Genomic DNA, 57,671 nt, shown 5'->3' on the forward strand with positions numbered 1-57,671 from the left:
ACCCAATTTTTGTTACCTTTAAATAAATCGCTCATGTCACTATAATTTAAATTAATCTCAACAGCAGACCCCTCTTTTAAAAGTTTAATAAGTGAGCGGATTGTTTGTCCCCCTTGGCTATGCCCTACAAAATGAAGTTTATGAGTATCATCCCATTGTGAATAAAGTGATTTTGGGTAACAACGCCCAAAACGGGCATGCCCGTATTTTTTTGCATGAGCTTCGCCATAATCTGCGCATGTTCCTTTAATCTGCGCATAAAGTTCGACGGCTCTGTCATAATTTGAACTTAATCCTCCTACGGAAGCTGTGAAAACTACATTTCCTTGTGATTTTAAATCTTCCTGCAGATCGTTAAATCCTCCCCAGTAATAGAACCCGTTTAAATCATTTCTTCCCCAACCCGTGAAGCCATGAACAAGCACAACCGGATCGCTATTTTTAGCTTGAATAATATGTGGTAAAAAGCATAATAAAAAAGCAAAATAAGTAATAAATCTCTTTATAAAGAACATGAATTCTCCTTGCTGCGGATGAGAGGTACTTAAAAATACCTGAATATGAAATTTGGAAAAAAATCAGTGATGTAGTTAATACATTGTTTTTCTTATGATTTCAAATTATTTACCGCTTTCGCCATGGTGTGAATTGCATTTGGCAATGATTTGAGCATACATTGATTTTTGAAGGATACTTATGCTTTTAGCATAATGGATCTCTTTTATTAAAATTTATAAATAATGTAAAATGCGAAAATTTATGGAAATAAAAAATTTTTTATTCTCGTTAAACAATGAAGAATGTATTTCTAAAATTAAGGTGCTGGGTAAAAACTTTTTCAAAAATACGCAGCTTACTGTCCCGGGTTCAAAAAGTTTTTCAAATAGAGCAATTGCTCTAGCAGGAATGAGTGGCATTCCTGTTACTTTAGAAGGTGTGCTATTTTCAGAGGACTCCTATTGGGGGATGAATTCTCTTATAAAACTAGGGTTTTCATTGGAAATAAATTATCAATTAAAAATTGTTCATATTGTTCCTCCACAAAATAATTTTTTAAATGAACAAAATTTATATTTTGGTAAGGCGGGAACTCTGGCTCGATTTTTTCCTTCCGTTATTTTAAACTGGCAAAAAACATTTCCGCGTAGTAAAGAATTAAAATCTCATGTTTATGCTGATAAGCAATTGATGAATAGACCTCTTACGCCGTTAATTCATGCGCTGAAGTCTTTAAATGCAAATATTGAGGGTGAGTCTTTGCCTTTATCATTAATTTCTTCAGATTTAAAGGGGAAATGCTCAATAAGTGGCGCTGTATCGGGGCAGTTTTTAAGTGGTTTATTACTTGCTGCTCATGGAGCTAAAAATAAAATTGTGATTGAACGCATTGAACGTTTAGTTCAGCCTGATTATGTACGCATGACCATGCAAATTATAAAAGATTTTGGTGGTTACATTCATTGCAATAATAATCTGACTTTATTTGAAATTCAAAAAACAGAAAATAAAATTGATGCCTTTTCTTATTGCATTGAAGCTGATGCATCAACCTGCTGTTACTTTCTTGCATTGGCTTTTTTGCATAATTTTAATTTACGCATTCTTAATTTAGGAAAAAATACGTTGCAACCTGATCTTAAATTTATATCAGTTCTTATTGAAATGGGAGCTCATATCGAAATTTTAGATTCAGAAATTATGGTTTACAAAAGGGAATTCAACTTAAAACCAAAAGGCAATCGCATTTTTGATTTTTCATATTTTAGTGATCAAGCGCTGACATTAGGCGCTCTCGGATTATTTGCTGATGCACCTATTGAGATTATAGGTATTTCACATATTAGAAAACATGAATGCGATCGTATTGCCTGTTTTGTTAAAAATATATTATCCCTTGATTTAAATATTGAAGAAAAAAAAGATGGATTTATTATATATCCTTGTCAAAGAAATCTAAATAGCATTAATGGTGAATTTGAAACGTGGGAAGATCATCGTTTTGTCATGTCAGGCTTTATTATTGCTTCTATGGCAAAAAATGTGGTTATAAAAAATCCCAAATGTGTTGAAAAAACGGCACCTCAATTTTTTAATCAGGTGCAGGAACTTGGTTTTCAACTTGAAATAGTTTAGGAGAAAATTCGAAATGGGAAGTCAATTAGGTACTTTATTTCGTGTGTCCACATTCGGAGAATCTCATGGAGTGGCCTTAGGCTGTGTTGTCGATGGCTGTCCACCGGGCGTAACAATGTGTCAAAATTTAATTCAGACTTTTTTAGATCGCAGAAGACCTGGTCAAAATGAATTTACAACGCAGCGAGCGGAATTAGACATCTGCGAAATACTTTCTGGTGTAGAAAACGAAGTTACCTTGGGAACACCTATTGCGATTCTTGTTCGAAATCAAGATAAAAAATCTTCAGATTATAACGATATCAACCAAATTTTTCGCCCAGGACATGCTGATTATACGACATTTAAAAAATATGGCACAGCAGCAAGCAGTGGCGGCGGGCGTGCCAGTGCCCGTGAAACCATTGGCCGCGTTGCGGCAGCTGCTGTTGCGAAAGCTTATGTGCAAACTCTTTTGCCCCAAGTTGATGTTATTGCGTGGGTCGATCGTATTGGCCATGTACAGGCACAGGTCGATCTGAACTCTGTTACTTTAAGTAACGTGGAAGCAAGTTCAATTCGCTGTCCCGATGAAATAGCCGCTGCAAATATGATGAGTGAAATTAAGAGCGCAAAGAATAAGGGAGATTCCCTTGGTGGGGTTATTTGTTGTGTGGCAAAAAACATCCCCAGTGGTTTGGGCGAGCCTGTTTTTGACAAGCTTGAAGCCGATTTAGCAAAAGCAATGATGAGTTTGCCTGCAGCGCGCAGTTTTGAAATTGGTGAAGGATGGGCTTCCACCTTTTTAAAAGGAAGTGAAAATAACGACGCCTATTTTTTGGATAAGGAATCAAATATAATAACGCGAAGCAATCGATCAGGTGGCATTCAAGGTGGAATATCAAATGGAATGCCTATTTTTATTCGTGTGGGATTTAAGCCTGTATCAACTATATTTAAGCAACAAAATACAGTGACTAAAGATTTTAAAGAAATTCAATTTACACCTACTTCGGGGCGCCATGATCCCTGTGTTTTGCCACGTGCTGTTCCTTTAATCGAATCCATGTTTTGGTTGGTCATAGCAGATCATTTATTACGGCAAATTTCTTTAAATCATAAATTTTTAGCTGAAATTCAAAACAATTTATGAAGAATATATTTTTAAATCATCAAATAGAATTAAATGAAATTCTCGAGGATTTTTTTACAAGCGGCTATACTCGAAAATCAACTCCTCAGTATTCTTCAAATTATAGTAAAGAAATATATAATTTAGCTTGCAAAATATTTAAAAGAGGTTTTTTATCTGAATGTGCTAAAAAGAATTATCATTATTCAATTCCGCTGCCAGAATTTGTAGATCAACAGCAATGCGAAGGTATTTTAAATTCTTTTTCTGAAAATAATTCCTTCTTTATTTTTGATGAAAATTTTTTGAAAAATTATGATTCTATAAATAATTTTTATAAGAAAAATGTAAATTCTTCTTATGTCTATTTACCTAATGAAAGATCTAAAAATATAGATACTGTATACAATATTCTAAGTTATATTCCCAATTCTACAAACCTCATATTTGCGTTAGGAGGCGGCATTACTTTAGATATTGCAGGCTTCATTGCCGCATTGCTTGAAATAAAAGTTTATTATTTACCAACAACCTTACTAGCATCAATTGATGCAGGTATGGGTGGAAAAACCGGTGTAAATTATTTTCCTTATGGGAAAAACCAGATTGGGTTATTTTATGAAGCCGAAAAACTTTTATTCAATCCCTCCTTTTTTTCTAGCTTGTCACTTGAAAATAAAGTTTGTGGGCTTATCGAAGCCATAAAACACTCTTGGATTTTTGGTGAATTTGAAAATGATATATCCACTATTTTAAAAATTTATAAAAGTACGGCCTCTATTGAAGATTATACTTATCTCATTAAAAAAAATATTTTATATAAATCTCATATTGTGAATCTTGATCCCTTTGAATTAAAAGACATTCGCACTTCCTTAAACTTAGGTCATACATTAGCCCATGTCCTTGAGTCCTTGAGTGATGAAGAATTTATTACACATATTTCTCATGGTATTGCCGTTGCTCATGGGTTATTATTTTTATTAAAAAAAGGGTTTCTTCAGACAGCATCAAATTTAAATGATTTTGAAAAACTAATTAGAGAAATTACCGAAAATTATCCTGTCATAATTAAAAATCCAATCCCTCCTCATATTATAGAGAGGTATTTATCACAAGATAAAAAAAATTATTTTACCGCCAGTTGTTCTTTAAGTTTACCTAGTTATGGGCATTTTTCATTATCAAACAATCCAGCAACTTATTTGTCTGTCACTCAATCGTTCCCGTTAAATCAAATTTCAAATCTTATCATTCAATACATTGAGTCTTGATTCTCAAGTTAATTTTGTCAAATTGACGCCATGATGAAAATATTTTTCCCATTTAATCTTGAATTGGGAGTGCAATTTTGCCAGAATTTTAATTGGGCAATTTACTTTTAAACTTTATGATAAAGGAACAACGTATGGATCCTCGTCCGACTCGTATGCCATGGCTGTCACCTTATTTAGCAGTTAGAAATTTGGAAAGATCTACTGATTTTTATGCAAAAGCATTTGGTTTTAAATCAAAAGGGATGAAGGACAATCATGGAAGTATAAATCATATTAATATTTTTCATAAAAATACGGTATTGTTTATGCTACATGCAGAAGGATCCATGGGAAATCCTTCACGTTCTCCAGCAACAACGAATGCGGTTCCGCCGCAAACATTTTATGTATTTGTAGATAATGTAGATAAAATTTATGAAAAAGCTATTGCTAATGGAGCGCGCAGTGTTCATGCTCCTGAGGATGTATATTGGGGCGATAGATACTGCACAGTTGTAGATATTGATGGATACTCTTGGTCTTTTGCAAAAGTCTTGAAAAAATCCTCTCCTAAAAAGAAAAAGTCTTCCACAAAAAAGAAAAAAGCAACCAAGACAAAGAAAACCACCGCAAAAAAAGGCGCAAAAAAAGGCGCAAAAACAAAAAAAACAGCTAAGAAAACAACTAAAAAACCAACTAAAAGAAAAGTAACAAAAAAGAAAAAACCTTAATTGTTACTTTATGCGTTCTCTTAGAAAATCATATCGTGCTTGGAAGGCTAGTTGTAATTGAATTGCATTTTGCTTACTAAATTGCTTAAACCATTCTTGAGAATTAAAACTACTAGGAAAATTTGGAATCGCTTTAAATGTTTTTTTATCTAAATTATATTTAAAGCCTCCATGAGTTATTTCTCTTCCGGTTTCCGGATCAAAAGTTAAAACGACACAAGTGACTTCACTGCAATCACATTCGGGATTGACACAATAGAGATCATCCATGGCAAACATTTTATTTTCAAATGATCTTTCAATACTTCCTGCGTAAGGAAAAACGGCTTGAAAAGGAACTAAGGCCGATTTTTTTTGTCTTTTAGGAATACGTTCTTGCCATTGATCATCAACAAAATCAGGGAAAAAACTGATAAAAGGTTGTCGTAAATGGGGCATTAAATTACCTTCTGCTAGTTTTTCAAGAGCCTCAATTAAGGAAGAATTTTCTTTATCGCTCAACTTTATTTGGTGACTTTCATCACGTTGAATGCTTCCTGATCCTTCACCATCCAAAGTTGTTGCGATTTCCCGGGTATCCAGAATTTCTAATATTTTTAATGTACGAATATTAATTGTAACTGTTAATCCAATAATATTTGATTGTTGCACATTTTCTTGCGATGTTAAACTGGCTAACATTTTCGCTCTAAAATGATTTTTAAAGGGAGTCAGCTTTAATACAAGTGTGCTGAGCTCAAGATTTTTTTGCATTTCATCTTTAGATTCGACTTGTTTTGGAAATACCAGAACAACTTCTAAGGAATAATATTGACCATGCCAATAAAGTCGATTGGCTTCATTTGCCCCAACATTTAATTGCATATAAACAGGATTTTGCATAAAGAGAACTCCGTTCTTAAAAAACTGACTCTAACGGGGTAACAAATTTCAATACTTATCGCAAGTATTTGATAACTATTCCAAGAAGAACAATCGAATTTATTTATTTGCGATACTTTATTATAAACACTTAATTTTAATATGCTTTTTAATAAATTTTAAATTTAAAAGTTTGATTTTCATTAGACACCCTTAATTTCAGTTGCTATCCTTCGTCCTAGAATTCAAAAAAATATGATGTTAGGAGAAAGAATGAAATATAAATGTCGATTTTATTTGTTCAATATTTTTTTATTTTTATTTGTTAGTAATGCAAATGCCTTTATTAAAATGTCCTATGTCGAAGTCAATTCAAATAATTTATCCAATATAGGATGTTATGTTCGTTCTGATAATGGGAAACCATATATTGATTTCACATCCATTTTTGCTGCAAATATTAATGGATCTGATATTAATAGTCCCGAAATTTATTTTAATCCACAAGTATCCCATTTATTGAATAATGATTATGATCAGATTTCTAATTTACAAAAAAAAGGAGTTAAGGTTTTAATCACATTATTAGGAAATCACCAAGATGCGGGTTGGGCTTGCCTGACTCAGGATGCCGCTAAACAAAAATTTGCTAAAGAAATTGTAAATATGGTAAATAAATATAAATTAGATGGTGTTGATATTGATGATGAATATTCAACGTGTTTTTCAAACAGAACATCAATTTCTGACCTTGCCCATTATATAAAAAATGACCCTAATTTTAATGGAAAAATATTGACTAAAGCCTTATTTAATGATGACTTTGATTTTAGCCGTAGCAAATTAGCAAAATATTTGGATTATGGTTGGGAAATGACTTATAGTTCAAGTAATTTTGCGAGTAGATTAAATAGGTATTTAAAGTATGGAATGAATAAGGAGCATTTATTTTTAGGTGGAAATGCTAACCAGAGTAGTTCTTTTTCTTCAAGTATTTCTAATTACGTTAAAACAAATGATTTTGGTGGCGCCATGATTTATAATATCACAACTTATTCCTGGAACTTTTTAAATGACATGGCAAGAGCGGAATATGACAATAAATTGGATATTCAAGTTCTCCCAAATTGTTTAAAATAGTTTCATAAATATGAATACAAATTTTTGCGAAAAGAGCATAAAATGGAACAATCTCAAAGCGCGACTGCGATGTTCATCGGCCATGGTTCTCCTTTAAATGCAATTATAAGAAATGATTATACTGAAACTCTAGCGCACTTAGGACGTAATATTTCTAAAAATATTAATTCTATTGTTTGTATTTCAGCGCACTGGAATACTGAAGGTATTTTTATAACAGGTGCTGAAAATTTAAAAACAATTTATGATTTTTCAGGATTTCCAGATGAATTGTATCAAATAAAATACGCTCCTAAAGGAAATCCTAAACTTGCGCAAGAAATGCAATTATTGCTTAAAGATTATTCCCCGCAAATTGATTTTAATCGAGGACTTGATCATGGTGCTTGGAGTGTTTTAGTACATATGTTTCCAAAGGTAGATATTCCTGTATTGCAATTAAGTCTTAATTTAAATTTTAGAACAGCAGATCACTATAAATTAGCCTTACTATTAAAACCCCTTCGAAAAGAGGGTATTTTATTTCTAGGAACGGGAAATATTGTCCATTCTTTTTTTTCATTTGATCAAGATATAAATGCTCCTTCTCCACAGTGGGCTATTGATTTTGATTTAAATATAAAAAAAGCATTAATTGAAAGAGATCATAATTCCATTATTCGATATAGAAGAATTTTTGGGAGAAGTGCAAAGTTGTCTGTGCCCACAGAAGAACATTATTTGCCGTTACTTTATATTATAGCCTTGCAAGAAGAAGCTGAATCTGTCAATTTCATTTATGAGAAATTCCAAAACAGTGGTATGTCTATGCGCAGTTTTACATTAAATAATATAGAATTATAATTATATATTAACTTAAATTTGAACAAGGATATATTTATGATTCATATTCGAAAAAGTTCTGATCGTGGTAAGGGTGAATTTGGCTGGCTCCATGCAAAATATACCTTCTCTTTTGGCGAGTACTATGATTCTTTGTTCATGGGATTTAGAAATTTAAGAGTGATTAATGAAGATAAAGTAGAACCAGGACAAGGATTTCCTACCCATGGTCATCGTAATATGGAAATCGTGACCTTCATTATTTCTGGTAATTTAGAGCACAGAGATAGCTTAGGAACGGGCTCTGTCATTCGGGAAGGTGAAATTCAAGTTATGAGTGCAGGTAAGGGCATTCAGCATAGCGAATTTAATCATTCGAACTCTGAATTCCTGCATTTACTGCAAATTTGGATAGAACCTATTGTTAAAAATCAAGAACCAAGTTATCAGCAAAAAGATTTTTCGCAAATAAATGAAAAATTAACGCTCATTGTTTCACCAGAGGGAACCCGTGATTCCCTTAAAATAAAGCAGGATGTTAAAATATATAAAGCAATGCTTGCTGTTCAAGAAAGTTTTCAATATAAGCTGGAAAGAGATCGGCACGCATGGATTCAGATTGCAATAGGATCTATGACTTTTGGTGATAATATTATTCTCGAACAGGGTGATGGTCTTGCCATTTCAGAAGGGGATATTTTAGTTTTTTCAGCACCTAAAAGTCCCTGCCAGTTTTTAATTTTTGATTTACCTTAATTTGAAAAATTTATTATAAATATGGAAAAATGAATAATGGAAAAACATAAAGAATTTAATTTAGATTATTTAAAAAAAATTATGCTTAGAAATAAAAAAATTAAAATTAAATACACAATTCAGAAATGTAATTTTGGTTTTGTTTTTATAGCTATTTGTGATCTTGGCATTATATCTATTCAGTTTTCTGATTTTAAAGAGTTTTTTGAAGAAAAAATTAAAAATTTAAATCATAATAAAGTCATCGAAAATTTAGAGAACGCGGATCAACATGAATGGTCAAAAGAGATTTTAAATTATTTAGAAAATCCAACTCGGAATTTTACTTTACCTATTTTTGTCGAAGGGACTTTTTTTCAGAAAAAAGTTTGGCAAGCATTAAAACAAATTCCTACTGGAAAAACTCAATCTTATAAAAAAATTGCAGAGCAAATAGGATTGCCAAAATCAGTGCGCGCTGTGGCAAATGCCTGTGCTACCAATCCTATTGCTTTTGTCATTCCCTGCCATCGCATTATCCGTTCCAATGGCGCTTTAAGTGACTATCGTTGGGGCAAGGAGCGAAAAAGACAAATGCTTGAATTTGAAAAAGCGTTACTTTAGAGGAACGTTTAAGGATAGCGCTTTTTGAATTGCGATTTTATATCCATTCTGCACAGTTTTTGTAGGATCATTCTGACATTCTTCATTATCGATTGCTTCAATAAATGATTTTGCTGAAAAGATAATATGTTTAGATAAGCTTGAGCTTCTTTCAATATTAGAGTCATTTATATTTTTACTATAAATTTCATATAATGATTTTGACATGGCATTGCGAACATGGGACTTATAATAACTTTTGCAAAAAGCGATTTTGGAATTCTGTTGGCTAAGATTATCCACTTTTTCTGAAGGATCTTCATCAAATTCAGGAAGAATAATATTTTCGGATAATATGGGAAGCGTTATTTCCTCTGATGTAAGTGTTGCTATAGTGTCAGCATTGTTTTCTAACAAACTATCCGTTTCAGCAATGATATCAGTTGGTACATTATTTTCAGTTACTTTTTCATTTTTTAATTTTATTTCACTTTCTAATTCTTTGTGCGAGATTGTGCAAGGCATTTGTGATGGTAAGAATGTTGTTCCTGTGCATTGTACATAATTATTTTCTCCATCACCAATATTAAATGTAAAGTTATTTTGTGATCCTAGGTAACGGTTTAAAGTAATTGAGGAATTTTTTAAGACATATATATTTGGGGTTTCATTCCAAACGGAAATAAGTTTAAAATAATTAGGATTTTTAATATCTCCACCATAGTTCGAATCATTAAATATGGAACAGCTGCCTAAGTTTGTTGATGAATAGTCTATTTTTTTAATTTCAATAGCATATCCAATACCAGCTGGTGCATAAACTTTAAAAGGAACGCAATCTTTACTAGCAACCCCATAAATAATATTATTTGAAATTGAATTCACTTTATCATTATCTTTATATCTAATATTCATGCTTACTTGTTTTTTAAAGTGAACATTTGAAGTATCAATTTTTAAATAAATATGACAATCATTTTCTCTAGCGATTACCGAACCAATTTGACAACTGTCTTTTTTCATAACAGTCTGAAGTGGTATTTGAATTCCATTTATCTCTTCAATTGTGATATCATTTGAACTTCTATTTACAAGACGTATTTTATGTAGTTCAGGATCATTCTCATGCGTCTCTTTTATAGTGAGAGTTTTAGGCTCTAAATTCACTCCATTATCATTATGACCCAAAAGATTATTAGCAAAAAATATGGAATTGATTGAAGTGCGAATGAGTTTTGAAGCAATATAAACATTTTGTGGATCTATTTTACAATGAGGTTCACCATTTCCATTTGTAATGTTCGAAAAGGGATCTAAATCATGATCTTGTATTTGTTTTATTAAATCAAGAATTGATGTGATGTTCATGCCATCAATACCTGCGGTATAAGTCGCTAGTCCTGCAGTTAACGCAGTTACTAATAAACTATCTACCACTATTCCATATTTAAGATTAGCGGGACTGTAGCTGTTACCTAAATTGTTGATAACACTTTGAAGTGTTCCACTTGGACCCACCATTTTATGCTGTAATTCATTTTGGCATGACTTTGTATTAAAAATCACTTTTCTAATTTCATGCAAAAAATTTGTTTCATCAAAAAAATTGACTTCTTGGGCAGAGGCAGAAGAAACTGATACAATGATAAAAGGATATATGATTTTTTTAAACATAATGCACTCCAAATAATAAAAATTATTTTAGATATTGTTAAATATTGAAATTTTTTTATCTATCAGAGATATAAAATCTGTAAATAGATTCATAGATAATTATAATATTTGTTTTTTAGATACAACAAAAATTATTATTATTTTAAAATAATAATAATGATAATTTGATGTATTTGTTTTTATTATTTATTTCTATGTAAATTAAAATAAATTAAAATAATTATTTTGTTTAAATATTATGATTTATTTTTATTTATAAAATAAATGTTTTTTGAAATATAAAGATTTTTTATGAATTTTAAAAATTAAAATACTTATTCTTAATATTTTTTAATATTTAAATATTTTTGAGATATTATTTTATTATAATTTATCTGTCAGTAAAACCGATTAAATCAGGCGCGTTTTAAAAATTATATTTTTTTTCTGCAAAATCCCATAGCAAAAAAATGTATAGGTAAGCTTACAAATTTTAAAAAAGTTGCTTAAAGATAAATCGATTTTATTTGTAAAAAATTGAATTGCCCCTTTTCATGATTGTGGAAAGCTATGTATTGGATAAAAATATACAGAAAACGAGGAGGTCTTTATCAATTTAAACTCTTAGTCATATTAGAATGTAAATTTTATTCCAGTATTTAATCCGTATGTAATATCATTTGTTGATTTATATTTTGAAATAAACTGATTATATTTCTCTTTGCCTTCAAAATCATAATCAGTTTCTAATTCGCTTACAATATTTGCGAACAAATTCATTTTATTTGGAATGGCATTATAGTTTAAACCTAAATACACATCTGATTTAATTCGACTTTCGTAGCTTGTATCAACGAAGTCTGAACTGCCGTATTTTTTGGGTATGAAATTTAAGTTGATACCAAAATCAACGCCTAATAATTCGTCAAAATAATATTGTCCATTACCGCCTAATTGAAAAGTGATATAGGAATCAATCTGAGTTTGAGAATTTTCGAATGACGTTTTTCCTATGTAAGTGAGATGAGATTTTGCATTCCAAATAAATGCATTGCGATTTTGGCTTAGAACAACTCCCAAGGCAAATTGTGTATTTCCTGAAGCTACGGCATCTTCTTTGGGTTTAATAAGATCGGGTGAAAGTTGGGCAATGAAATCGAGATTAAATTTTGAGCTGTCTTTATTTTGCTCATTATATCTATTTAAATAAAAGAATTTGGGATTTTCAAATCCACTATTTCTTGAATGGGTACCATATGAAGAATTAGTTATTGTTAATTTTTCTGTTTTATTGTAATAGTCGAGATTAATTCCCAGAATATAATTTTTTTTTAAAGAATAAGAGAAAGTTTCTCCTAGCCTGACCCCATTGACTTCATATTGCCGAGAAGAAGAACGACTTTGATATTCTGTTTCATGAGTATTTTTAAATACAGTCAACACGGATTCGCTTAAAAACATATTTTCTTCTGGAATAAATGTTAATTGACCCAGTTTTGGAGAGTTTGAAACTTCATTTTGCGCATGAGCAAGGCAGGGAATTAAGGCAACAAAAAAAGCGCTAAAGCATGACTTTAATTTTTTCATTTATCATTTCCAGTATTTAATTTTATAATGCATTTATCTTGTGCAATTATTTTGACAAGATCTATTCAATTAGAGGAGGAATTAGATAATAAATATGATATTGTCAATTAATTTATGTAATTTAAATAAAAAATTTAGATATAAAATTATAAAAATTAAATTTAATTAGTTTATTTAATAATAATTTAAAAATATTTAATTAATTTAAAAATTATTAATAATTACAATGTTACGCTCGCTCCTGAGCGAATGGCCGTTTTTTGTTTCTTTCGCAAATGACTTGGAACATCACTTAAGTCAACAGAAACTAATTTTGAAACACCTGGTTCGCTCATAGAAATACCGTAAATAGTATCTAAGACTTCCATGGTTCTCCGGTTATGCGTAATGACAACAAATTGGAATTCATTGCTTAAAGCATCGAGAACATCGTTGAAACGTCCGACGTTTGCTTCATCCAAAGGCGCATCGACTTCATCAAGGAAACAAAAGGGAGCGGGGGTGGTTTTGAGGAGACTAAAAATAAGTGAAATTGCAGTTAAAGCTTTTTCTCCACCACTAAACAGACTCATATTTTGCATTTTCTTGCCGGGCAAGCGCACAAGAATTTCAACTCCAGAGTTTAATAAATCTTGATCATTGAGCATATGAAGCTCTCCATAACCGCCAGGGAAGAGAACAGGGAAGATTTTTTGAAATTCTATGTTTACTTTGTCAAATATCTCTTTGAAGCGCACTTTGGTATTTTCTTCAATTTCTTGAATGGATAAATAAAGTTCTTGAACAGAACGTTCAATATCTCCTTTTTGTGTCGTTAAAAAGTTTAATCTTTCGCTCACATCTTTAAACTCTTCCAATGCTCTTTCATTGACGGCACCTAATTCTTGTATAGCAACATGCAATTCTTTTATGCGATTTTCTAATTGGTTGCGCAAAGATTGATCGTTATTTGCTTCAAAAGGCAAATCTTGTGTGGCTAAATTATATTTTTCTAAAGCATCTTTTAATGCTGTTTCGATAATAGTGTCATAGCGCGCCAGCTCAAGTTGTTTTTCGTTAATAAATTTTTGTTTAGAAGCTGCAGAATCTTTTTGTGACTTTAATTTGCTTTCAAAAACTCTAAGTTCTTCTGAGTTTTCATTTTCTTCTTGAACTAAATATTCGAGCTTATCTTCATAAATCTTGACTTGTTTTTGAAAATTTCCAATTTCACTCGCTAAATGAACGACTTCACTTTCTCCATTGCTAATTTGAAAATCTAGATCATCAATTTGTGAAATAAAGGAATCCACTTTTTGCTGCATGCGCTTTAATTGAAAAACCATTTCTTCATAATATTTGCGATTGTTTGTTTGTCTTTCTAATATAACAGCGCGTTCGGATTTTTTGCTTTGTAGTTGTGTTAAAACTTCATCGCGTGTTTCTTTTTTATCTGAAAAGTCACTTTCGAAATCGTCTAAATCTCGTTGTAATAATTTGAATTCAGAATCGAGGCAATCCATTTGTCCTTGATTTTTAGCAAAAGAATCCTTTGACTCCAACAATTCCGCTTGAAGTCTTTCTTTTTCTTCATCGAGGCGTGTTAAGTTCTCATCAACGTGGCGCAGTTGTAAGTCATAATTTTCCAGCTGACTGGATAACTTAACAGATTCTACTTTTTCTTTTTCCAAAACAGATGCTAATTCTGCAACTTTAATTTCAATTTTCTTCTTTTTTTCAGATAAAGAATAAAGAGCACCTTCTGCACTAGCAAGTTTTTCCTGCATTTTTTCTTTTTGTACTTTTGCTTCGGAATATTCTCGGCGTTTTTGTAAAATACCTTGCGACGCGCCTTCTTGAAGAAGTCCGCAACTGAGACCGATTGTCCCATGAGAAATGGTGCCGCGTTCCGTAACAAAAATAAAATGCGGACTTTGGGCACATATTTTTCTTGCTTTTAATAAAATCCATTCGTCTTGGCATATGAAAATGCGATCAAAAATCTTTTTAGCAGAAGGCCATTTACAACTTTCCAAGCGATCACCCACACAGCGAATACCATGAATAGATTCTAAATTGGCTTTATCTGTTTCTTCAATTTGTGATAAATGTGTGACCAAATCTTTTACAAAAAGTGTTACTTTAGAAATAGATAATTCTTCAACTTTATCGACAATTTCAATAAAATCATCTGTATTTTCAAGTAGTGCTGCTTGAAATAAATGAGGCATACAGTTTTCAAGAATGGTTTCATCATCCTTGTGTAAGGAAACAGCATCAAATAAAAAACCAGATATTTGATTAGAAAGTTTTTCTTTTAATGCTAAAGTCCCATCTGATAATCCACTATTTGATTCAACTAATTTTTGTAATACAGAAGCATGACTTGAAATTTCCATGTGCTGTTGCTTAATAATTTCACGTTCGGTATTGGATTGATCAAATTGTTTTTTAATGTTTTCAAGTTCCGATTCAATTTGATTGCGATTTAGCACAACTTCATTTAATCCCAAAGAAACTTTGCTTAAATTGTCGGCAATACCTTTGCGATCAGCGGCAATTTGTCCACGAGATTGATGAGTTGTTCCATGATTTTCTGTAATTTTTAATATTTGTTGATTGTATCTTGAAATTGTGTCTAACAAAGATTCATTACGTGCGCGTAAGGAATTGCGGCTTGTTTCGATAGCGCGCATTTCAGAACGAATTTCGTCTCCACGCATGCGATCAACCTGTAAAGATTCATCCAATTCTTCAAGTTTTTCTTGAAAACTTTCTTTTTCAGCATCGAGTTTTTGTAAACTTAAGGTGAGTTTTTCAAGCTCTTCCATTAATTGAACTTGACGTTCTTCTTCACGTTTTAAATTGAGTTGTTCATCAGCAAGTTCTTTTTTAAATTTTTCTTTTTGCGTTATTCTTTCTTCGTGGCGACGTTTGTAATTTTCACTGCGTTCTTGGTATTTAGTAAGCGCAATTTTTTGATCATCGAGTTGATTTTCAGTTGCTTTCATTTGTTGAGTTAATTCCAGTTGCTTTGATTTTAAATCATTGGCAATGGATTCCCACTCACCCGCTTCAATAGTGGCTTGTTGAATTTCTGAAGATCTGCTATCAATTTCTTTTTTAATTTTACCTGCTAAATTGCGATAAAAACCCACATGATTTTTAATTAAAAGAATTTCTTTTTCTTTTAATTCTTGACTATATGATAATTTTTGTGAAGCTTTTTCAACTTGCTCTTCTAAAGAGTCTTTTTGTCGTGTAAGTTCTTGCTCAATTTCTTCTAAGTTTTTCATCCGTTCATTTGTAGAGGTCAATCTTTTTTCAGCTTCTTTTCTACGTACTTTAAATACGGTTATACCTGCTGTTTCTTCAAGAATTTCTCGTAAATCGTCAGGGGATGCTTGAATAATACGATCACGTTTATCCTGCTGAATAATAGCGTAACTTTTTGAACCTAGACCAATGGATAATAAAAATTCGACAATATCTTTTAAGCGGCAGGGTTCACGATTCATAAAATATTCACGCTCGCCGCCGCGATTTATTCTTCTTCCAATCGATATCTCAGGTAAATGCATATATTCTGCTGGACAATGAAAGCCATCATTTGAAAATGTAAGTGTGACTTCCGCAAGGCTTAAGGGCTTTCTATTTTGAGATCCCGAAAAAATAATGTCCGTGGGATCGTCAGCGCGTAAACTTTTTGCTGTTTGTTCACCCATGACCCAGCGCACGGCATCGATAATATTTGATTTTCCAGAACCATTGGGCCCAATGACACCCGTAATTCCATCATGATAATGAATGTTCACTCTGTCTGCAAAACTTTTAAATCCCGAGATATGGATTGATTTAAGCTTCATAAGATCCTTGCGCTCAAAAATAGAAACGAATAAAAGCAAAGAGAGAATCACTCTCTCCTGATGGTCAGTATAGCAAATTCTTACTTACCAAACTAATGGCAAAAAAATTTCGCCCTGAGATTCTCTCTATCATAAGGTTCTTGATTTGATAAAATTAAAAATGAAATGATACTTTAAGTACTAAATATAAATTAGATTTTTAATTTTTATATATAATTTTGCTCACAATTTAAAAATTTATAGATTCTTTTATTTAAAACAATAAGTTTTTGATCTTAATTTGGGCAGTCCATAATTTGCATGAAGATCCTTTTTAAGTGTAATAATTCAAGGTGATTTTTTTTGTTGGTTACAAACAATGAGAAAGGGGATATTTTTTATGGCAACAGGGGGAGTAAATATTGATCATATTGCAGCACTGCGCCAACAACGCGGGACAAAATATCTCGATCCCATTGATGTGGCTGTTTTAGTGCAACTTACTGGAGCCGATCAAATTTCCGTTCATCTCCGCGAAGATCGTCGCCATATTCAAGATAGAGATGTGCGACTACTTAAAGAAATGTTGCAAATCCCTTTGAATCTCGAAGTGGGTAACACAAAAGAAATGATCGATTTTTCTCTAGCCATTCGGCCAAACATGGTGACACTTGTTCCAGAAAAAAGAGAAGAAAATTAATTTCTAAAAATATTGCATTTAAATTAATTTTAGAAATAAATAAGGAAACAGAATGACTTTTATCAAAAGCCAAATTTCGTTACACTCCGAAGAGTTTAAACAGAATTATAATTATAATCAGGAAATTTGTAATAAATTAACAGAACTACAAAATACAATTCGTATGGGTGGTGGGGAAAAAGCAAGAGAAAGGCATCAAAGTCAATCTAAAATGCTAGTTCGAGATAGAATTAAAAGCCTTTGTGATGCAGGATCTCCTTTTCTCGAAGTGGGGATGCTCGCTGCTCACGAAGTTTATGAAGATTCTGTTCCTAGCGCCGGAGTTGTTGCAGGAGTAGCACAAGTTTCTGGTAAATTGTGCATGATAATTGGCAATGATGCTACTGTGAAAGGGGGAACATATTACCCTTTAACAGTGAAAAAGCATTTGCGTGCCCAAGAAATTGCCTTAGAAAACAAGTTACCTTGTATTTATCTTGTGGATAGCGGCGGCGCTTATTTACCTATGCAGTCGGAAGTCTTTCCCGATAAGGAGCATTTTGGAAGGATTTTTTATAATCAGGCCATGATGAGTGCGCAAGGAATTCCGCAAATATCTGCTGTTATGGGATCGTGCACGGCAGGTGGTGCTTATGTTCCTGCCATGAGCGATCAAACCATCATTGTAAACAAAACGGGAACTATCTTTTTAGGTGGCCCGCCTCTTGTAAAAGCGGCTACAGGAGAAGATGTGACAGCAGAATATTTAGGTGGAGCTAAAGTCCATACCGAATTGAGTGGTGTTGCCGATCATTTTGCTGAAGATGATTCACATGCTATTTATATTTTAAAAAATATTATTGAAAATTTAGGTTATCGTAAGCAAGCTTATATTGAAAAAAGATCATATGAAGAGCCCAGTTATGATCCTTCCGAAATATTAGGATTATGGCCTCGCGATTTAAGAAGACAAATTGATATTAAAGAAATTATTGCACGCCTTGTAGATGGCAGTCGTTTTTTTGAATTTAAAGAACGTTATGCAAAGACCATTGTCACAGGATTTGCCACAATTGAAGGAATTTCTTGCGGTATTATAGCTAACAATGGTGTGTTATTTAGTGAAAGCGCACTTAAGGTAACGCATTTTATTGAAATCTGTGTCAAAGAAAAAATTCCTATTGTTTTCTTGCAAAATATTACAGGATTTATGGTTGGTTCCCAATATGAACGTGCAGGAATTGCAAAAGATGGTGCTAAAATGGTGCATGCTGTGGCAACAGCTAAAGTACCAAAAATCACTTTTTTACTAGGTGGTTCTTATGGTGCTGGGAATTATGGAATGTGTGGTAGAGCTTATTCTCCGCGATTTTTATGGACTTGGCCTTCGAGTCGTATATCTGTAATGGGTGGCGAACAAGCGGCACAAGTTATGGTAACAGTTAAAAAAGATCAGATGGCGCGTGAACAAAAAGAATTAACCAATTTACAAATTGAAGAAATTGCCAATCCGATTCGCTTAAAATATGAAAAAGAAGGCCATCCTTATTTTGCTTCAGCCAGGTTATGGGATGATGGTGTCATCGATATGCGCGTCACGCGTTCTGTAATTGCAGCAAGTTTAGCAATCGCCTTAAATTCGCCTATTGAAGAAACAAAAACAGGTATTTTTAGAATGTAAAAAATATTCACCTTTTTTTTGGAGAAGCAAAAATGTCAAAAAAAGAGTTTATTCGTATTGCTAATGCTGGTGGATATTGGGGTGATGATCCTTATGCTCTACGCAGACAAGTCTATGGTGAATTAAAGTTAGATTATATATCCATTGATTTTTTAGCAGAAGTAACAATGAGTATTTTGCAAAAACAAAGAGCTAAAGATCCGCAAGCGGGTTATGCGCGCGATTTTATTTTTGCCTTGGAACCTGTATTAGAAGAATGTCTAAAAAGAAAAATTAAAATTATTACAAACGCGGGTGGTGTCAATCCCAGAGCCTGTGCGGAAGCATTATTTTCTTTAGCGCGTAAGAAAAATTTAAATTTAAAAGTTGCCGTGATTGATGGTGATGATATTTACACAGCAATTCCTCAATTAAGAAACAGTGGTATAGATTTTAAAAATATGGAGACAGGAGAAAACTTTGAAAAATACGCAGATAAGGTTTTATGTGCAAATACCTATTTTGGAGCTATGCCTGTTGCCGAATCATTAAAAAATGAACCCGATATTGTTTTGTGCGGCAGAGTAACAGATACGGGTATTACTCTTGGCGCGATGATGCACGAATTTAAATGGAAGCAAGATGAATATGATAAATTAGCTCATGGAATTGTTGCTGGACATATTATTGAATGTGGTGCACAAGCCTCAGGTGGTAATTTTACAGATTGGCAAAAAGTACCCAGTTTTATCGATATTGGATTTCCTATTGTAGAATGCTATCCCGATGGTTCCTTTTATGTCACAAAACATCCTAATACAGGCGGACATATCAGTACCCAAACCATAAGGGAACAGTTACTTTATGAAATGGGAACTCCACAAAGTTATATTACTCCTGATGTTATTGCTGATTTTTCTACAACTCAATTATCTGCAAGTTCTCCAGAAAGAGTAAAAGTTTCTGGAATAAAAGGGCGCAAGCCAACTGATTTATTAAAGGTGAGCATTGCTTATGAAGATGGTTACAAATGCTCTGGTACTTTAATTATTTCAGGTCCTGATGTTCGCTCTAAAGCAGAAATGTTTGCAAAAGTTTTTTGGATACGTCTGCAAAGTGAATTATTAAAAGCAGGATTCTCTGCAACTGTTGATTTTAAAAATACTGAATATGTGGGTGATGATAGTACTCATAAGGGGATGCTTAATAAGCACGATGCTATTGAAATTCTTTTAAAACTGACTGTTCGTGATCACAATAAAGAAAAATTAAATGTATTCCGAAAATTACTGCCCAGTATGATTTTAAGTGGTCCTGCAGGTGTTGCTGTGACAGGAGGAGCTCCAACTATATCAGATGTTGTCAGTTATTGGCCTGCATTAATGCCCCAAGAATATTCACTACCCAATATTCATATTTATGAACAAAAATTGAACGAAGATAAATGTCACCTTGTTTTTGAAAAAGAAAAACTAGAATGGCCAATAACTAAAGGAACATCTTTGGTTGAAAATCCACCATTAGATCCGTGGAGTCCCGCTCTCATTAGTGCCATGTCAACCTCAAGACCCATTCGTGTGTGTTTAATGGAAATTGCTCATGCACGCAGTGGCGATAAAGGAGATACGGTAAATATTGGATTAATTGGAAGAAGTCCAGAATGTTATGTGTGGTTACGTGAAAATATTACGGATGAAAAAGTGAATGATTGGTTTCATAGCCTTTGTAAAGGAAAAGTTCATCGTTACCTTGTTCCTAATTTATGGGCGCTTAATTTTCTTTTAGAAGAATCTTTAGGTGGTGGTGGAACAATGAGCTTGCAGATTGATGCGCAAGGAAAAACATTCAGTCAAGCTTTGTTACGTTGTGAGGTTGATGTTCCTGAAAGTCTTTTAGCTACCATACTTCCTGAAAATAAAGCTTGCGCGGGCGAACTTGTAAGAAGGAATGCAGAATGATTCAAACATTTTTTTCTGGAAAACAAATTCGCGTTGAGAATTTTCAACATGGGGTGAAAAAATTAATATTTTCCCGTTCTGAAATAAGAAATGCCTTTAATGAAGAAATGATCAAAGAAATTTCTACTGTACTTACAAAACTAAGTTCATTACATAATGAAAATGAAATGCGTCTGCTTATTTTAGAAGGTGAAGGAAAAATATTTTGTGCTGGTGCCGACTTGGCTTATATGAAAGATCAATCGCAAAAAAATGAAGCAGAAAATATTGAAGATGCACGTCTTATAGCAAAAATGTTTTATAAATTGGCTTCGTTTCCCTGTCCTGTGATCAGTGTTGTTCAAGGTGCTGCTATTGGTGGCGGATTTGGCTTGGTCGCTTGTTCTGACTATACTTTGGCTGAAGAAAATGCTCAATTTGCAACAAGTGAAGTCCTTCTAGGTATTGTTCCAGGAGTTATAAGTCCTTATATTATTCGTAAAATTGGCGTGGCTCATGCGGCGCCCTTAATGTTATCTGGAAAAAGATCGACGGCACAAGAATGTTTGTCTTCAGGATTTGTGAATAAAGTGACAAAATTAGATGATCTTCAGAGTGAATTAAAAAATATCATTCATAAATATTTAATGGCAGGGCCTCTCGCCGCTCGTAGGACTAAAGAATTAATTTTAAATGCATATCCTTTACCCAATCAACAACAAATTGATTTTACCGTGAAACAAATAGCAGAATCGCGATCAAGTTTGGAAGGCAAAATGGGAATTCAAGCCTTTTTTGAAAAAAATCAACCCTCTTGGTGTGAAGGGGTTATTCCAAAATGAAAAAATTAGTGATTGCAAATCGTGGAGAAATTTCGCGAAGAATATTGAAAGCTGCTAGGCAAAGAGCTTATCAAATTGCTGTAATAGCGACACAGGAAGATTCCGATTCTCTGGTATGCCAAGAAGTAGATTATGTCCTTATTGTTTCCAGTTTTTTAAATGCCAAAGAAATTGTGGAAAAATCATTGCAATGGGGGGCACATTTCATTCACCCTGGTTACGGATTTCTTTCTGAAAATGCAGAGTTTGCAAAGCTTGTGGAGAAATCTGGAATCAAATTTGTGGGGCCTACTTCAGAAAATATGAGAGCCATGGGGAGTAAAGAAGCAGCTAAAAAAAGAGCTCAAAGTTGTTCTGTTCCTACTCTTAATGCTTTACTTTCCCATGATTTAAAAGAAATTCCGACATCAAAATGGGAAAATGAATTAAAAAAGCGCCACATATTTCCTCCTTTTTTAGTCAAAGCAAGTGGTGGGGGTGGGGGACGTGGTATGCGCGTTGTGGAAAATATCTCGGATTTACCTACGGCTATTAAACGTGCTTCCGAAGAGGCAAAAGCTTCCTTTAATGATGGCACTGTGTTTGTCGAGCGTTATTTGGAGACTCCAAAACATATTGAAATACAAGTTTTTGGTGATGGAAAAGGGGGAGGTGTGTTCTTTGGTGAGCGTGAATGTTCCCTGCAGAGACGTCATCAAAAGGTAATTGAAGAAGCTCCTTCTGCGAACATTTCAAAATCGCAACGTGAAAAAATGGGTCAAGCAGCATTAGCGCTTGTTAAAGAAACAAATTATCGTGGTGCTGGTACCTTAGAATTTTTAATGGATGAAAATGGTCATTTTTATTTTCTAGAAATGAATACGCGTCTGCAAGTCGAGCATCCCATAACGGAAAATACTTATGGAATTGATCTTGTTCATGCGCAATTTGATCTTGCCGAAGGGAAATGGCCTGACACTTTTCCTGATCCCAATCAATTTCACCTTTTAGATCCTCAAATGGTTTCTCTGGAAACTCGTATTTTAGCTGAAGATCCAAGAAATCATTTTTTACCGACACCAGGTAAAATTATGGTGTATCGTGAACCCGAGGGAGAAGGAATTCGCGTCGATTCTGGAGTTAGGGAAGGGGCTCGCGTCAATTCTAATTTTGATTCTTTGATTGCAAAACTTATCGTAACAGCTCCTACACGAGCGCAGGCCATTCAAAAACTTTCAACGGCATTAGAAGATTTTGTTATATTGGGATGCACTACGAATATTCCTTTTTTACAATCTATTGTTCGTCACTCTGATTTTTTATGGGGTCATGAGTCTACAAATTGGATTGCAAAAAATCTTGATTCATTAAATTCTTTAGTTATTTCTGATTCTTTATTCAATTTATTTAACAGTTATAAATTTAGAGAGAATTTATCATTGATATTAAAGGGAACACGTAGTAAAACTATGATTCATGATGTGTTTTATAAACAATCGTGTTTTATTCCAAGTGTTACGATTAACAATCAAAATTCTTTCGATGACAATTTTACGATATTTAAATCATCGCAAAATCATAAATTTTATGTTGCTGGTGATTCCATAAATAAAATATTACAACAATCTAAAATAAATCATGATTATTTTTCTCAGTCGTTGAAACAATTCATTTATTCCTCACCTTTCAAAAAAAATGTAAGATTACCATTTCATGCCTGTCGCGTATCGCAAAAAGAAATTCAAATATGCCTGTTTGGAGAATATTTAAGATTAGAATGTCCTTTTTATGCAGCAGGTGCCACGCATAAAAATTTTACAGGCAGTGGCGAAATCTGCGCTCCTATGGCAGGTAAGGTATTTGAAGTTCTTGTTAAAGAAGGGCAAGAAGTTTTAAATGGTCAGGTGCTTTTTATAGTAGAATCTATGAAAATGCAGTTGGAAGTAAAATCGGTAGGCAACGGTAAAGTAACAAAAGTTTTTGTAGAGCAAGGGCAAATTTTATCAGGACTCGATGTCATGGCTATGGTAGTCTTATCTGAATAGAATTTGTTTTTTGTTAATAAGAATGTCAATAAAGACAGGATAAAACAAAACAGTCAGTTAAGAAGTGCTTATTAAATTTGGAAGGAAATAATCATGACGAGTTATCATAGTAATGCACAAGAAATTCGAGAAGTCATTCAAACAGTGAGAGCATTTGCTGCAAAAGAACTTGCTCCTTATGCTGATGAGCTTGACAGAGAAGAACGCTTGGCGCCTGGTATTTTTAGACGCTTGGGCGAATTGGGCATTCTGGGACTCACATGTCCAGAAGAATTTGGCGGTGCAAAATTAGGCGCCGTTTCTGTTGCGGCTGTAATGGAAGAGCTCAGTTATGCCTGTCCAGGAACATGTTTAAGTTACCTTGCGCATTCTTTATTATTTGTACATAACCTTGCACAAAATGGTTCTCCTGAACAATTGGTACGTTATTTACCAAATTGCATCTCGGGAGAAATGGTCGGCGGTATGGCTATGACAGAACCAGGTGCTGGTTCCGATGCTATTGGTCTCACCACAAAAGCCGTAAAAAAAGGCGATCATTACGTTTTAAATGGTTCAAAAATGTTCATTACCAATGGACCTATAGCAGATGTTTTTTTAGTCTATGCGCGCACGGGTGAAGACAGAATGGATCTTTCTACATTTATTGTAGAAAGAGGTTTTGCAGGCTTTTCTGTTGGTAAAAAACTTTCAAAAATGGGCATGCGTGCTAGTCCGACAGGGGAGTTGGTATTTAAAGATTGTATTGTCCCCGCAGAAAATCTTGTGGGAGATGAAGGAAGTTCTGTTAAGCACATGATGAAAAATCTAGACATTGAAAGAGTGGGTTTAGGAGCTATGTCTCTAGGCATAGCGCGTGCCTGTCTTGATCACTCCTTGAAGTACGCCCAGGAGCGTCAACAATTCTCCGAGAACATTATTAACTTTCAGGCGGTTAGTGAGAAAATAGCAAATATGTACATTGGCTATCGTGCGGCTCGCGCTTTTATTTATGAAGCGGCTCAAGTCATTGAAGAAGGACGGAGAGCAAATCAAGAAGCGGCAGCAGCAAAGGTTTACGCATCGGAAATGGCAACAAAAGTAGCATTGGATGCCATTCAAGTTTTAGGAGGTTATGGATATATAAGGGAATTCCCTGTGGAAAGACTTATGAGAGATGCAAAACTCATTGAAATTGGCGGGGGAACCAGTGAAATATTGCGCAGCATTATTGTTAAGGAGTTTGTGCGTAAAAGTGGCAAATAGCGTTATTTTAAATACAAACTTTTATTGAAAGTTCTTAAGCATAAGCCTACAATCTTCTTCAGGGAGTTAGGTTATGCGTGACTGTGGCTTCTCGCTTTATTTGGGAGTATGAGATTGCAGGATAGTTCAAATAACCTAATTATAAAAAGTCTACCTCCCTCAACGGATAGGTTACCACTTTTTATTGTCGGTGATGTGCATGGTTGCGCGCGCGAGCTGGTTGAACTTATTGAAACAGCAAAAAAACATATTCCAAAATTTCAACTGATGCTCGTGGGTGATTTATTCACAAAAGGCCCCGATCCCGTGGGTGTTTTTGAAGTTATTCAAGAATATTCTGCGCTTTGCATCAAGGGTAATCACGATTGGGCGCTTTGGTCTACCATCCAACAAGCGCAAAAAAGAAGCTTTCATTCTCTTGCAGAGCATACAAAGCAAACTTTACACTTAATTCGTTATCATAAAAGAGCCATTTTTGACTTACTTTGTTCGTTACCACACGCCTTTGTAACAACAGTTGTTTCTCAATTAAAAAGAAGTGAATGGGAAACAGAATATCCTCTTATCGTAGTTCATGCCGGACTTGATGCCACTAAAGGATTATTAGGAACAACGGAACGCATGTTACTTACAGCGCGTTACGTAAGATGGGATGCAAAAGGAAATGAAAAAAAACTTATCGTTGTTCCTGCAGGGTACCGTTCTGAAATATTAAATCAATCTATCTCTGCTTTTGCACAAAAATCGGCAACTAGCCTTGAAAAAGAACGATTTCGCTGGCACGAATTGCACAACGGTCCTGCTTTAATTGTCTTTGGGCACGATGCAAAGCAAGGCCTTTTTAGAAAAACTTTACCATCTGGCAGACCCATTTGCGTAGGCATAGATACTGGGTGTACATATGGAAATAGTCTTACAGGATATTTTCCAGAGGTAGATTTAGCAATACAAGTAAGATCCCAAAGAAAATATTTTGATATTAAAAAAAATGTTATTCTGCTCAAACCGCATCACTCAAGACTAGCTGTGGTGTGATATGATTTAGATTGGATTTCTTTATATGAATGATAAAGATTCTGTTACCTTGTCTGCCGTCCCTAATCAAACTCAAAATCAAATGTTCAAAGGATCTGAAGCATTCTTCGATTTATTACTGAAACAATCTGCAAAAATAAATTATGTAACAATTCGGACTTATTGCCATGGTGCTTGGCACCAATTATCGGGAAAAGATTTTTGCGCTCACATTGGTCGTGCTACAGAATATTGGATTAAACTACTTCCCTTAGAGCAACGCCAACATGGACAAAGTATTATTTTAATTGGAAGAAATTCTTACAATTCATTTGTTGCCATGCTTGGTGCCGTCTTGGCTGGACTTGATGTCATGTGCGCTCCCTCACAAATGTCAAAAAGTGATCTCAAATGGTGTTTGAATTATTTTAAGGGAGTTGCTATTGCGTCGGACATAGATGAACTTGCTAATCAGCTTGATGGCTTTTCTGTTCCGGTTCTTAATATTTCATCAGCCGCCTGGATGCCTCAAGACAAACATCCAGAATCACCGCTTTTAAGTATTTACAGAGAATATAAAATTCAAAATACTCCTGTTGTTCCTGCAAAATTAAATACAGAACATCAAAGTAAACATAATGTAAGAGAACAATATAAAGTTACAAATCCTACTATTCCTGAAGATTCACCTTGGCGAGATGTCAAACCGGGACGTTTTGCCTTTGTTTCCTTTGGTCATGATGGATTTCAAAAGCCCGAAATTTTAATGCTCGATGCGCTTATTATTACAGCTCAAAATTTTTTAATTCATGCGGAATTTCCAAAACAAATATTTTGGAAAAGTATGGAACTCATGATGCCAAGCAATCCTTTTGCGCATCTCAGTCGTTATTGTGCCATGCTAAAAAATGGTATCATTGGTTTTCCAAATCCAAATGCCGATTGGGAAACGAATTTAAGAATATTGCGACCGAGTTTTTTGTTTGCAAGTTCTTTAGAAATGGATCAACTTTGTTCCTTTATCGATCTTGTTGCCAAACGCTCTGTGCGCAATCCTAGATTTCAATTAAGTGAAAAAATAGAAAAAATTCAGACTCTTTTAGCATCAAATCGTGCCATGAAAATACCAGAAGGGGCGTTTGATATTATGAAGAGGTCGTTACGAAAAGCCTCTCGAATTATTTCGGGTCAATCTTTTTTACAAGAAGCTGTAGAAGATCTTCGATTTATCGTGCACGGTCTTGCTCCTGCTCAAGAATCTTACGTCAAATGCTTAGAAAAACTAGGCATACCTGTTTTAGAATCCTATGGAACAACACATGCAGCGGGTATGTTATCGAGTAATTTATTTCATGCAGCGCATTTTAAAGTCATTGGAACTCCTCTCCCTCATGTCAATTTTAGATTAGGCGCACATTCTACTTTAGAATATCGCTTATCAACTCCTGCATTTGAAAATGCAGGAAAATGGGAAGAGACGGGTGATGTAGCACAAATGACTCCCTTTGGATTTATTATCACAGGTAGAAAACGTCACTTATTTGTAACGTTAGGTGGCACTGTTGTTTCTCCCGTGCGTCTTGAACAATTATTAAAAGAAGATGAAATTATTTCTGATGCCTGTGTTATTGGTGATAAAATGCCTTATCTTTCTGCTCTTATTGTTTTAAATCATAATGCTCTGGCGGACTATCGTGCATCTCCTGATAGAATAAGGGAACAAGTTCAAGAAATTATAAATAAGGTAAATGAGTCATTGCCTCGAAATGTGACATTAAAAAAATTTTCAATTCTTGATAAACCTTTTACAGAAGCCAGTGGCGAAAAATTAACCAATGGAGAAATTAATAGATTGAAAATACAAGAAACAAGAGCAAATCTTATTAGTTCTCTATATCAATTGTAAATCATTTTGACTTTAGTTTGCGACCAACTTTTTTTTGAGATATTCTAAATTGTATAAATTCCCTCACTCTCTTTGGAGGTCTCATGCAACTGCATACTGAAAAAGTTTTCGAGCTTGTAAAGGAAGTATATAGTCCATCACTTTTTAATGAGTTAAATTGGTCGGGAAGTTATTCAGATTATATAGCAATGGTGGAAAAAAATCCGAAACTTTGCCGCACCGCATTTCAAAGAATTTATGATATTATTATGCACTATGGTTCTTATGAATATGTTGAACATAAAAAGAAATTAGTTCATTATAAATTTTTTGATGATCCTTTGAATAATGGAAAAGATGCTGTTTTTGGCCTTGATGTCCACATTTCAAAATTGGTTAATTTTTTTAAAGCAGCTTCGTTACGTTACGGTCCTGAAAAAAGAGTTTTGTTACTTCATGGTCCTGTTGGAAGTGCAAAATCTACAATTGCAAGATTGCTAAAAAAAGGTGTGGAGTGGTATTCGCATCAAACTGAAGGAGCTTTGTACACTTTTGAATGGATCAATTTGCATGACAAACTTAAAATGGAAGACACCATGCCGTGTCCCATCCACGAAGAGCCTTTGCAAATGATTCCTGAAGAAGCGCGTGGCAAAGTTTTAAGTTTATTAAATAAAGGCAAACATTTTCAAGATCGCATTCATATTGAAGGTGGATTATGCCCTGCGTGTCGTTATGTTTATAATGAACTTATGCGTCAATATAATGGAGACTGGGAGAAACTAACTCGCAATCATATTAATGTAAAAAGATTGTTACTTTCAGAAAAAGACAGAATTGGAATTGGCACTTTTCAGCCTAAAGATGAAAAAAATCAGGACTCCACAGAACTTACTGGTGATTTAAATTATCGTAAAATTGCGGAATACGGATCGGACTCCGATCCTCGTGCCTTTAACTTTGATGGTGAATTTAATATTGCCAATCGTGGTATTGTTGAATTTGTGGAAATGTTAAAACTCGATGTCGCGTTCCTTTACGATCTTTTAGGAGCTTCGCAGGAACATAAAATCAAACCTAAAAAGTTTGCACAAACAGATATTGATGAAGTGATTATTGGACACACAAATGAACCAGAATATCGTAAATTGCAAAATAACGAATTTATGGAAGCTTTACGCGATAGAACTGTGAAAATTGATGTTCCTTATATTACGAAATTAAAAGAAGAAGTAAAAATATATAGAAAAGATTTTAATCCTGAAACCGTTCCGCATATTCATATTGCACCCCATACTATTGAAACCGCGGCGATGTGGGGTATTTTAACAAGGTTAGAAGAGCCTAAAAAAGCAAATTTAACTGTTATGCAAAAAATGAAATTATATGATGGAAAAACCCTTTCAGGTTATACGGAAGATAATATTAAAGAGTTGCGTAAAGACGCATTACGCGAAGGTCTCGATGGAATTTCTCCGCGTTATATTCAAGATAAATTATCAAATTCATTAGTTGAAGATCGTGGCAATGGTTGTATTAATCCTTTTATTGTTCTCAATGAATTAGAAGGGGGATTAAAAAATCACAGTTTAATTCGCGATGAGGAAACAAAAAAGCGTTATCGTGAACTTCTTGCCGTTGTAAAACAAGAATATGAAGATATTGTTAAAAATGAAGTGCAACGCGCAATTTCTGCAGATGAAGAAGCCATTGCGAAATTATGTGGTAACTATATAGATAACGTAAAAGCTTATACTCAAAAAGAAAGAGTTCGTAACAAATATACAGGAATGAGTGAAGAGCCGGACGAGCGCTTGATGAGAAGTATTGAAGAAAAAATTGATATTCCTGAAAGTCGTAAAGATGATTTCCGTCGTGAAATAATGAATTACATTGGTGCTCTTGCCTTAGAAGGTAAAATATTTGATTATAAAACCAATGAACGACTTCATAAAGCACTGGAATTAAAACTTTTTGAAGATCAAAAAGACACTATTAAGTTAACAAGTCTCGTCAGTAACGTTGTCGATAAAGAAACACAAGCAAAAATTGATGTGGTTAAAAATCGCCTCATCAAAAATTATGGTTATTGTGATATTTGTTCCACAGACGCTTTGCATTTTGTGGCAAGTATTTTTGCCCGCGGCGATGTGAAAAGAAATTTAAATTAACAGGATGTTAATTTTTTTATAAGTTTTCCTAATTTTGAATTTGCATTATATCTTCTGATAAGGAAGGGTTCATCAAATGAAAATGGAAACCGATGTCAACCGCTTCAGGAAAATCGTAAGAGGAAAAATTAAAGACAATTTAAAACGGTTTATTTCTTCTGGTGAACTCATTGGAAGGCAAGGGAATAAACAGGTTTCTATTCCTCTCCCAAGGATTGATCTTCCTCGTTTTGAATTTGGTGGAAACCAGCAGCGGGGTGTAGGGCAAGGTGATGGAGAGCCTGGTGATGCTATCAATCAGGGGCAACCACAGCCAGGTGAGGGTGAAGCGGGACAAAACCCCGGTGAGCACAGCATGGAAGTGGATGTAAGCTTGGATGAACTTGCCGGTATTTTGGGTGAAGAATTAGGTCTTCCTCGGATTGAAGACAAAGGTAAAAAAAATATCACTCAGAAAAAATATAAATATCAGGGTGTGTTACGTAATGGCCCCGAAAGTTTACGTAACTTTAAACGAACCTACAAAGAAGCATTAAAAAGACAAATCAGTGTAGGTGATTACACGGATGATAAACCTGTCATTATTCCTATTAAAGAAGACAAACGTTACAGAAGTTTTCGCATTGAAGAAAAACCTGAGGCTAGTGCCGCCATTATTTACATGATGGATGTTTCGGGCTCCATGGGAGATGAGCAAAAGGAAATCGTACGTTTGACATCATTTTGGTTAAATGCCTGGTTAAAACATAATTACGATAATTTAGACACTCGATTTATTATTCATGATGCCATTGCCAGAGAAGTTGATGAGCATACTTTTTATCATACGAAAGAATCCGGTGGTACTTTAATTAGTAGCGCTTATAAATTATGCGAAAAAATAATAATGGAAAGTTATCCCATTGCAGAATGGAATATTTATTTATTTCATTTTTCTGATGGGGATAACTGGAGTGGCAATGATACCAATGAATGCATGAATTTACTCGATAATTTTTTATTGCCAAGCAGTAATTTATTTTCCTATGGTCAAGTTGAAAGCCGCTATGGCAGTGGGCAATTTTTAAAAGATTTAGAAAAACACTATGGTGAACAAAACGAAAAAGTCATTATTCATCAAATAAAAGATCGCGATGGAATTATGAATGCCTTGCGTTCCTTTTTAGGAAAGGGGAAATAATTATGGTTATGGATCCTCGTCTTACCAGTGAATTAACCCCCGAATTAAAAGATATCGTTTCAGAAATTGAAAGTCATGCGCGTAATTTAGGTTTGGATTTTTTTCCGACCATATTCGAAATGGTAGATTATCAGCAGATGAGTGAAATTGCCGCTTATGGAGGATTTCCTACCCGCTATCCCCACTGGCGTTTTGGCATGGAATATGAGCGCATTGCAAAAAGCTATGAATACGGTTTATCGCTTATTTATGAAATGGTTATTAATAATGATCCTTGTTATGCCTATTTATTAAGAAGCAATTCCATTGTTGATCAAAAAACAGTTATTGCACACGTTTATGGACACTGTGATTTTTTCAAAAATAACTATTGTTTTTCACATACCAATAGAAAAATGTTAGATGAAATGGCCAATCATGGCAGTCGTGTCAGACGCTATATCGAAGAAGTAGGTCACGATGAAGTGGAAAGTTTTATTGATATTTGTTTATCACTTGAAAATTTAATAGATCAACACGGACCTCATATCCGAAGAGAATACAAACCAAAAGATAAAGACAATTATGATGAAAGTTTAGTCTCTCCTGATAAACTTCCCGTGCCTAAATTGCCTTCTCTACGCGGCTATATGGAAGGTTACATTAACCCCGACAGTTACGTTAAAGAGCAACAAGCGAAAGTAATATTAGAAAAAGAAAAAGAAAAGAAATTTCCAGAAAGTTCTATCCGGGATGTCTTAAAATTTTTACTTGATTTTGCACCATTAAACTCTTGGCAACGAGATGTGCTTTCTATTGTTAGGGAAGAAGCTTATTACTTTGCACCTCAGGGACAAACAAAAATTATGAATGAAGGCTGGGCTGTCTATTGGCATTCCAAAATCCTCACACAACTTGTTTTAAAAGATTCTGAAGTCATTGACTACTGTGATCACTATGCTGGTGTTGTACAAATGTCGGGGCAAAGATTAAATCCCTATAAATTGGGGGTTGAAATGATGAGACACATTGAAAAACGCTGGAATAAAGGACAATTCGGTTTAGAATATACTTTGTGTGATGATCCCCAAGTCAGAAGAAATTGGAATAAAAATACAAATAAAGGCATGGAAAAACTTTTTGAAATTAGAAAATACCATAATGACATTACTTTTCTAGATGAATTTTTAGACGAAGATTTTTGCGAAGATGCGCAATTGTTTACTTGGGTGCAAGACAGAAGATCAGGTCAAGCTATCATTCATGATCGCGATTTTAAAACGATCAAGCGTGATTTATTAGATTCTATGACTAATTTTGGTCAACCTATTATTGATGTTGTAGATGGAAATTATAGAAATCGTGGTGAATTGCTGTTACGTCATAAGCATCAAGGGAAGGATTTAAAAATAGATTGGGCTGTTGAGACCTTAAAAAATATTTTTAAAATTTGGAATAGACCCGTAAATATTGCGACAATCATTGAATCTGAAGGTAAAGTCATTCATTATGATGGGGCTGAGCCGCGTATTGAAAAAGGAATTAATATCGAATCGTATTAACTCTTATTTTTCTTTTTATAATAGGGAGATATGTAATCTTAAAAAGATTTCTCATTAATTAATTTTGTTATTCTATCCTTAAACTCTTCTATTTGGAATGGTTTGATAATATAGCCATCGGCTTTTAGGCTCATTCCTTGCATGATATATTTTTTATCTTTAATCGAAGTAAAAAATACGATTTTAAATTTTCTTTTTGGAAAACGATCTTTTATGCTGTGCATGACTGAAAAGCCATTTTTTTCAGGCATATAAATATCCAATAAAATAATAGATAAATCATGTATATTTGCTAATATTTGAGGAATGAGATCGTCAGGCTTTTTTAAACATATAACCTTTAATTCAATGGATTCTAAAACTTTTTTTGTGATTAAATGAATTTCATCGGTATCATCTAAAACAATGACAGTATTTGGCATAATTCACCATATTTTAATTTATGATAAAACTCTTATTATATGATATAAAATTTTCAATTGATTAAATTGAAAAAGATAATAAAATGACACTTATTTATAAAAATATCGAGTTCTAATCTGAATTTCTTGAAAAAAGTATTGAGTTTGTCAAGATACTGACACATATAGATTATTTAAATGATAAAATAACTATAAATTTAGATTGATTTTAACATAAAAATTATTGGAAATTATGAATTATTTTGAATCTCTCTATAAAACACCTCTTGAAAAAGAGGCTTTTCTCTTTTTCGCCGACATCAGCGGTTATACGCAGTATGTGAAAATTCACAGTCGTACTTGGTCTCATGGGCAATTTATCATATCAGAACTTTTAAATGCGGTTATAGAAGAATTAAATGAACCTTTAAAAATTGCAAAATTAGAAGGTGATGCGATTTTTTTCTATTTACTTCAAGATATCAATATAAATACTGAATTTATTAAAAAAAAATTAATGCTACTATTTGAATCTTTCAAGCAAAAAAAACAGAATCTTCATTCTGTTACTATGTGCAGCTGTCCATGCTGTTCCTCGATTCAGACATTAAAACTCAAACTGATTGTACATTCAGGTAAAATTTTAACCTATGATATTAAAGGTTATCAAGAGGTTTCAGGATTAGATGTAATCACATTACACAGATTATCAAAAAATAAAGTGAATCAAAAAGAATATCTTTTATTAACAGAACAGGCGTTTTCAAAAATTTTATTTGAAGGAGAAATCACATTTGTTACTGGAAAAGAAAAATATGATGAAATTGGTGAGATTAAAACCTATGTACATTTTCCTAATAGTGAAGGCGAACTTCAGGAAAAAAAAACAATTTCCTTTATTTTTAAGTTCATTTTTGAAGTTAAGATGATTTTTATTACTTTTATAATAAGAATAAAATCCTATTTTAAAAAAAAACGTTGAAAACTCTTGATTTTTCTTAAAAAATAATTTATCGCTAATTTTCTTAGACTTGTTAACTCATCTTCAAGGGTGCCATGAATATTTAAAAACTCTTCTCTCATTTTTCAAAAACCGTAATCTTGAATAACAAAAATATATAAAAAATTTTGGAGTAATATTAATGTCTCCTTCTATCTCAGTACATGATCTTTGTTATGTATTACCTGACAATACCCCATTGCTTAAAAATATAAATTTCAATCTTAGAAATGAAAAAGTAGGAGTCGTTGGTAAAAATGGTATTGGTAAGTCAACTTTATTAAAGCTTCTTGCAAAGGAATTTGAAGCGAAATCAGGATGTATTCAAATTATTGGGAAAGTCTCGTATTTACCTCAGAAATGTATAGATTACTCAGAATATAAATTATCGCAAATATTAAAAATAGATCAAAAAATAGAAGCCTTAAACCGTGCTGAAAAGGGTTGTGCATCTGAAACTGATTTTGTAGTGATAGGAGACGATTGGAATTTTCAATACGAAATCGAAATTATTTTAAATGAATTAGGAATTGCACATCTTCATTTAAATAGAACAGGAAAAAGCTTAAGTGGTGGAGAAATGATTCGTCTTTTATTAGCAAAAGTGATGCTTGAAAAATCAAATATTATACTCTTAGATGAACCAACAAATAATTTAGATGAAGAGTCTAAAAGTCAATTTTTTAATTATTTGGATGCCAAAAATTCTTTATTTGTTATTGTCAGCCACGACCGCCTGCTACTAAATAAAATGGATTCTATAATTGAAATTTCAAATTTAGGATTGAAATACTATAGTGGAAATTATGATTTTTATGTTGAGCAGCGTAGCATAGAAGATAACGCTGTAGCACAAAAAGTTAAAAATGCAGATGAATTATTTAAAAAAATGAAAATTCAAGAGCAAGAATTACAGCAAAATCAGCTTAAAAAAAACTCCCAAGGAAAAGTGAACTCGAAAAAAGAAGGAATGTCTGCTTTAGAAAAAGGCTATAAAAAAGAGATTTCACAAAAAACAACTTCTCATCTTTCTGTTTTACATGAAAAAAAGACAAATTTAGCTTTGTCAGATTTAAAAATTAAAAGCAGTCAAATAAGAGACCATTACAAAATAAAAGTGGATATGGAATTAAGTAAAATTCCTTCAAGAAAAAAAATGATTATTTGTAATGATTTAAACTATAAATATTCAAATAGTAAAAATAAATTGTGGAAAAATAATTTAAATTTTGAAATAATAGGAAGCTCTCGTGTCTCTATTCAAGGTAAAAATGGAGCAGGGAAATCAACATTAATCGATCTGATATTAGGTCGGAAAAATCCACTCGTTGGTGATATCTATTTAGGCTCAAAAAAAATTGCTTATTTGGATCAATGGTGCTCTCTTCTTCAAGAAAATCTTACCATTTTTGAAAATTTAAAGAAATTTGCTCCCGATGAGATGTCAAATCATGAAGTGAGAGTGCGTGCAGGGCGCTTTTTATTTTATGGTGATGATATATTTAAAACTGCAGAAAGTTTAAGTGGTGGAGAACGTTTACGTGCATCATTAGCATGCATTTTTGCAATGACTCATGCTCCTGATATTTTGATTTTAGATGAACCTACAAATAATTTAGATCTTGAATCAATTGCTATTCTTGCTCAAAGTTTAAATGATTATTTCGGTACGCTTATTGTTATTTCACATGATCCTTACTTTTTAAACGAAATTCATATTAAAGAACAAATTTATATTGAATAAAATAGATTATTAAATTATAAATCTCTTAAGTAAGGCAAATTTATTAAGAGTCTTATTTATTCGACAAAAATTTTTATTTATTAGGTGTTTTGATGATTGGACTTAAAAAATTTTTAGGACTATTTGTTTTAATATTTCCATTAAATGCCTTGTCATCATCTTTTCCAACAAAATGGAAAATTATAAATAATACAGATCTAGCTATAGAAATGAAATGTCAATTAGGAAATATAAATCATAATATTGTTCTCAAAACAAATCCAATTCTTCCTCACGCGCAGTATGAATATAATTGGGGACAAAATTTTTATAATGAGGGGCTGGGTTTGAACCCGGGTGTCTGGAACTGTTATATAAAAAAGCCCCAGTCCAAGATGTTTACCCAAGAATTTAAAGCTTTTACAACTGATTGGGGAGAAACTTTGACAATTATTTTAGAAAGCAAAGAAGGAAAAATAACCTTAAAAAAACAATAGCTTATAGTTTTTTTCTATTGATTAATTTGAAAATTCTCAAAAACAAGTGTCAAGATGAGTAAAAGTCTTCCGATAGTTTATTTAAAGGAGGGCTTCGTCATGAGTATGAATCCTAAAGAAGAAAGAATTAAAAGTGAAAAGTACAAACGTGATGGTGCAAAATATGTTTGTACAATTTGCAAATCAAAGCATTTTTCAAAAGAAGACGTAGAAAAATGTTACGATAGCCATCCTATCAAGAAAGAAGCAATGACAAAATAAAAAATTTGTTTTAGATTTCTTAAAAATTGTTTTTTGACAAAATAATTTTTAAGAATTATGATGTCATCGTTTTTATCGGAAAAATTTTCAAATTTAACGCAAAATATTTCAATTTTAGGTAACAAAAAAAACACCACTTGCAAATCCTCATTGATGATTTGCAAGTGGTGTTTTTTTTGGAGCTGTTGTTGCTTTAATTTGGACTCCTTGTGCCGGAACTATTTTAGCAACAGTTATTGTTCAATCTATTTTACAAAAAACATCATTAAGTAGTTTTTTAACCATAATTGCTTTTGCTATTGGTTCAGCTATTCTAATGTATCTTATTGCCCGATTTGGACGGATTCAAGATTGGAAATCTATACTTTTACATTTGGAAACTAATTATTGAGATTTTTTAATTTCAGAACTATTTGCCCTTATTAATATTTCAGTTTTTCCAAATAAAGATATAAAAACGTAGCAATGTAAATGCATTTCATTATCATTATCTTCTAAAATAATATAACATTTATAAGTTTTACCCGAGTGGGGGTCGTAAAATTCACCATTTTTCCAAGTATCTATTCCATTAAATATAAAATCTTTTCCGACTATCAAGCCCAATAAGGGTCTTGCTCGTAATGTTTCATCAGGATTATGGATGTCAGTATAAGGTTTTATAAGCCATGTAAGTTTTGCAAAATAAAAAGAATTTTCTTTATAGACTAGAAATTGAGCGTCTTTTTTATGAGACCAATATGTTCCTAGAATGGAATCGGGCTCGATAGCACAGATTCTTAATGAGAAGAAAAATGATATTATGATCAATATTAAATTTTTCATATGAGTTTATATTCCTAAAAATAATTATTTTTATAATAAATTATTAAAATATACCATATTTTAATGTAATAATATCTTGATCTGTTAAATTTTTGAATTGAAGTCCAAATCCTGTTTTGGTAAGGCGCACAATTTTTCCAAAGCATTTGAAGGTCTCTGAAGTTTTTGGGATAATAAATTCCATTTCAATTTCATGACCTACTTCAGGATTTATTTTTTTATCTTCATCTAATAAATGTGTGCCGTCCACAGAAATATCAGTTGCAAATGTTTCAAATTTCTCATTATTATAGGTTGCAATAAATTTTATATGACATTTAACACGTTCTGCTTTGCGGTATTCGTATTTTGCCAAGTTTTTTATTTCTTGAATTAGATTAGCACTTGTAATAGGTCGCGCAATGTACAAATCAGCATTATTTTGATATGCTGTTTCTTTATTCCCATTTTCATTATAGCTATTAATGACGAGGAATCGCAATCTATTATTGCAGCTTTTTCTTTTTGCATTTTGTATTTCTGATAATCCACGATTGTTTTTAAAACTAAAATTCATTATAACAACATCGAATTTTTCCAGTTCTAACAATTTTTTCATGTCATCGATATTGCCTACGTTTGAAACTATAAAAATATTAGAATGTTGAAGTGCTAAATAATCAGAATATGCTGCTTTAGATTGATCATCAGCAATGAGAATCTTAAATTTACCATAAAAGCTTTCTTCAGAGCCTGCCATGTCATTTCCCAGTATATGTTAATATATTGCTCTTTAAATCGGAAAATTTTTTTAAGTACTTAATCAAAGTTCAGGTGTGGTCGAAAAAGTGACGATATTTTGACTTATAGAAAACTCATTTTTTATGCTTTTAATTTATACCAGATAAAAGCGTTTTTATTTCTGGTTCAGAAAAGTATTTCTTCATAATTTTAAGCTGCGTGCCATCGTTAATTATCTTTTTTAATACGCCGTCTAATGTCTTTACATTTTCAATAGTAAAAGTTTTTTTACTATAGGCAACATAACTATAATCATTCTCTGTAAGAGGAAAAATGAGTATACTATTTTTATTAAACTCTTCTTTTAAAAAATTCTTTGCAGAAGTGATTTCACCGAATAATAAGCCATCAATCCTTTTAGCCCTAAATTTATTGACAAGATTTTCGTGTTTAGTAGAATGTTCAATTTTTGAGGCAAAATCTTTGTTTTTCATTAATTTTTCATATTCATCGCTGTATTGTGATCCCACAAGACCTCCAATTTTTAAATTCATAGTCATGATCTGATTTAATTTAAATGATTTAAAGTTTTTGTCTTCTTTTTTAAAGATGATTACGGATGGGACGTTGAGGTCGGGACGGGCATAGTGAAGAATTTTTTCTCTATCGGGTCTTTTACCGCCGCCCAAGATAAAATCTAATTTACCAGATCCTGCTTCAACAAATTGCCTAGCCCACGGAATTTCAGAAAATGAAATTTTGCAGCCCACACGCTTGGCCATTTCATTTATGATATCAACATTATACCCCTCTGCTTTCTCTTTGATTAAGGCTTGCATTGGTGAATTTGCATAAATTCCAATTTGCCATGGGTGAGGGCATAGTTCATTTGCAAAAAGACATTGAGATTTTATGAATAGGAAAATTAATGTAAGAAGCTTCAGTTTTTTCATAATATCATCCTCCACGTAGTTTCATAAAATATATCATGTTTTATTTGCAGAAGAAAATTATTTAAAAATAACGACAAATTTTAAATTTGGACAGAAAAATAATATTTACGTAAATTCTTTAAAATAAGGTTACCTTCTTGAAAAGTTAATTTGTGATTTTTAAAATGACTTCTGAAGCTAATGACTTAGGTAATATTTTTATTTCAAGAGCTTGGACATGATTGATAATTTCATTAGAAATAAAGTTTGTTACAAGAATAGAGCGATTTATTTTTGTTAATTTTACCAAATCTAATCCATTATATTTTTGATTGAGTAATTCATAGTCAATAAGTAAATAAATATTTTTCTTTTCTTTTATTGTTAATGATTCAATAAAATCTAGTGCATTTTCACCTGAATTAAAATGTTTTAATTGAATATTTTTTATACAATTTTGAAACTTTATTTTCCAAGCATTATGAATTGTGGGGTCGTCATCTAAAATAATAATAATGTCTTTCTCATTAAAAGAGATTTCTTTAGCCAACCAAGATGGAGTCTCCGTTTCGGGTAGCGTTAAAATAATTTGTGTCCCACCACCTACTCTTGAATTAACTAAAAGCTGTCCTTTATAATAAGACATGGTGTCTTTAACTTGAAAAAGACCAATTCCACGTCCTTTTTGCTTTCCTCTTGTTATGACTCCATTGGACATAATACTTTTGACAAAATTTTGTGACATGCCAATGCCCGTATCTTGAATTTTTATTGTTATCAAACCATTATGTGAGGTTAAATGTAACGTAACAGTTCCTTTTTTCTTTTCAATTGATTCAACAGCATTATTAATTAAGTTTGAGATCATTCTTTTAAAACGATTTTGATCAATAACTACTACAGAGAAAAGACTATTTGCATTAAAGTTACATTTGAAAGTAATCGGTAAATTTTGATAACGATATCTTTTTTCAGATAAAACTTGATTCAAAGCGACAGAAACAAAAATAGGCTCTGTTTGTTCATCAATTATTAATGTTTTAAAAGCAATTTTTTTGAACTTGTTTAATAAATGCTCCGCAATGTCTTGAACACGATTTGAAGCTTCACGAATAACCAGTCGTGTTGCTTCTGGTATTTCAGTACAAGTTTTAATTGTCATGAGTAAGGCATCTACTGGTGAGCGAATGTCATGAACGCCTTGAGCTACAATTTTCTGAAATTCAATTGCATTAGCATACTTTAATTGATCTAATTCTTTTTCAAATTTTAAGCGATCCGCTTCTTTTCGATCCGAAATATCAACAGCAATGGCTAATATACCAATTATATTTCCATTATTATCATAAAGGGGGCTTTTTTCAGTAAATACTGTCATAAAAGCCCCATTTTCATTGAGGATAGGTAAGGTATATTCTGAAAAATGTACCTTACCAGTCCGAATCACATAATGATCATCTTCGACAAATTTATCAGCTTCCGCGAGTCCCCAACTAAAATCATAATCCGTTTTTCCGACAATATCATCAGATGATTTAAATCCACCAATTCTAGCTAGATTTTCATTGCAGCCTAAGTAAATAGAATTGATATTTTTCCAATAAACATAACCGGGCACACGTTTTAAAATAATGCTGAGATCGATTAGTTCAGCACTTGGTTTATTGCTTTGCACAGTTGTGAAATTTCCTTATCTGTATGATTGGCTGAAATACATATGCGTAAAATACAGTTTCCACTTTTTGTTGTTGGATAAGCTGCGACATTAACTAAATGACCTAATTTTTTGATATCAACTCCAACTTGAATTGCTCTACATTCTTCACCAATAAATACTCCTCTTATTGGGGACTTAATGCCAAAATTTAGCGTTTTATCCTTTCCAATATTGCATAACTTATCAAATAACTTTATTTTATCAAGTAAAGTATTTTGTAGCGTTGTGATCTCTGAAGATAAATGTATGTTTGCAGAGGCAATACTGGCATTAATTAAAGGAATTATGGCTGGTCCAGAAAATAAATAAGTTGAGCAATATTTTTTTACAAAATCAGTGGCTAATGTATTTGGTAAAGCAACAGCTCCACCATAGGTTCCAAAACCTTTTGCAAGTGAAGTCACTAATAAGAGGCGTTCAGGAAGAACATGATTAAATTGATCTAACACATAACCTGAACCATGTTTTCCATATATAGACATACCATGCGCATCATCTAAGTATAAAAATCCATCATATTTTTGTGCGAGTGAGAGCAATTCTACAATATCCATGACTCCGCCCATAGAGCATACGCTATCTGAAAAAAGGAGAGGAGTTATGGATTCCATTTTTAACTGAGACATTTTTTCTTTTAATATTTCTATATTAGAAAAGTCCATGAGTTCAACAGATCCAAATTGTTGCATCATTCCTCTATTTATTTTTATTGAGGCATGTACACTTTTATCTAATAAAAAAGCGATTTTTGTATTTGAAAATTGAAATCCAGGAAGCTCCCCAGATGCCAAAAGAGGAATCAATCCCAAATGCGCTAAATGTGTTGAAGAAAAGAAAACTGTTTGTGCGTTGAAAATATTATTTAGAGAATCTGTTAATATATCAAAAGATTTATGCTTTAAACGAGTTCTTGATGATGAAAATAAAATACCCGTTTTTTCTAATTCATTTCCTACAGATGATATAAGCCGAGAATCCTGGTCTAATCCTAAGTAACTACATGATAAAAATTCTGTGTATTCTATATTATCTTCAAGTGTTACCTTTTTTTCATTTCTGCTTATAAAATTTAAATTATTGAGAGATTGAAATAAATTATCTTGATTTTTTTTTGCCGTATGGATCATTTTTTGCTGCCAATTGTTTTGCGACATATTATTCCCGTAGTGTAAAATTTAAATAAAAAGTTGTTTATAAAATTTGATTATATGTTTTTATGCCATTCTATTTATTTTGTTACTTGTATGATGGCCGACTCTATATATCAATTTTAAAAATAAAGTCAAAATTAAAATAAATTTTTTATATTGAGTACTTTTTTTAAATTATTTAAAAATATGTTTTGATTAGTTTAAAAATAAAGTTTTATTTAAATTTTATTATTAATAAAAAATAAAATTTATTATTAATTTTATTTTTAAAATATAAAAAAATCTAATTTAGATAAATTTTATTATTAATTTAATTGACTTTTTTTTTATTCATTTATATCGTCTAAAAAACCTAAACTTACACTTAAAAAATAGAGGAAAAATCTATGATATTAAATCAGCAATATTCAGGTATTACTTTGTTAAAGTTCTTAGAAGAAGGATCAATTTTAGTAAATGTAGGTGTTTATGATGCCGCTTCCGCTGCCATTGCTTCACATTTCCCAGAAACTAAAGGAATATTTATTAGTGGTTTAGGTTATACCTATTCTCAATTTGCTTGGCCAGATATGGGATTAATCAACTCAAATGAAATTATTCATGCTGCAAAAATCATTCGTGCAAATAATCCAAATGTTTACTTAACATGTGATATTGATTCTGGATTAGGTGGCAAAGAACAATTAAGAAGAACATGCACAGAATTAAAAAATCTAGGTGTATCTGCCGTTCAATTAGAAGATCAAACCTTAGACGATAAAGTTTGTGGACACATTCCCACAAAAGTCGTACGTCCTTTGCAAGAAACAGTGGATCGTTTATCCATAGCACTTGAAAGCTCATATCCTATGCAAGTCATTGCACGTACGGATTCATCTCTAAAAAATGATGAAGCATTTAAGCGCCTAGAAGCATTTGTAAAAGTAGGTGCAAAAATAATTATTGTTGATGGAATTGATGAATTTGATTTAATAGAAGTTATTAAATATGTAAATAAAAGAGCTTACATTATGGCAAATATTGTCGATGGTGGGAAATTAAAACAACATTCAGCAGAATATTTTAAAAATTTAGGCGTAAATATTATGAATTTAAGTGCTCCTTTATTATTTACTTCCTCTTATGCTATGATGCATAGAATGAAATCGATGGTGGAAAATAACTGGGAGGATGTTTCAAATAAAAATGTGATGCCTCTATCAGAGATGAATAAACTGATGACGGAAAATTACAACTGTTTTATTAAAAAAAGAGATTAAATTAACATGACTGAAATTATTTATTTGCTTGTATTAGGGGCATTTACAGGGACTCTGGCGGGATTGCTTGGAATTGGTGGGGGTATCGTACTTGTACCTGTGTTACTTTGGATTTTTCAAAGTCAGCCACAAATAAATCAAAATAATGTAATGCAAGTTGTTTTAGCAACTTCTTTAATGACAATTATTTTTACCGCTCTTTCTTCGATTCGCGCTCATCAAAAGAGAAATGCAATTGAATGGAATTTAGTGAAAATGTTAGCGCCAGGTATGATTTTAGGAACACTATTAGGAGCTTATGTAGGAAGTTCATTATCAAATAACATACTAAAAATTATTTTTGGTATTTTTTTATTATTCATTTCTTTACAACTTTTATTCCAAGCAGCACCAAAAGCTTCTAAAGAGTTTCCAGGTAAATTTGGAAGTGGCTTGAGCGGATTTGTCATAGGGAATATGAGTGCTCTCGTAGGAATAGGAGGCGGTTCCTTAATTGTTCCCTTATTGTTATGGTTCCGTGTTCCTATGCGCAATGCCGTTGCCACATCCGCTGCCTGTGGACTGCCGATCGCTTTAGCAGGAACGTTGGGATATTTTTTAATTGGATTAAAAAATGGGGAGAGTGTGATCACAGGATATATATATTGGCCCGCTGTTTTAGCAATTGTTCCTACGAGTCTCTTATTTGTTCCTTTAGGTGCTAAATTAACACACACAATGCCTGTGAGTGTATTAAAAAAATTGTTTGCTGTTTTTTTAATTGTTATTAGTTCCAAAATGCTTATAGGAACAGTATTTTAGAATGATTTAATAAATAAAAAATCCTTCTTTTTGAGGAGAATTTTTTATTGATAATTTATTTAAAGCAACAAGTTTTAGTAAGGAATCTTACTTAATATTACATTTTTTTCATCTTCATCTGTAAAATGAAATGTGAGTTGGATTTCATTCATGATATCATTTAATGCTCTGTAAATTTTTTCATAGGCTTCGGGATCTAATTCTTTAAATCCTTTTCGAACATATAACTTTCTATCAAATTTATCTGCATATACCATGACATCTTCCCATGATATAGAACCAGGAACAGCTATTTCAGATTCACCTGCATGGGGGGCATCAATTCCTCCTTCAACATATACAGCATATATCCATTTGCTACGTTGACTTCCATTAAAATCAAGAAGAAATTTAGGACTTGTTGTTGTTGAAATATAAGACGAATAAGCGTAAGAACGAATATGTTTTCTTAAATTTAAATGCCCATTTAATAAAACGGTCAAAGTATCTGTGATTTTTTGTAAATCCCAATCATTTTTATCCTTTGAAAGAGAGCTAAGATTTCGAATATAGTTATTATAGCTAGCTTCAGTATAAGGATGTGCGGATAAATCAAAATCCTTTCCAGTTTTATATTTATAATATTTGAGCATTTCTTCAATTTTGATTAAATGTTCTCTACTGGTAGTAGATTTTGGTAGAAATCCACCAACATCTTTTATTCCGCAGCCTACACCAAAAGAGGGATAAAATATGAGATCGTTACTATTGCGAGATACAGTAGAATAACCTGTTTTCCATTCATCTGGGCATTTTTCAAAGGGGATTTCTGGGGGTCTAGAGTCAATTCGAAATGTATAGCCCGTCACTCTTCTTTTGTAATATTTATTATGATCTTTTAAAAAAGGATATATTTTTAAATCTGGTTTATCGAAGAAGTCGGAATAATTAAAATTTTGAGAATGATCTTTTCCTAGAACACTCTTAATGAGGTTTTTGTCAAATTCAGGTCTATTATAATAATGATTCCTTTCATAATCATTCTTTGACTTATATGCTTGAGGCTCTTTTGTGAGAATAATTTCTTCAAACTCATCACCGAGAAGCGCAAGTTTTTTATGAGTCTCAGATAAACGTTTTCCATTTCCAGATAATTCAAATTTAAATTCATTATTATCTGAATTAACTGAATAATTTATGGCTAAAATTGCTTTTTCATTTATTTCACTTTGGGGTTCAAAAGTAACTGCAATTTTGCAAAATTTATTATTTTCAATAATATCTTTGCACATTGGCTCATTTATAGAGAGGCTGGGATGTGTAGAATTAATAGAAAATACAGATTTATTTTTGCCATCTGAAATTAATTTAATAGAATTAATTTTAATGGGTTGTTCATAAAAGTTTTGAATATTAAAAACTCTATTTACTTTATTTGAAATTTTTACTTCGCCAAAATTACCTTTTAAATTTCCAATGTGTAATTGATCTTTTATGGTAATTATAGGAGTTACGACAGGCTCGGGAGTTACGACAGGCTCGGGAGTTACGACAGGCTCGGGAGTTACGACAGGCTCGGGTGTTACGATAGGCTCAGGTGTTACGATAGGCTCAGGAGTTACGACAGGCTCAGGAGTTACGACAGGCTCAGGAGTTACGACAGGCTCGGGTGTTACGATAGGCTCAGCTACCGAAGATGTTTCAGATGGGTTATTCTTTGTATTGGAGCCTTTATTTTCGCATCCATAGAGAAGAGTTAACGCTAAGATATAATTTGATATTTTGAAATTAAGGGACATAAGTTCTCACCAAATAAAAATAAGTATTTGAAATTTAAGGGTAAATTATTAAAAATCTTAAAAATAAATTTTTATCATAAAAGACACATGCTCTTTATGCTATTTTATTCTATAAAGTCAATTTAATTTTAAAGTTAATTATTAAGTAATTGAAATTATAATAAAATAAGTTTCATTTATTATTCAATAATTGCGTAGAAAATTATTTTGCTACATCAGTCAATAGTCTTTCTATATAAGGGTATGTCTAAGAGAGTGATAAAAAGGAGCGGGATGCGGAGTGGAGCCATATTTAACTGGTAATGAAGTTCATTTTATCAGAAAATATATGCATATGAATCAACATAAATTCGCTGATCTTTTAAATCCTTAAAATCATTCAATTGTTTCTCAATGGGAAAATAAGGATGATGCACTGTGTGGAATGGATTATAATACTGAAGTTTTGTTGAGACTTTCAATGGAAGTTTACATATCAAATACAATTTCAGCAGATATGCCAAGACGATTCAAATAAATATGCTGCGCTTTCTAACTTCATTTTTTGAATATGTCCTTTTAAAAATTCTAGAATACGCAGTCAACCCTCTTAACCTTAAAAGAAGTGAAAATGCGCTCTTGTTATGTTAAGTTTTATTTTTTTCAACTTTTGCAACGTACCAAGAAGTTAATCCTGCAGTTATTAAAATAGTAAAAATAACCGATAAAGAAAACCAACTTGGAATTTTTATTATATCGATTAAAATCATTTTTGTACCTATGAAAAATAAGATAGCAGCAAGTCCTGGCTTTAAATAGCGTAGTTTCTGAACCCATTCTGCTATTACAAAATATAAAGCCCTTAATCCTAAAATAGCAAAAATATTTGAAGAGAAAGCAACGAAGGCATCATTTGTTATGGCAAACACAGCAGGAATTGAGTCAATAGCAAAAACAACGTCTGTAATTTCAATTGCGATTAGAGCAAGAAAAAGAGGAGTTGCTTTTTTTATTCTATTTTCAGAAATAAAAAATCTTTCTCCATGTAAATTATCTGTAGTAGGAAGCATTTTTTTTAATAATCGAATGGATAAATTTTCTTTTTGATTAGTTTTATTATCTGATTTAAATAATAATTTAAATCCAGTAACAACAAGTATAAGACCAAAAAGGTATAAAATCCAATGAAAAGAATTGAGCAAATGAGCTCCAAGAAGAATAAATAATGCACGCATAACTATAGCACCTAAAATTCCATAAAATAAAACTTTATGTTGAAATTTTGAAGGTATATTAAAAGAGCTGAAAATAAGTAGAATAATAAAAAGATTATCAATACTAAGACTTTTTTCTACTAAATATCCTGTAAGAAACTCAATTCCTAATTGAGAACCATAAAAATATGCAAACCATGCATTAAAACAAAGAGCAATAGCAATCCAAATACTACTTTCAATTAATGCAATTTTAGTATTATTATTTTTATGTACCTTTGAAAATAAGCTAAGATCAATTAATAGCAAAAATAAAATTGTAATACTAAATGATATCCATAGCCAAATTGGAGCTATTGAAATACTTGAAAAAAATGAATTCATAAAATTTTCTCCATAAATTTTTTAAGTTAACATTATAAATAGATTATACTTAAAAAATTAAAAAATGAATTCATTGATTCTATATATTTTATAAAAAATAGGCAAGATTGAGAACAGGCTGAAGCTTTATGAATAGCTTGCTTCTGGCTCCAGAGGTAACACTACAAGTTGGGTAACTCTATGTGAGTATTTTTTTGATAGCTCATCTACCACGAGTGTAGAAAGAGATAGTCCCGCGTTCTGCCAGGGGCTTTTTTAATCGGTAAATACCGCCAATGCCATGCGCCCCTAAAGGCATTCCTAGAAAAGGGAACATGAAACCGGAAAGAAGAACGGATGGTAGAAAAACAAATTATCGTATAAAACTTGATAGAATAATTTAATTATGGAGTTATTCAACCATTCTTCAATTTTGTAGTAGATATAAACAGATCTTAAAGCAAGTAAACGGTAAGATTATTAAATAAATTTTGCGCTTTTCTTTTGGAGTAAGGTCAATTAATGAGCAATGCACTTTCAAAACATTTTCACAAGACACGTACAATGACTGAAAGCATCTGTAAGCCACTTTCAAATGAAATATTTGAAAGTCAGCCCGCAGATTTCACAAGTCCTCCGAAATGGCACCTCGGACACTCATCCTGGTTTTTTGAAGAATTTATTCTGCGCCCCTTTATGAAAGAATATCCTCCCTTAAATGATTTCTATCGTATCGCATTTAATTCCTATTACAAAAGCCAAGGAGAGCATTGGTCAAGGAATGCCCGAGGCCAAATCTCTCGCCCTAATGTGGCTGAAATTATTGAATATCGAAGACATGTAGATTATCATATTTTGCAACTTATTTCTCATTTAAAAGATAATGATAGTGAAATTAAGAAGCGAATTATTCTTGGTTTAAATCATGAGCAGCAACATCAAGAACTTCTCTTAATGGATATAAAATATATCATTTTTCATAGTTTTTTAGGTGGTACCTATAATACGAAGAATGTTCTTTTGAGTTCAAAATCTGTGGAACTTGAGTTTTTACCTTTGGAAGGCGGATTGGTAAATATCGGAGCAAATTCTCGATTTGAATTTTATTATGATAATGAAGCTCCCGAATTTAAATATTTTCAATATCCTTATGCACTTGCCACACGACCTATTAATAATAGAGAATATCTGGAGTTTATGAACGATGGAGGCTATTCAAATGCAATGCTATGGAAGTCGGATGGTTGGGATTATATTAACTCTCATAAGGATTTTAAGCCTCTCTATTGGGAACAAAAAGAGGGACAATGGTTTGAATTCACATTAAATGGTTTTTTACCTCTTAATTTGGATGATCCGGTTTGTCATATCAACTACTATGAAGCCGATGCTTTTGCAGAATGGTTTGGCGCTCGTCTTCCTACAGAATTTGAATTGGAACTGTCCTATAACAATAGAGTTTCATTAGATTCAAACTTTGCTTTTTTTGAGTCTGAGAGACTTCATCCCATTATATACAATTGTGTTGGTAGCTTTTTTGGACTTACAGGAAATTTATGGGAGTGGACAAGCAGTGCTTACACGCCCTATCCCGGTTATCAGCGTCCAAAAGGAGCTTTTGGCGAATATAATCAAAAATTTATGGTTAACCAAATGGTACTCAAAGGAGGATGTATGGCCACTCCGCAATCGCATTTCAGAACAAGTTATCGCAATTTTTTTTATCCATATCAGAAATGGGCTTTTACCGGCTTGCGCCTAGCAAAGGATGTGAGATGAAAAAACCAAATTCGAATCTTTCCCATGACTTTGATTTTTCTTTTGAAGTTAAATTTGGTTTAAATCAGTCTCAAAAACGCATTCCCAGCAAATACTTTTATGATCAAAAAGGAAGTCATTTATTTAATCTCATAACGGAACAGGAAGAATACTATTTAACTCGTATAGAAAAATTTATTCTGGAATCTCGTCTGAGTGAACTGAAATCTTTATTTTCGCATGTAGATGAAATTGTGGAATTTGGTCCTGGAGATGGTTCAAAAGCTGAAATTATTCTCAAACAATTCATGTCTTGGAAATCCTTGGGATTGAATTACAATGCTGTCGATATTAGCGCCTCTGCTGTTCAGCAGTGTTTAAATCGCCTAAGGAAATTTAAGAATTTATCTCTGAATTCCATCATAGGTGATTACAGAACATTTCAATCGCCGACAAATAATAAAGGCAGATTATTTCTTTTTTTAGGTTCCAATATTGGCAATTACGAACCTCATGAAGCAACTCAACTTCTGCAAGAAATTCGTCATTGCATGAAAAAAAATGATTTCCTTCTCATTGGTTTCGATAAGAAAAAAGATATTGCCGTACTCACTGCGGCTTACAATGATCGTTCAGGTATAACTCGCGCCTTTAATTTGAATTTATTAGAGAGAATGAATACCGATCTGGGTGCTCATTTTATTAAAGATCATTTTTCACATTATGGAGTTTATAATCCTTTAGTAGGAGCAATGCAAAGCTTTCTTATTTCAAAGAAAAATCAGAATATTTATTTTGAAACTCTGCAACAGTCCTTTGAGTTTGATTTGGGTGAAGCCATTCATGTCGAAAATTCCTATAAATATTCCGATAAAGAAATTTCAAAATTAGCTCACTACGCCGGTTTTTGTGTCGTTGAAAATCTTAACGATGAAAGAAATATGTTTACCAATTCCCTTTGGAAGGTAAAGGAGGCTTAAAATGAAAGCAATGTGGAATAACGAAATTATTGCGGAAAGTGACGATGTTCTTTTCTTCGATAACAATCAGTATTTTCCTCCAGATAGTCTAAAGAAAGATTTTTTTAAGCAAGCATCAAATACAACTGTATGCTCATGGAAAGGAACGGCAAATTATTTTGATGTCGTCGTAAAAGGAAAAATCAACGAAGGAGCTGCATGGTATTACGCAAATCCCAGTCAAGCTGCTGAGCAAATTAAAGGTCGAATTGCTTTTTGGAAGGGGGTGATTTTGAGTAAGTAAAACAACCAAATTAATGATAAGTCCTCTTTTTTTTTAATATATCTAAAATTAATTTTGGCAATTGAATGGGTCTCAATAAATTCATTCTTAGTTTTAAATTTCATGATTTTTCATACACAATAAGCTCCGAGCAGCTTTATTTCTTATTGCTTTTTGTTTTTCTTCATCAAATTTGTCCCACGTACTGTAAACAAAAGGCAATCTTTGATTCTTATCCAACTTATCACGATTACGTATCATGAAATCCCAATAAAGTGCGTTGAAGGGACAGGCTTTTTCAGTAGTCATTTCTTTAGGATTATAATAACAATGATCGCAAAAATTACTCATTTTATTAATGTAATTAGAGCTTGCCGCATAGGGTTTGCTGCTTACAATTCCGCCATCTCCAAAAAGAGCCATTCCAAGGGTATTAGGCATTTCTACCCATTCAAAAGCATCGCTATAAACGGCTAGGTACCAATCTTGAACCTGTTTTACATCGAGCCCAGATATAAGCGCAAAATTACCTGTGATCATTAAGCGCTGAATGTGGTGAGAATAAGCGTGATCTCTTGAATGAGAAACAGCTTCTGCAATGCAAGTCATTTTAGTCTTTGCGTCCCAATAAAAATGGGGCAAAGGAGTTTTTGCTTCAAAATAATTCAATTCAGCATATTCAGGCATTTTGAGCCAGTAAATTCCTCGAATATATTCTCTCCAACCTAGAATTTGACGAATAAATCCTTCGGTGGCATTTAAAGGTGCTTTGTTTTTTTTGTAGGCTTCCTCAGCAAGTTTACAAATTTCCAAAGGAAGCAGAAGTCCTACATTAAGGTAGGTTGATAACAAAGAATGGTAAAGATAAACTTCCCCTTTCTTCATCGCATCTTGATAATCACCATAATACGGGAGAAGGCGCGTTATAAAATCGTGAAGTTCGATGAGGGCTTGCTTCCGCGTTACTGCATAATGAAATGGTTCTAAATTTCCAAAATGATCAGAAAATTTTTCACCGACAGATTTTAGGACTTCTTTTAAAATCGCAGATTTCTTGTGACTCTTACGCCCTGGAGTTGTGAGCTCCTCTGTTGGAGATTTTCTATTTTCTTTGTCATAGTTCCACTTTCCTCCAGTTGGAGTGCCGTCTGGCTCTATTAGTATTTGGTATTTTTTTCGCATTTCACGATAGAAATATTCCATTCTAAAATGTTTTTTTCCATGAGCCCATTTCTTAAATTCATCTTTAGAGCAAAAGAATCGATTGTCTCTAAGAACTTCAATAGGGATTTCAAGAGATTTTTGCAGTTTTTCCACCAAAACTTTAAGGCGATATTCGCTTGGCTCAGTAAGTATAATTTTCTGCACTTTAAGTTCACGAACGGCACGTTTGATTTCTCCACTCAAACTGCCTGTATTGTCATGATCTGTTATCTTTACATAATGTACATGATAACCTTGAGTTTTAAGTTCGGCGGCAAAGTGGCGCATGGATGCAAATAAAAAAGCAAGCTTCTTAGGATGGTGCTTTACTTGGGTGGCTTCCTCACTCACTTCGCATAAAAAAATAGTATCATCCTTTGTAATATTTCTTAGTGACAATATTGTTTCCGAAAGTTGATCAGAAAAAATAAATCTAAGTCTTTTCATATTATTCCTATTCTTATTTCATAATCAAAAATCTTAAATCGAGTAAATAAATATATATAGATTTAAAAGAAAGAAAAATACAGCGGAATTGGTTTCTAAAAAGGAGTCGTTAATTCTAATTCGAGTTATGGCACCTAGGGCGTGTCCTCAGTCTTAAAAATATAACATATTGAATTAACTTAAAATTATTATTTAAATTATAAAATCATAAAATTTTTTAGCTTCTCTTTAAGGTTTAAATTTGTCACTTTTTCATAATCGAAATATAACATTACTAATATTAATTATAATTTTAGTAATGTTAATATAAATTTATATAATTAAATTTACTAAATTAACTAAATTAGAACCTCGTAATATTTCACTTATGATAACTAGCATTATGTTGTGTGAATATTTTCATTTTTTTAATTGTGTTTAATATAATTATATAAAGAGCTGTAATTGTTATTAAATCAACAAAAAAAGGCTTAGATCGACTTTGCAATAATTCCTATTGTATATACAATAGGAATGCAGGAGGCAAGGAATGCTAAAAACCAGTACGAGAGTTTTGAGAAAACTTAAGGAAAAGAATAATTTTGATTGGTATGAGTGGTATGAACTGGAAGAAGCTTTTTGGAATAGTTCAGGACGGTTTTTAGAAGACACAAGGGAAGAGAATCGAACGATTCCGCCCACGCTTTGGATTATATCAACTACGGACGATGGCAGAAAAATTAAAATTGTGTTTATAGAAAAAGTGAACGGAGATCTAGAAATAAAAAGCGCTTATGAACCCAACGAATTGGAGGTCAAAATTTATGACAAATACACGAAGAATAGTTGAGGAAGGCTTCGAAGATGAGAGCAAATGGGATAATCGTGAGCTTGGCGCAGAGGAAGAATTCGTAAAAAGAGCTTCACCAGAGCGTGAAAAAAGGATCAATGATTCTCTAGGGCTGCATGCTATTTCTATTAGACTTCCCATTGAAATTATTGAACAACTCAAAGAATTTGCACGCGAAGATGGAATTGGTTATCAGCCATTAATGCGGCAGGTCATTACAAAATACTCGCGCGAAAGAGCAAAGAAAAAAGCGAGCTAAAAAAAAGCCCTACTTTTGCACGCGGGCTATTTTTTTTACATTCAATGTACTTATTTTTTAATGTGCTAATAAAAAATACTCACCTATTATAAATTCCTATTTTCAAGTGAATTTAGTAAGTTAACAAGACTATTAATCATTTCTTGAACGGTTTCTGCATTTGCCCAAGAAGGAAGATCTATTCTTGGAGCAGGTGGAGAAACTTTAACTTGTACTAAATTAATAGCTTCATTGGGATCGTTTACTAAATGATACATTTCCCATTCCTGGCATTCTAAGCCCTTAGGATCAAAGTATCTTACTAATTTATAATCATCAGTCCTTACACAGCGTACATGGTTTGGTTGTCTGACAGAGCCTGATGTTAAATCTGTTACTTCTTTTCCAGGGACGGTTCCTTTACGAACAGCATCAACAGTCGCATTATAAATTTCAAACTCTTCCATTTTTGAATTTTCATATGACTGCCAAGAGGGTTGTAAAGGAGAAGTAATTTCATCATCAGTTATGAAAAGAACCCCTTGTCTTTTTGAACCATCTTTTTCTCTTACGATTCCATCATGTTGATTATTTAAAATAAGGGTAGATAAATCAATGCCCGGTAAAGGGGGTATGGGGCGATTTTTTAGTAAATTATTAGCTATCTCCGCTCTTTTCTCTTCTGTTATTCCAGCTAATCCAAGTATTGTTGGTAAAATATCTATATGACTTGTTAAGGATTTAATTTCTCTTAAAGCATTTTGTGAAGTTGCAGATGCTTGAATTGAAGAAGGTAGTTTTATGACTGCGGGGACATGAATTATTTCTTCATAAGCGGAATGCCATTTTTCCATCATCATATGATGTGAAGCACCATATTCACCGTGGTCAGTTAAAAAAACGACGATAGTGTTTTCTGCTTGGCCTGTTTCTTCTAATGTTTGTAATAATCGATTAATATGTGTATCCATAAGTGCGTGCAAATAAGCATAAAATTGAATAAATTTTAAGGAAACTTGTTCCTTATTTTCTGTAAGAGCAAATGGTATCGAGCTTCTTAATGCAACATTAACTGCGTAGTTTGTTATCTTATCTGGGGTAATTGTTCCATTAAGAGCCATATTTTTTGCTTCATTTAAACCCATTTTAGCACTTAAAGCTAAACCCATTTTATATGCATAATCTTTTTGACAAGAAGGTTTATCATTTAATGTCTCATTATAGGTAGAAACAATTTCTGAATTGTTTTGAGGAAATCCTTTCTCATTCAAAGGTATTGACATTGTTCCTCCAATGGGAAGAACAGAATGATCGCCTTGACTTGGAACATACAATGGCCCTAAAGGGGATTGTGTTAAGTTATTGTTTGAAGGATCAGAGCTTGCATTAGGCAGAGCTCTTGCAGTGACAGCAGGATAAGTGGCAATGTCGTGTGGATTTACAAAGGAAACAACGGCAAACCAAGGAGGGGTTTCTGCTGGATTTGGCGTGTTATCTAAGGGATTGATTTGTTCTTGTCTCGCAACGGAAACACTGTAAGAAGAACCGAGAGCTTCACGGCGTAAAAATTGACAAGCATTATCTGCAAAAATAGGATCTCGATATACACCTAAATTGTTAACTAGAGAGCCATGAGGTTCGGGATAAGAAAGTTCCCAACTATCAAACCCAAATTCTTTTAATGACTCTACAGAAGGATGAGATATGTGCCATTTGCCAAAATAATGAGTTCTATATCCTGCGGATTGCATCCAGTTACCTAATGTAGGAATTCCATCCTGTTTTAACCAGGGAAATTGAAATGAATCACCACTTTTAAAGATTCCATCTGTTTGTGTTAATCCTGTCCTAGTTCCATATTGTCCTGTAAAAAGTACGGATCGACTTGGTACACATGCACTTGAAGCAATCATATGATTTTTTAATACGACAGCGTTTTTCCGCAATCGTATTAATCCTGGAAAGAATGATTGATATGAATTTTCAGAAGTTATATCACCTTGAAAACCAAGAATAGATTTTAAATGATTATCAAAACCATCTGTTGAATTGGTGATATTACCTGGATGACGATATTGGTCTGCTATAATTAATAGAATATTCTTTGGTTGTGCTGAAGAACTCATCTTTTTCTCCAAAACATAAGTAAAGGTTATTAAAAAATAAAAAATGAGCAAAAACAAAATGGACATAAAAAATCAACAAGATTATAAAATATTTATAACTTTTTAGCAAGTTTTTTAAAGTAACTAATTAGGCTGTCTTTATGAAATAATTTATGAAAATTAATTAAAACATGTTCATCCACTAAAGTAAAATCCCATAAAATTAGTAATGATAAATACCTATAAAGAGGAAGATCGCCAATATTTGAAATTAAAAATTTCTTAATTATTCCATTAAGCATCTTATTTGTCTTTGAGGAGTTCGCCGCGGAAAATTTTAGGTTGTGAGTCAATGTTTTGTTTTAATTTATTAAAATTAAATATATTATTCTGCAATAATTATATTAATGTAAAATAAAAATATTTGACAAAATCACTCCAACTGCAGTAGCAAGCAATATATAAATAATGCAAGGAATAATAAGTTTTAATAATATTTCTGCTTCTTTTCCAGATGATTCAACAGTGGATTGCACTGCTAAAATATTTTGCAGTGCAATCATATTGCCTGCTCCTGCACCTACCAATTGAAACGCAAGAATCCATTCTTCGGAATAAAATATTTGCTGAGCGATTTGAGATTGAATTGGTGCCAATACTAAATTTGAAACTGTTGCGCTTCCTGATAAAAATGCGCCAAAGGCACCAATTAAAGTGGAAAAATAAGGGAAATAATTTGACTTAGAAAATAGAACGATCTCTTGAAACATACCTGGTAAAGCAAATACTCCTTTGCCAGTAATGACCATGATTTGAACCAAAGAGCATACAGAAAAAATGGCAATAGCTGTATTTAATAATGGTTTGACTGAGGAATTTATACAAATTTTAAATTGTTCATATTTAATAGGTTTAAAAAATAATGTAATTAATATAGTCATTAAAAATACTATTCCTGGATTAAATAACTGAACAGAATGAAACAATCCAGCGGGTAAATTAACATTGAAAATTTTTGAATTTTGAAAAAATAATTTTCCAAATAACAATAAAAATAATAAAATAATATAAGGATAAATTCCATAAAAAATTGGAGTTTTTTTAGTTTTATTATCAAATAACATTTCATCATGAAATCTAAAAATATTTTTAGGTACTAATATTTTAAATTTAGTAATGATTGTCATTAAAAATAAAGCGATTGTTGAGCCTAGTATAGAAGATAACTCAGGAGCATATAATGATATTATAAAATAAGGAACTAGAAAACTTACTCCTGAAATTAAAGCAAAAGGCAAGCATTCTAAAAAATTTTTCAATCGATTTTTTTTATGGATCATTGTCACAAAAGCTAATATCATGCAGGGAACTATCATTCCTGTTACTAAATTGATCAAAGCAGCATAAACTGAAACATCAGTTGTTTTTAATCCCTCAAATCCAATTCGTAGCGGTGTTCCAATAGCTCCAAATATAACGGATGCATTATTTGCAGTTAATGAAACTAATATTGCAAGAATCGGAGTGAATCCAATGGCCACTAAAAAGGGGGCAACTATTGCAGCTGGAGTACCAAAACCTGCAGTACCTTCAATAAAAGCACCAAAAAGCCAAGCAATAAGTATAGCCTGAACTCTCCTATCGGGTGATAAAGCTTTAAGATGCTGTTCAATGACTTGGATTATGCCTGCTTGAGTGAGGTAGTTTAAAAAGAAAATAGCCCCAAATATGATTAAAATAATATCTAAAGAAATAAATGCTCCTTTGAGCAGACAACTTAAAATATACATTTGAGGTAAAGACCAAGAAATAGAACTCATTAGCATAGTATATATAAGAACAATAAAACCTGATAAGGCTAAAGATAATCTGAAAACGAATAAAACGAATATCAAAATAATTATAGGTGAAATTGACAATATAAAAGTCATATATAATTTACGCTTTATAATAAGGTATCAAAAATATTATTTTAATAAATGATTATTAGGTGTATACATTTAATAAACTTATATTAACCCTTGCTCGCATAAAACACAGGTGAAAATTTAGAAAATTCAGTTACATATCCGTCAATAATTTTGTATGAACTTGCTGCAAAGACAAACCAATCATTTGATTTTTTGCTTCCTGCTTGAGGATATATAAAATCATTTCCAAATGATTCTACGCAATCCTTTTGTATCTCTATAATTTTGTCCATTCCTTCATTAGGAATAAAATAATAAAAATAAGTAGAATTATTTGTCTGCATTTCTCTCCACACACCTTTAACCTTTACATAGTCATCATTATGTATAAGCCATCCCCAATTTTTTTCATTATCTGCGCAAAAAGCAAAAGCTTCATCTGCAATAGCATAATTTTCTAATAAAATAAATGTAAAAATAGGGAGCAAATATATTTTGTATTCCATGTTGCTTCCTTTATTAGGGAAAATTAAATTTATAATTATATATTAATAGTTTAATTAAATTTGTCAATATTTTTTATAGATTATTAATTAAATTATTGGTAATCTTTTTTATTACTGAAGATTTTTGATCAAGAATAGCTTTTAAAACAAAACTGACACGTTGATTTATAGATAAATT

46 protein-coding genes and 1 pseudogene (1 of these 47 only partly in view) are annotated in these 57,671 nt (G+C 32.5%); 30 read left to right on the top strand and 17 right to left on the bottom strand.

Going from position 1 to position 57,671, the window contains the following annotated elements:
* Nucleotides 1-515 carry the 5' portion of an esterase/lipase family protein gene (locus AXG55_RS06740; protein ID WP_148697365.1) on the bottom strand. Its footprint begins 688 nt before the window's first position, so the window shows 515 of its 1,203 coding nt (coding positions 1-515); the start codon lies at nucleotides 513-515; the stop codon falls past the left edge of the window.
* 244 nt (nucleotides 516-759) lie between these two features.
* Here AXG55_RS06740 and aroA point away from each other — a divergent pair, with 244 nt between their 5' ends.
* The 4 genes from aroA (at nucleotide 760) to AXG55_RS06760 (ending at nucleotide 5,231) form a co-directional block, all read left to right on the top strand.
* On the top strand, nucleotides 760-2,133 hold the full coding sequence (aroA, locus tag AXG55_RS06745) for a 3-phosphoshikimate 1-carboxyvinyltransferase (protein WP_233231433.1): 1,374 nt from the start codon (nucleotides 760-762) through the stop codon (nucleotides 2,131-2,133).
* A 13-nt stretch (nucleotides 2,134-2,146) separates the two neighbouring features.
* Nucleotides 2,147-3,265, top strand: a complete 1,119-nt coding sequence (gene aroC / locus AXG55_RS06750; protein WP_148697367.1) for a chorismate synthase — start codon at nucleotides 2,147-2,149, stop codon at nucleotides 3,263-3,265.
* Nucleotides 3,262-4,518: a 3-dehydroquinate synthase family protein gene (locus AXG55_RS06755; protein WP_148697368.1), complete on the top strand. Its 1,257-nt coding sequence runs from the start codon at nucleotides 3,262-3,264 to the stop codon at nucleotides 4,516-4,518. The genes aroC and AXG55_RS06755 overlap by 4 nt, the downstream gene beginning before the upstream one ends.
* Before the next feature lie 134 nt (nucleotides 4,519-4,652).
* Complete coding sequence (locus tag AXG55_RS06760; RefSeq protein ID WP_233231434.1) at nucleotides 4,653-5,231, top strand: VOC family protein; 579 nt, start codon at nucleotides 4,653-4,655, stop codon at nucleotides 5,229-5,231.
* 3 nt (nucleotides 5,232-5,234) lie between these two features.
* Here AXG55_RS06760 and AXG55_RS06765 read toward each other — a convergent pair whose 3' ends face one another.
* Complete coding sequence (locus AXG55_RS06765; RefSeq protein WP_148697370.1) at nucleotides 5,235-6,113, bottom strand: hypothetical protein; 879 nt, start codon at nucleotides 6,111-6,113, stop codon at nucleotides 5,235-5,237.
* A gap of 252 nt (nucleotides 6,114-6,365) precedes the next feature.
* On the opposite strand from AXG55_RS06765, the gene AXG55_RS06770 reads away from it, so the two are divergent.
* The 4 genes from AXG55_RS06770 to AXG55_RS06785 are packed head-to-tail and all read left to right on the top strand — an operon-like array spanning nucleotide 6,366 to nucleotide 9,413.
* Complete coding sequence (locus AXG55_RS06770) at nucleotides 6,366-7,232, top strand: glycosyl hydrolase family 18 protein (protein ID WP_233231435.1); 867 nt, start codon at nucleotides 6,366-6,368, stop codon at nucleotides 7,230-7,232.
* Between the two features lie 42 nt (nucleotides 7,233-7,274).
* On the top strand, nucleotides 7,275-8,075 hold the full coding sequence (locus AXG55_RS06775) for a dioxygenase family protein (RefSeq protein ID WP_148697372.1): 801 nt from the start codon (nucleotides 7,275-7,277) through the stop codon (nucleotides 8,073-8,075).
* A 36-nt stretch (nucleotides 8,076-8,111) separates the two neighbouring features.
* Nucleotides 8,112-8,810, top strand: a complete 699-nt coding sequence (locus tag AXG55_RS06780) for a pirin family protein (RefSeq protein ID WP_148697373.1) — start codon at nucleotides 8,112-8,114, stop codon at nucleotides 8,808-8,810.
* 36 nt (nucleotides 8,811-8,846) lie between these two features.
* Complete coding sequence (locus AXG55_RS06785; protein ID WP_148697374.1) at nucleotides 8,847-9,413, top strand: methylated-DNA--[protein]-cysteine S-methyltransferase; 567 nt, start codon at nucleotides 8,847-8,849, stop codon at nucleotides 9,411-9,413.
* On the opposite strand, the gene AXG55_RS06790 is transcribed toward AXG55_RS06785, so the two are convergent.
* The 3 genes from AXG55_RS06790 to smc all read right to left on the bottom strand — a co-directional run bounded on the left by AXG55_RS06790 (nucleotide 9,405) and on the right by smc (nucleotide 16,477).
* A complete protein-coding gene (locus AXG55_RS06790; protein ID WP_148697375.1) occupies nucleotides 9,405-11,066 on the bottom strand; it encodes a hypothetical protein in 1,662 nt (553 codons plus the stop codon). The genes AXG55_RS06785 and AXG55_RS06790 overlap by 9 nt on opposite strands.
* Nucleotides 11,067-11,678: 612 nt before the next feature.
* Entirely contained in the window at nucleotides 11,679-12,632 is a 954-nt protein-coding gene (locus AXG55_RS06795; protein ID WP_148697376.1) for a hypothetical protein, read from the bottom strand.
* Between the two features lie 221 nt (nucleotides 12,633-12,853).
* Nucleotides 12,854-16,477: a chromosome segregation protein SMC gene (gene smc, locus AXG55_RS06800; protein WP_233231436.1), complete on the bottom strand. Its 3,624-nt coding sequence runs from the start codon at nucleotides 16,475-16,477 to the stop codon at nucleotides 12,854-12,856.
* A 379-nt stretch (nucleotides 16,478-16,856) separates the two neighbouring features.
* On the opposite strand from smc, the pseudogene AXG55_RS06805 reads away from it, so the two are divergent.
* The 11 genes and pseudogenes from AXG55_RS06805 to AXG55_RS06855 form a co-directional block, all read left to right on the top strand.
* Nucleotides 16,857-17,150, top strand: a pseudogene (locus tag AXG55_RS06805) (pyridoxine 5'-phosphate synthase); the annotation flags it as partial.
* A 58-nt stretch (nucleotides 17,151-17,208) separates the two neighbouring features.
* A complete protein-coding gene (locus AXG55_RS06810) occupies nucleotides 17,209-18,816 on the top strand; it encodes a carboxyl transferase domain-containing protein (RefSeq protein WP_148697379.1) in 1,608 nt (535 codons plus the stop codon).
* 32 nt (nucleotides 18,817-18,848) lie between these two features.
* A complete protein-coding gene (locus AXG55_RS06815) occupies nucleotides 18,849-20,753 on the top strand; it encodes an acyclic terpene utilization AtuA family protein (RefSeq protein WP_148697380.1) in 1,905 nt (634 codons plus the stop codon).
* Nucleotides 20,750-21,574, top strand: coding sequence for an enoyl-CoA hydratase-related protein (locus tag AXG55_RS06820; RefSeq protein WP_148697381.1), 825 nt, complete (start codon nucleotides 20,750-20,752; stop codon nucleotides 21,572-21,574). Before AXG55_RS06815 ends, AXG55_RS06820 begins: the two co-directional genes overlap by 4 nt.
* Nucleotides 21,571-23,598, top strand: a complete 2,028-nt coding sequence (locus AXG55_RS06825; protein ID WP_148697382.1) for an acetyl/propionyl/methylcrotonyl-CoA carboxylase subunit alpha — start codon at nucleotides 21,571-21,573, stop codon at nucleotides 23,596-23,598. The genes AXG55_RS06820 and AXG55_RS06825 overlap by 4 nt, the downstream gene beginning before the upstream one ends.
* A gap of 93 nt (nucleotides 23,599-23,691) precedes the next feature.
* A complete protein-coding gene (locus tag AXG55_RS06830; protein ID WP_148697383.1) occupies nucleotides 23,692-24,843 on the top strand; it encodes an acyl-CoA dehydrogenase family protein in 1,152 nt (383 codons plus the stop codon).
* Nucleotides 24,844-24,957: 114 nt separating this feature from the next.
* Nucleotides 24,958-25,878 (top strand): metallophosphoesterase, encoded by a 921-nt coding sequence (locus AXG55_RS06835; protein WP_233231437.1) that lies wholly within the window; start codon nucleotides 24,958-24,960, stop codon nucleotides 25,876-25,878.
* Nucleotides 25,879-25,903: 25 nt separating this feature from the next.
* Entirely contained in the window at nucleotides 25,904-27,763 is a 1,860-nt protein-coding gene (locus AXG55_RS06840; RefSeq protein ID WP_148697385.1) for an acyl-CoA synthetase family protein, read from the top strand.
* An 83-nt stretch (nucleotides 27,764-27,846) separates the two neighbouring features.
* Nucleotides 27,847-29,913: a PrkA family serine protein kinase gene (locus AXG55_RS06845; protein ID WP_148697386.1), complete on the top strand. Its 2,067-nt coding sequence runs from the start codon at nucleotides 27,847-27,849 to the stop codon at nucleotides 29,911-29,913.
* A 76-nt stretch (nucleotides 29,914-29,989) separates the two neighbouring features.
* Nucleotides 29,990-31,093, top strand: a complete 1,104-nt coding sequence (locus tag AXG55_RS06850) for a DUF444 family protein (RefSeq protein ID WP_148697387.1) — start codon at nucleotides 29,990-29,992, stop codon at nucleotides 31,091-31,093.
* A 2-nt stretch (nucleotides 31,094-31,095) separates the two neighbouring features.
* Nucleotides 31,096-32,634, top strand: coding sequence for a SpoVR family protein (locus AXG55_RS06855; RefSeq protein WP_233231438.1), 1,539 nt, complete (start codon nucleotides 31,096-31,098; stop codon nucleotides 32,632-32,634).
* Nucleotides 32,635-32,672: 38 nt separating this feature from the next.
* Here AXG55_RS06855 and AXG55_RS06860 read toward each other — a convergent pair whose 3' ends face one another.
* Nucleotides 32,673-33,056: a response regulator gene (locus AXG55_RS06860; protein ID WP_148697388.1), complete on the bottom strand. Its 384-nt coding sequence runs from the start codon at nucleotides 33,054-33,056 to the stop codon at nucleotides 32,673-32,675.
* Nucleotides 33,057-33,288: 232 nt separating this feature from the next.
* Here AXG55_RS06860 and AXG55_RS06865 point away from each other — a divergent pair, with 232 nt between their 5' ends.
* The 4 genes from AXG55_RS06865 to AXG55_RS14835 all read left to right on the top strand — a co-directional run bounded on the left by AXG55_RS06865 (nucleotide 33,289) and on the right by AXG55_RS14835 (nucleotide 36,516).
* Nucleotides 33,289-34,017 (top strand): DUF2652 domain-containing protein, encoded by a 729-nt coding sequence (locus AXG55_RS06865; RefSeq protein ID WP_148697389.1) that lies wholly within the window; start codon nucleotides 33,289-33,291, stop codon nucleotides 34,015-34,017.
* A 160-nt stretch (nucleotides 34,018-34,177) separates the two neighbouring features.
* Complete coding sequence (locus AXG55_RS06870) at nucleotides 34,178-35,779, top strand: ABC-F family ATP-binding cassette domain-containing protein (protein WP_148697390.1); 1,602 nt, start codon at nucleotides 34,178-34,180, stop codon at nucleotides 35,777-35,779.
* 92 nt (nucleotides 35,780-35,871) lie between these two features.
* A complete protein-coding gene (locus AXG55_RS06875) occupies nucleotides 35,872-36,255 on the top strand; it encodes a hypothetical protein (protein WP_148697391.1) in 384 nt (127 codons plus the stop codon).
* 99 nt (nucleotides 36,256-36,354) lie between these two features.
* A complete protein-coding gene (locus tag AXG55_RS14835) occupies nucleotides 36,355-36,516 on the top strand; it encodes a hypothetical protein (RefSeq protein WP_233231439.1) in 162 nt (53 codons plus the stop codon).
* A gap of 384 nt (nucleotides 36,517-36,900) precedes the next feature.
* On the opposite strand, the gene AXG55_RS06885 is transcribed toward AXG55_RS14835, so the two are convergent.
* The 5 genes from AXG55_RS06885 to AXG55_RS06905 form a co-directional block, all read right to left on the bottom strand.
* Complete coding sequence (locus tag AXG55_RS06885) at nucleotides 36,901-37,341, bottom strand: DUF2147 domain-containing protein (RefSeq protein ID WP_148697392.1); 441 nt, start codon at nucleotides 37,339-37,341, stop codon at nucleotides 36,901-36,903.
* A gap of 43 nt (nucleotides 37,342-37,384) precedes the next feature.
* Complete coding sequence (locus AXG55_RS06890) at nucleotides 37,385-38,080, bottom strand: PilZ domain-containing protein (RefSeq protein WP_148697393.1); 696 nt, start codon at nucleotides 38,078-38,080, stop codon at nucleotides 37,385-37,387.
* A gap of 130 nt (nucleotides 38,081-38,210) precedes the next feature.
* Nucleotides 38,211-39,014 carry a substrate-binding periplasmic protein gene (locus AXG55_RS06895; RefSeq protein ID WP_148697394.1) on the bottom strand — a complete coding sequence of 268 codons (804 nt, stop codon included), beginning with the start codon at nucleotides 39,012-39,014 and terminating at the stop codon, nucleotides 38,211-38,213.
* Nucleotides 39,015-39,159: 145 nt separating this feature from the next.
* Nucleotides 39,160-40,668, bottom strand: a complete 1,509-nt coding sequence (locus AXG55_RS06900; RefSeq protein ID WP_148697395.1) for a PAS domain-containing sensor histidine kinase — start codon at nucleotides 40,666-40,668, stop codon at nucleotides 39,160-39,162.
* Nucleotides 40,638-41,864 (bottom strand): aminotransferase class I/II-fold pyridoxal phosphate-dependent enzyme, encoded by a 1,227-nt coding sequence (locus tag AXG55_RS06905; RefSeq protein ID WP_148697396.1) that lies wholly within the window; start codon nucleotides 41,862-41,864, stop codon nucleotides 40,638-40,640. The genes AXG55_RS06900 and AXG55_RS06905 overlap by 31 nt, the downstream gene beginning before the upstream one ends.
* Nucleotides 41,865-42,247: 383 nt before the next feature.
* Here AXG55_RS06905 and AXG55_RS06910 point away from each other — a divergent pair, with 383 nt between their 5' ends.
* Together AXG55_RS06910 and AXG55_RS06915 are read left to right on the top strand one after the other, a co-directional pair.
* Nucleotides 42,248-43,120, top strand: coding sequence for an isocitrate lyase/PEP mutase family protein (locus tag AXG55_RS06910; RefSeq protein ID WP_148697397.1), 873 nt, complete (start codon nucleotides 42,248-42,250; stop codon nucleotides 43,118-43,120).
* A 6-nt stretch (nucleotides 43,121-43,126) separates the two neighbouring features.
* Nucleotides 43,127-43,921, top strand: a complete 795-nt coding sequence (locus AXG55_RS06915; protein WP_148697398.1) for a sulfite exporter TauE/SafE family protein — start codon at nucleotides 43,127-43,129, stop codon at nucleotides 43,919-43,921.
* A 74-nt stretch (nucleotides 43,922-43,995) separates the two neighbouring features.
* Here the strand turns inward: AXG55_RS06915 and AXG55_RS06920 are convergent, their stop codons facing one another.
* Nucleotides 43,996-45,699 (bottom strand): procyclic acidic repetitive family protein, encoded by a 1,704-nt coding sequence (locus tag AXG55_RS06920; protein WP_237243996.1) that lies wholly within the window; start codon nucleotides 45,697-45,699, stop codon nucleotides 43,996-43,998.
* 626 nt (nucleotides 45,700-46,325) lie between these two features.
* A complete protein-coding gene (locus tag AXG55_RS06930; RefSeq protein ID WP_148697401.1) occupies nucleotides 46,326-47,276 on the bottom strand; it encodes a TerC/Alx family metal homeostasis membrane protein in 951 nt (316 codons plus the stop codon).
* A gap of 501 nt (nucleotides 47,277-47,777) precedes the next feature.
* Between AXG55_RS06930 and egtB the strand changes: the two genes are divergently transcribed.
* From egtB to AXG55_RS06945, 3 genes are read left to right on the top strand one after another with little or no spacing between them, the layout of a single operon-like run.
* Nucleotides 47,778-49,034, top strand: a complete 1,257-nt coding sequence (gene egtB / locus AXG55_RS06935; RefSeq protein WP_148697402.1) for an ergothioneine biosynthesis protein EgtB — start codon at nucleotides 47,778-47,780, stop codon at nucleotides 49,032-49,034.
* Nucleotides 49,031-49,993, top strand: coding sequence for an L-histidine N(alpha)-methyltransferase (locus AXG55_RS06940; RefSeq protein ID WP_233231049.1), 963 nt, complete (start codon nucleotides 49,031-49,033; stop codon nucleotides 49,991-49,993). Before egtB ends, AXG55_RS06940 begins: the two co-directional genes overlap by 4 nt.
* A gap of 1 nt (nucleotide 49,994) precedes the next feature.
* Nucleotides 49,995-50,276, top strand: coding sequence for a DUF427 domain-containing protein (locus tag AXG55_RS06945; RefSeq protein ID WP_148697404.1), 282 nt, complete (start codon nucleotides 49,995-49,997; stop codon nucleotides 50,274-50,276).
* A 93-nt stretch (nucleotides 50,277-50,369) separates the two neighbouring features.
* On the opposite strand, the gene AXG55_RS06950 is transcribed toward AXG55_RS06945, so the two are convergent.
* Nucleotides 50,370-51,905: a cryptochrome/photolyase family protein gene (locus tag AXG55_RS06950; RefSeq protein WP_148697405.1), complete on the bottom strand. Its 1,536-nt coding sequence runs from the start codon at nucleotides 51,903-51,905 to the stop codon at nucleotides 50,370-50,372.
* 529 nt (nucleotides 51,906-52,434) lie between these two features.
* Here AXG55_RS06950 and AXG55_RS06955 point away from each other — a divergent pair.
* Together AXG55_RS06955 and AXG55_RS06960 are read left to right on the top strand one after the other, a co-directional pair.
* The gene (locus AXG55_RS06955; RefSeq protein ID WP_233231050.1) at nucleotides 52,435-52,734 is read left to right on the top strand and encodes a hypothetical protein; all 300 of its coding nucleotides are present in this window, start codon (nucleotides 52,435-52,437) and stop codon (nucleotides 52,732-52,734) included.
* Complete coding sequence (locus AXG55_RS06960) at nucleotides 52,709-52,993, top strand: hypothetical protein (protein ID WP_148697406.1); 285 nt, start codon at nucleotides 52,709-52,711, stop codon at nucleotides 52,991-52,993. The genes AXG55_RS06955 and AXG55_RS06960 overlap by 26 nt, the downstream gene beginning before the upstream one ends.
* A gap of 86 nt (nucleotides 52,994-53,079) precedes the next feature.
* On the opposite strand, the gene AXG55_RS06965 is transcribed toward AXG55_RS06960, so the two are convergent.
* From AXG55_RS06965 to AXG55_RS06975, 3 genes are all read right to left on the bottom strand, one after another.
* Nucleotides 53,080-55,098 carry a sulfatase-like hydrolase/transferase gene (locus tag AXG55_RS06965; protein ID WP_148697407.1) on the bottom strand — a complete coding sequence of 673 codons (2,019 nt, stop codon included), beginning with the start codon at nucleotides 55,096-55,098 and terminating at the stop codon, nucleotides 53,080-53,082.
* 383 nt (nucleotides 55,099-55,481) lie between these two features.
* Entirely contained in the window at nucleotides 55,482-57,008 is a 1,527-nt protein-coding gene (locus tag AXG55_RS06970; protein ID WP_148697408.1) for an L-lactate permease, read from the bottom strand.
* Nucleotides 57,009-57,091: 83 nt separating this feature from the next.
* The gene (locus tag AXG55_RS06975; protein ID WP_148697409.1) at nucleotides 57,092-57,493 is read right to left on the bottom strand and encodes a hypothetical protein; all 402 of its coding nucleotides are present in this window, start codon (nucleotides 57,491-57,493) and stop codon (nucleotides 57,092-57,094) included.
* Nucleotides 57,494-57,671: the final 178 nt, after the last annotated feature.

This window comes from Silvanigrella aquatica (assembly GCF_001907975.1).
In the GTDB taxonomy this organism is placed as follows: domain Bacteria; phylum Bdellovibrionota_B; class Oligoflexia; order Silvanigrellales; family Silvanigrellaceae; genus Silvanigrella; species Silvanigrella aquatica.

Excerpts from the sequence above, each read along its gene's own strand:
- aroA (WP_233231433.1), top strand. The coding sequence starts at position 760 with ATGGAAATAAAAAATTTTTTATTCTCGTTAAACAATGAAGAATGTATT.
- aroC (WP_148697367.1), top strand. The coding sequence starts at position 2,147 with ATGGGAAGTCAATTAGGTACTTTATTTCGTGTGTCCACATTCGGAGAA.
- AXG55_RS06755 (WP_148697368.1), top strand. The coding sequence starts at position 3,262 with ATGAAGAATATATTTTTAAATCATCAAATAGAATTAAATGAAATTCTC.
- AXG55_RS06760 (WP_233231434.1), top strand. The coding sequence starts at position 4,653 with ATGGATCCTCGTCCGACTCGTATGCCATGGCTGTCACCTTATTTAGCA.
- AXG55_RS06765 (WP_148697370.1), bottom strand. The coding sequence starts at position 6,113 with ATGCAAAATCCTGTTTATATGCAATTAAATGTTGGGGCAAATGAAGCC.
- AXG55_RS06770 (WP_233231435.1), top strand. The coding sequence starts at position 6,366 with ATGAAATATAAATGTCGATTTTATTTGTTCAATATTTTTTTATTTTTA.
- AXG55_RS06775 (WP_148697372.1), top strand. The coding sequence starts at position 7,275 with ATGGAACAATCTCAAAGCGCGACTGCGATGTTCATCGGCCATGGTTCT.
- AXG55_RS06780 (WP_148697373.1), top strand. The coding sequence starts at position 8,112 with ATGATTCATATTCGAAAAAGTTCTGATCGTGGTAAGGGTGAATTTGGC.
- AXG55_RS06785 (WP_148697374.1), top strand. The coding sequence starts at position 8,847 with ATGGAAAAACATAAAGAATTTAATTTAGATTATTTAAAAAAAATTATG.
- AXG55_RS06790 (WP_148697375.1), bottom strand. The coding sequence starts at position 11,066 with ATGTTTAAAAAAATCATATATCCTTTTATCATTGTATCAGTTTCTTCT.
- AXG55_RS06795 (WP_148697376.1), bottom strand. The coding sequence starts at position 12,632 with ATGAAAAAATTAAAGTCATGCTTTAGCGCTTTTTTTGTTGCCTTAATT.
- smc (WP_233231436.1), bottom strand. The coding sequence starts at position 16,477 with ATGAAGCTTAAATCAATCCATATCTCGGGATTTAAAAGTTTTGCAGAC.
- AXG55_RS06810 (WP_148697379.1), top strand. The coding sequence starts at position 17,209 with ATGACTTTTATCAAAAGCCAAATTTCGTTACACTCCGAAGAGTTTAAA.
- AXG55_RS06815 (WP_148697380.1), top strand. The coding sequence starts at position 18,849 with ATGTCAAAAAAAGAGTTTATTCGTATTGCTAATGCTGGTGGATATTGG.
- AXG55_RS06820 (WP_148697381.1), top strand. The coding sequence starts at position 20,750 with ATGATTCAAACATTTTTTTCTGGAAAACAAATTCGCGTTGAGAATTTT.
- AXG55_RS06825 (WP_148697382.1), top strand. The coding sequence starts at position 21,571 with ATGAAAAAATTAGTGATTGCAAATCGTGGAGAAATTTCGCGAAGAATA.
- AXG55_RS06830 (WP_148697383.1), top strand. The coding sequence starts at position 23,692 with ATGACGAGTTATCATAGTAATGCACAAGAAATTCGAGAAGTCATTCAA.
- AXG55_RS06840 (WP_148697385.1), top strand. The coding sequence starts at position 25,904 with ATGAATGATAAAGATTCTGTTACCTTGTCTGCCGTCCCTAATCAAACT.
- AXG55_RS06845 (WP_148697386.1), top strand. The coding sequence starts at position 27,847 with ATGCAACTGCATACTGAAAAAGTTTTCGAGCTTGTAAAGGAAGTATAT.
- AXG55_RS06850 (WP_148697387.1), top strand. The coding sequence starts at position 29,990 with ATGAAAATGGAAACCGATGTCAACCGCTTCAGGAAAATCGTAAGAGGA.
- AXG55_RS06855 (WP_233231438.1), top strand. The coding sequence starts at position 31,096 with ATGGTTATGGATCCTCGTCTTACCAGTGAATTAACCCCCGAATTAAAA.
- AXG55_RS06860 (WP_148697388.1), bottom strand. The coding sequence starts at position 33,056 with ATGCCAAATACTGTCATTGTTTTAGATGATACCGATGAAATTCATTTA.
- AXG55_RS06865 (WP_148697389.1), top strand. The coding sequence starts at position 33,289 with ATGAATTATTTTGAATCTCTCTATAAAACACCTCTTGAAAAAGAGGCT.
- AXG55_RS06870 (WP_148697390.1), top strand. The coding sequence starts at position 34,178 with ATGTCTCCTTCTATCTCAGTACATGATCTTTGTTATGTATTACCTGAC.
- AXG55_RS06875 (WP_148697391.1), top strand. The coding sequence starts at position 35,872 with ATGATTGGACTTAAAAAATTTTTAGGACTATTTGTTTTAATATTTCCA.
- AXG55_RS14835 (WP_233231439.1), top strand. The coding sequence starts at position 36,355 with ATGAGTATGAATCCTAAAGAAGAAAGAATTAAAAGTGAAAAGTACAAA.
- AXG55_RS06885 (WP_148697392.1), bottom strand. The coding sequence starts at position 37,341 with ATGAAAAATTTAATATTGATCATAATATCATTTTTCTTCTCATTAAGA.
- AXG55_RS06890 (WP_148697393.1), bottom strand. The coding sequence starts at position 38,080 with ATGGCAGGCTCTGAAGAAAGCTTTTATGGTAAATTTAAGATTCTCATT.
- AXG55_RS06895 (WP_148697394.1), bottom strand. The coding sequence starts at position 39,014 with ATGAAAAAACTGAAGCTTCTTACATTAATTTTCCTATTCATAAAATCT.
- AXG55_RS06905 (WP_148697396.1), bottom strand. The coding sequence starts at position 41,864 with ATGTCGCAAAACAATTGGCAGCAAAAAATGATCCATACGGCAAAAAAA.
- AXG55_RS06910 (WP_148697397.1), top strand. The coding sequence starts at position 42,248 with ATGATATTAAATCAGCAATATTCAGGTATTACTTTGTTAAAGTTCTTA.
- AXG55_RS06915 (WP_148697398.1), top strand. The coding sequence starts at position 43,127 with ATGACTGAAATTATTTATTTGCTTGTATTAGGGGCATTTACAGGGACT.
- AXG55_RS06920 (WP_237243996.1), bottom strand. The coding sequence starts at position 45,699 with ATGTCCCTTAATTTCAAAATATCAAATTATATCTTAGCGTTAACTCTT.
- AXG55_RS06930 (WP_148697401.1), bottom strand. The coding sequence starts at position 47,276 with ATGAATTCATTTTTTTCAAGTATTTCAATAGCTCCAATTTGGCTATGG.
- egtB (WP_148697402.1), top strand. The coding sequence starts at position 47,778 with ATGAGCAATGCACTTTCAAAACATTTTCACAAGACACGTACAATGACT.
- AXG55_RS06940 (WP_233231049.1), top strand. The coding sequence starts at position 49,031 with ATGAAAAAACCAAATTCGAATCTTTCCCATGACTTTGATTTTTCTTTT.
- AXG55_RS06945 (WP_148697404.1), top strand. The coding sequence starts at position 49,995 with ATGAAAGCAATGTGGAATAACGAAATTATTGCGGAAAGTGACGATGTT.
- AXG55_RS06950 (WP_148697405.1), bottom strand. The coding sequence starts at position 51,905 with ATGAAAAGACTTAGATTTATTTTTTCTGATCAACTTTCGGAAACAATA.
- AXG55_RS06955 (WP_233231050.1), top strand. The coding sequence starts at position 52,435 with ATGCTAAAAACCAGTACGAGAGTTTTGAGAAAACTTAAGGAAAAGAAT.
- AXG55_RS06960 (WP_148697406.1), top strand. The coding sequence starts at position 52,709 with ATGACAAATACACGAAGAATAGTTGAGGAAGGCTTCGAAGATGAGAGC.
- AXG55_RS06965 (WP_148697407.1), bottom strand. The coding sequence starts at position 55,098 with ATGAGTTCTTCAGCACAACCAAAGAATATTCTATTAATTATAGCAGAC.
- AXG55_RS06970 (WP_148697408.1), bottom strand. The coding sequence starts at position 57,008 with ATGACTTTTATATTGTCAATTTCACCTATAATTATTTTGATATTCGTT.
- AXG55_RS06975 (WP_148697409.1), bottom strand. The coding sequence starts at position 57,493 with ATGGAATACAAAATATATTTGCTCCCTATTTTTACATTTATTTTATTA.